The sequence below is a fragment of the Akkermansiaceae bacterium genome (genome assembly GCA_024233115.1).
Classification (GTDB): Bacteria; Verrucomicrobiota; Verrucomicrobiia; order Verrucomicrobiales; family Akkermansiaceae; genus Oceaniferula.
In genome coordinates, this window is sequence record JACKQB010000001.1 from 57,672 (window position 1) to 115,342 (window position 57,671).

General features: G+C 55.3%; 45 protein-coding genes and 1 pseudogene (2 of these 46 cut by a window edge). 22 read left to right on the top strand and 24 right to left on the bottom strand.

What is annotated here, in order from left to right:
* Positions 1–915: the 5' portion of a homoserine dehydrogenase gene (locus H7A51_00290; GenBank protein ID MCP5534654.1), read on the bottom strand. 393 nt of this gene lie to the left of the window's left edge; the window shows 915 of its 1,308 coding nt (coding positions 1–915); the start codon lies at positions 913–915; the stop codon falls past the left edge of the window.
* A 201-nt stretch (positions 916–1,116) separates the two neighbouring features.
* Here H7A51_00290 and H7A51_00295 point away from each other — a divergent pair, with 201 nt between their 5' ends.
* Positions 1,117–2,622: an arylsulfatase gene (locus H7A51_00295; protein ID MCP5534655.1), complete on the top strand. Its 1,506-nt coding sequence runs from the start codon at positions 1,117–1,119 to the stop codon at positions 2,620–2,622.
* Between the two features lie 47 nt (positions 2,623–2,669).
* Positions 2,670–3,368, top strand: a complete 699-nt coding sequence (locus H7A51_00300; protein ID MCP5534656.1) for a type I 3-dehydroquinate dehydratase — start codon at positions 2,670–2,672, stop codon at positions 3,366–3,368.
* A 6-nt stretch (positions 3,369–3,374) separates the two neighbouring features.
* Here the strand turns inward: H7A51_00300 and H7A51_00305 are convergent, their stop codons facing one another.
* Positions 3,375–5,393 (bottom strand): ATP-dependent DNA helicase, encoded by a 2,019-nt coding sequence (locus H7A51_00305; protein MCP5534657.1) that lies wholly within the window; start codon positions 5,391–5,393, stop codon positions 3,375–3,377.
* A 167-nt stretch (positions 5,394–5,560) separates the two neighbouring features.
* Between H7A51_00305 and H7A51_00310 the strand changes: the two genes are divergently transcribed.
* Positions 5,561–8,341, top strand: coding sequence for a phosphoenolpyruvate carboxylase (locus H7A51_00310; protein MCP5534658.1), 2,781 nt, complete (start codon positions 5,561–5,563; stop codon positions 8,339–8,341).
* 76 nt (positions 8,342–8,417) lie between these two features.
* Positions 8,418–9,893 (top strand): hypothetical protein, encoded by a 1,476-nt coding sequence (locus H7A51_00315; GenBank protein ID MCP5534659.1) that lies wholly within the window; start codon positions 8,418–8,420, stop codon positions 9,891–9,893.
* 12 nt (positions 9,894–9,905) lie between these two features.
* On the opposite strand, the gene H7A51_00320 is transcribed toward H7A51_00315, so the two are convergent.
* The 7 genes from H7A51_00320 to H7A51_00350 all read right to left on the bottom strand — a co-directional run bounded on the left by H7A51_00320 (position 9,906) and on the right by H7A51_00350 (position 15,823).
* Positions 9,906–10,580: an HAD family phosphatase gene (locus tag H7A51_00320; GenBank protein MCP5534660.1), complete on the bottom strand. Its 675-nt coding sequence runs from the start codon at positions 10,578–10,580 to the stop codon at positions 9,906–9,908.
* 145 nt (positions 10,581–10,725) lie between these two features.
* Positions 10,726–11,943: a pentapeptide repeat-containing protein gene (locus H7A51_00325; protein MCP5534661.1), complete on the bottom strand. Its 1,218-nt coding sequence runs from the start codon at positions 11,941–11,943 to the stop codon at positions 10,726–10,728.
* A complete protein-coding gene (locus tag H7A51_00330) occupies positions 11,940–12,908 on the bottom strand; it encodes a pentapeptide repeat-containing protein (protein ID MCP5534662.1) in 969 nt (322 codons plus the stop codon). Before H7A51_00330 ends, H7A51_00325 begins: the two co-directional genes overlap by 4 nt.
* A 202-nt stretch (positions 12,909–13,110) precedes the next feature.
* A complete protein-coding gene (locus H7A51_00335; GenBank protein MCP5534663.1) occupies positions 13,111–13,401 on the bottom strand; it encodes a helix-turn-helix domain-containing protein in 291 nt (96 codons plus the stop codon).
* A complete protein-coding gene (locus H7A51_00340; protein ID MCP5534664.1) occupies positions 13,394–13,717 on the bottom strand; it encodes a type II toxin-antitoxin system RelE/ParE family toxin in 324 nt (107 codons plus the stop codon). The genes H7A51_00335 and H7A51_00340 overlap by 8 nt, the downstream gene beginning before the upstream one ends.
* A gap of 355 nt (positions 13,718–14,072) precedes the next feature.
* Positions 14,073–15,119, bottom strand: a complete 1,047-nt coding sequence (locus H7A51_00345; protein ID MCP5534665.1) for a transposase — start codon at positions 15,117–15,119, stop codon at positions 14,073–14,075.
* A 281-nt stretch (positions 15,120–15,400) separates the two neighbouring features.
* A complete protein-coding gene (locus tag H7A51_00350) occupies positions 15,401–15,823 on the bottom strand; it encodes a hypothetical protein (GenBank protein MCP5534666.1) in 423 nt (140 codons plus the stop codon).
* Between the two features lie 163 nt (positions 15,824–15,986).
* Between H7A51_00350 and H7A51_00355 the strand changes: the two genes are divergently transcribed.
* Positions 15,987–17,102, top strand: coding sequence for an IS110 family transposase (locus H7A51_00355; GenBank protein ID MCP5534667.1), 1,116 nt, complete (start codon positions 15,987–15,989; stop codon positions 17,100–17,102).
* Between the two features lie 829 nt (positions 17,103–17,931).
* Here H7A51_00355 and H7A51_00360 read toward each other — a convergent pair.
* Positions 17,932–19,398, bottom strand: coding sequence for a hypothetical protein (locus tag H7A51_00360; GenBank protein ID MCP5534668.1), 1,467 nt, complete (start codon positions 19,396–19,398; stop codon positions 17,932–17,934).
* Between the two features lie 295 nt (positions 19,399–19,693).
* Between H7A51_00360 and H7A51_00365 the strand changes: the two genes are divergently transcribed.
* Positions 19,694–19,972 carry a GIY-YIG nuclease family protein gene (locus tag H7A51_00365; GenBank protein MCP5534669.1) on the top strand — a complete coding sequence of 93 codons (279 nt, stop codon included), beginning with the start codon at positions 19,694–19,696 and terminating at the stop codon, positions 19,970–19,972.
* Here H7A51_00365 and H7A51_00370 read toward each other — a convergent pair.
* Positions 19,913–20,050, bottom strand: coding sequence for a hypothetical protein (locus H7A51_00370; GenBank protein ID MCP5534670.1), 138 nt, complete (start codon positions 20,048–20,050; stop codon positions 19,913–19,915). The two genes, H7A51_00365 and H7A51_00370, sit on opposite strands and share 60 nt — an antisense overlap.
* Here H7A51_00370 and H7A51_00375 point away from each other — a divergent pair.
* The 5 genes and pseudogenes from H7A51_00375 to queG all read left to right on the top strand — a co-directional run bounded on the left by H7A51_00375 (position 19,988) and on the right by queG (position 31,001).
* Positions 19,988–20,137: pseudogene (locus H7A51_00375) on the top strand (tyrosine-type recombinase/integrase). The gene H7A51_00370 and the pseudogene H7A51_00375 overlap by 63 nt on opposite strands.
* A 125-nt stretch (positions 20,138–20,262) precedes the next feature.
* Positions 20,263–23,949 (top strand): ATP-dependent RNA helicase HrpA, encoded by a 3,687-nt coding sequence (gene hrpA / locus H7A51_00380; GenBank protein ID MCP5534671.1) that lies wholly within the window; start codon positions 20,263–20,265, stop codon positions 23,947–23,949.
* A 191-nt stretch (positions 23,950–24,140) separates the two neighbouring features.
* Complete coding sequence (locus tag H7A51_00385; protein MCP5534672.1) at positions 24,141–29,348, top strand: lamin tail domain-containing protein; 5,208 nt, start codon at positions 24,141–24,143, stop codon at positions 29,346–29,348.
* A gap of 277 nt (positions 29,349–29,625) precedes the next feature.
* Complete coding sequence (locus tag H7A51_00390) at positions 29,626–29,967, top strand: hypothetical protein (protein ID MCP5534673.1); 342 nt, start codon at positions 29,626–29,628, stop codon at positions 29,965–29,967.
* Positions 29,967–31,001: a tRNA epoxyqueuosine(34) reductase QueG gene (gene queG, locus H7A51_00395; GenBank protein ID MCP5534674.1), complete on the top strand. Its 1,035-nt coding sequence runs from the start codon at positions 29,967–29,969 to the stop codon at positions 30,999–31,001. The genes H7A51_00390 and queG overlap by 1 nt, the downstream gene beginning before the upstream one ends.
* 49 nt (positions 31,002–31,050) lie before the next feature.
* On the opposite strand, the gene H7A51_00400 is transcribed toward queG, so the two are convergent.
* The 4 genes from H7A51_00400 to H7A51_00415 form a co-directional block, all read right to left on the bottom strand.
* On the bottom strand, positions 31,051–32,331 hold the full coding sequence (locus H7A51_00400) for a hypothetical protein (GenBank protein ID MCP5534675.1): 1,281 nt from the start codon (positions 32,329–32,331) through the stop codon (positions 31,051–31,053).
* A gap of 142 nt (positions 32,332–32,473) precedes the next feature.
* A complete protein-coding gene (locus H7A51_00405) occupies positions 32,474–33,760 on the bottom strand; it encodes a hypothetical protein (protein MCP5534676.1) in 1,287 nt (428 codons plus the stop codon).
* A gap of 122 nt (positions 33,761–33,882) precedes the next feature.
* Positions 33,883–35,079, bottom strand: coding sequence for a hypothetical protein (locus H7A51_00410; GenBank protein MCP5534677.1), 1,197 nt, complete (start codon positions 35,077–35,079; stop codon positions 33,883–33,885).
* Between the two features lie 140 nt (positions 35,080–35,219).
* Positions 35,220–36,002, bottom strand: a complete 783-nt coding sequence (locus tag H7A51_00415) for a haloacid dehalogenase-like hydrolase (GenBank protein ID MCP5534678.1) — start codon at positions 36,000–36,002, stop codon at positions 35,220–35,222.
* 108 nt (positions 36,003–36,110) lie between these two features.
* Between H7A51_00415 and H7A51_00420 the strand changes: the two genes are divergently transcribed.
* Positions 36,111–37,430 carry a peptidylprolyl isomerase gene (locus H7A51_00420; GenBank protein ID MCP5534679.1) on the top strand — a complete coding sequence of 440 codons (1,320 nt, stop codon included), beginning with the start codon at positions 36,111–36,113 and terminating at the stop codon, positions 37,428–37,430.
* Positions 37,431–37,493: 63 nt separating this feature from the next.
* Positions 37,494–38,744, top strand: coding sequence for a peptidylprolyl isomerase (locus H7A51_00425; protein MCP5534680.1), 1,251 nt, complete (start codon positions 37,494–37,496; stop codon positions 38,742–38,744).
* Here the strand turns inward: H7A51_00425 and ilvY are convergent.
* Positions 38,731–39,618, bottom strand: a complete 888-nt coding sequence (gene ilvY / locus H7A51_00430) for an HTH-type transcriptional activator IlvY (GenBank protein ID MCP5534681.1) — start codon at positions 39,616–39,618, stop codon at positions 38,731–38,733. The genes H7A51_00425 and ilvY overlap by 14 nt on opposite strands.
* Positions 39,619–39,690: 72 nt before the next feature.
* On the opposite strand from ilvY, the gene modF reads away from it, so the two are divergent.
* Both modF and ilvC read left to right on the top strand, forming a co-directional pair.
* On the top strand, positions 39,691–41,220 hold the full coding sequence (gene modF, locus H7A51_00435) for a molybdate ABC transporter ATP-binding protein ModF (protein MCP5534682.1): 1,530 nt from the start codon (positions 39,691–39,693) through the stop codon (positions 41,218–41,220).
* Between the two features lie 69 nt (positions 41,221–41,289).
* Positions 41,290–42,759 carry a ketol-acid reductoisomerase gene (gene ilvC / locus H7A51_00440; protein ID MCP5534683.1) on the top strand — a complete coding sequence of 490 codons (1,470 nt, stop codon included), beginning with the start codon at positions 41,290–41,292 and terminating at the stop codon, positions 42,757–42,759.
* 186 nt (positions 42,760–42,945) lie between these two features.
* Here the strand turns inward: ilvC and H7A51_00445 are convergent, their stop codons facing one another.
* Positions 42,946–43,041, bottom strand: a complete 96-nt coding sequence (locus H7A51_00445; protein MCP5534684.1) for a PEP-CTERM sorting domain-containing protein — start codon at positions 43,039–43,041, stop codon at positions 42,946–42,948.
* A gap of 160 nt (positions 43,042–43,201) precedes the next feature.
* On the bottom strand, positions 43,202–43,435 hold the full coding sequence (locus H7A51_00450; protein ID MCP5534685.1) for a hypothetical protein: 234 nt from the start codon (positions 43,433–43,435) through the stop codon (positions 43,202–43,204).
* Positions 43,436–43,669: 234 nt separating this feature from the next.
* Here H7A51_00450 and H7A51_00455 point away from each other — a divergent pair, with 234 nt between their 5' ends.
* Positions 43,670–44,467, top strand: coding sequence for a PEP-CTERM sorting domain-containing protein (locus H7A51_00455; GenBank protein ID MCP5534686.1), 798 nt, complete (start codon positions 43,670–43,672; stop codon positions 44,465–44,467).
* A 162-nt stretch (positions 44,468–44,629) separates the two neighbouring features.
* Here H7A51_00455 and H7A51_00460 read toward each other — a convergent pair whose 3' ends face one another.
* Positions 44,630–45,271, bottom strand: a complete 642-nt coding sequence (locus H7A51_00460) for a hypothetical protein (protein MCP5534687.1) — start codon at positions 45,269–45,271, stop codon at positions 44,630–44,632.
* Between the two features lie 233 nt (positions 45,272–45,504).
* On the opposite strand from H7A51_00460, the gene H7A51_00465 reads away from it, so the two are divergent.
* Complete coding sequence (locus H7A51_00465; GenBank protein MCP5534688.1) at positions 45,505–46,029, top strand: hypothetical protein; 525 nt, start codon at positions 45,505–45,507, stop codon at positions 46,027–46,029.
* Between the two features lie 14 nt (positions 46,030–46,043).
* Here H7A51_00465 and hisH read toward each other — a convergent pair whose 3' ends face one another.
* From hisH to H7A51_00485, 4 genes are all read right to left on the bottom strand, one after another.
* Positions 46,044–46,652, bottom strand: a complete 609-nt coding sequence (hisH, locus tag H7A51_00470) for an imidazole glycerol phosphate synthase subunit HisH (GenBank protein MCP5534689.1) — start codon at positions 46,650–46,652, stop codon at positions 46,044–46,046.
* A 5-nt stretch (positions 46,653–46,657) separates the two neighbouring features.
* Entirely contained in the window at positions 46,658–47,248 is a 591-nt protein-coding gene (hisB, locus tag H7A51_00475) for an imidazoleglycerol-phosphate dehydratase HisB (protein MCP5534690.1), read from the bottom strand.
* A gap of 187 nt (positions 47,249–47,435) precedes the next feature.
* Complete coding sequence (locus H7A51_00480; protein MCP5534691.1) at positions 47,436–48,629, bottom strand: hypothetical protein; 1,194 nt, start codon at positions 48,627–48,629, stop codon at positions 47,436–47,438.
* Between the two features lie 79 nt (positions 48,630–48,708).
* The gene (locus H7A51_00485; protein ID MCP5534692.1) at positions 48,709–50,919 is read right to left on the bottom strand and encodes a thioredoxin domain-containing protein; all 2,211 of its coding nucleotides are present in this window, start codon (positions 50,917–50,919) and stop codon (positions 48,709–48,711) included.
* A 166-nt stretch (positions 50,920–51,085) separates the two neighbouring features.
* Between H7A51_00485 and H7A51_00490 the strand changes: the two genes are divergently transcribed.
* The 4 genes from H7A51_00490 (at position 51,086) to H7A51_00505 (ending at position 55,000) form a co-directional block, all read left to right on the top strand.
* On the top strand, positions 51,086–51,865 hold the full coding sequence (locus H7A51_00490; GenBank protein MCP5534693.1) for a ParA family protein: 780 nt from the start codon (positions 51,086–51,088) through the stop codon (positions 51,863–51,865).
* A 9-nt stretch (positions 51,866–51,874) separates the two neighbouring features.
* Complete coding sequence (locus H7A51_00495; GenBank protein ID MCP5534694.1) at positions 51,875–52,942, top strand: hypothetical protein; 1,068 nt, start codon at positions 51,875–51,877, stop codon at positions 52,940–52,942.
* A 151-nt stretch (positions 52,943–53,093) separates the two neighbouring features.
* Positions 53,094–54,296: a glycine C-acetyltransferase gene (locus H7A51_00500; GenBank protein MCP5534695.1), complete on the top strand. Its 1,203-nt coding sequence runs from the start codon at positions 53,094–53,096 to the stop codon at positions 54,294–54,296.
* A 17-nt stretch (positions 54,297–54,313) separates the two neighbouring features.
* On the top strand, positions 54,314–55,000 hold the full coding sequence (locus tag H7A51_00505) for a hypothetical protein (GenBank protein MCP5534696.1): 687 nt from the start codon (positions 54,314–54,316) through the stop codon (positions 54,998–55,000).
* Positions 55,001–55,027: 27 nt separating this feature from the next.
* Here H7A51_00505 and H7A51_00510 read toward each other — a convergent pair whose 3' ends face one another.
* Entirely contained in the window at positions 55,028–55,717 is a 690-nt protein-coding gene (locus H7A51_00510; GenBank protein ID MCP5534697.1) for an FHA domain-containing protein, read from the bottom strand.
* A gap of 275 nt (positions 55,718–55,992) precedes the next feature.
* Between H7A51_00510 and H7A51_00515 the strand changes: the two genes are divergently transcribed.
* On the top strand, positions 55,993–57,671 hold the 5' portion of the coding sequence (locus H7A51_00515; GenBank protein MCP5534698.1) for an NADP-dependent isocitrate dehydrogenase. It continues 517 nt past the right edge of the window; 1,679 of the gene's 2,196 nt are visible here — the first part of the coding sequence; the start codon lies at positions 55,993–55,995; its stop codon lies off the right edge, out of view.

Below are 57,671 nucleotides of genomic sequence, written 5' to 3' on the forward strand. Positions count from 1 at the left end.
TTTGCCGGCACCACGACCGTAGAACAGCGAATCGCCAGCGGCGTCCCCCTTGACGGCCACGGCATTAAACACTCCGTTGACACTGGAAAGCACGTGGCTCCTCGGGATAAACGAGGGCTGGGTGCGGATCTCGATGTAACCATCGCTATGCTCGCGGACAACACTGAGGAGTTTCACAACAAAGCCAAGACGCTTGGCAAATTCAATATCAATACCACGGACCATCTCAATACCACGGACATACACCTGTTTGGGGTCAATGGTAAATCCATAGGCCAGTGTTGCTAACAGAATTGCCTTATGGGCGGCATCCCACCCGTTGACATCCAGCGTCGGGTCAGCTTCCGCATAGCCAAGTTGCTGCGCTTCGCCAAGTGCTTCCTCATAACCCAGCCCCGCATCCGTCATCCGCTCGAGAATATAGTTGGACGTCCCATTGATAATCCCGACCATGGACTGGATACGGTTACCGACGAAGGAGTCCTGCACGGTTTTGATAATCGGGATACCTCCCGCGACAGCTGCCTCGAAGTGGATGGGGGTATTGAATTCGCTGGAAAGCGCGAACAGCTCCTGCCCACGCTCGGCGAGCAGAGCCTTGTTTCCCGTCACAACGGGTTTTCTTGCCCGCAAAGCAGCGGCTACGATATCAAACGCAGTTGTGGTCCCGCCAATGAGCTCTACCATGATGTCAACAGCTGGGTCAGCGACGACTTCTTGCCAGTCGGTGGTGAACCGGTCACGCGGGGCACCGATGCTTCTGCTCTTGTTGATGTCCCGGACAGCAATCCGCATGATCTCAACCTCCACATTGCTGCGGTTGGCGATTAATTGAGAATTGCGATTCAGGGTTTCCCACACGCCGGTGCCAACGGTGCCAAATCCTGCGAGTCCTATGCCGATTTTGTTGATCATCTTGTAAATTGTCGGGGTTGACGTGCCAGTTCTGTATCATCACCACGTTATCCGAAAGGGCAAAGTGTATCATAGGGTGATAATTATCCTCAGCGGGTGTTTTTGGGTTGGCTTGTGAAAAGTTGCGCAATACCTTGGGAAACAAGCGCATGAGCGCAACAACAGAGACATCTCGTATGTCTATGATGCCCGCAGATCCCAATGAAAACACGCTCCATTTTCTCAGTCTTAGCCATCATGATGGTGGCTCATTCCGCCGTTCAGGCAGAGGTGGCCACTCAACCGAACATCGTCTTCTTTTTCGCCGACGACCTCGGATATGGTGAACTCGGTTGTTATGGGCAGAAAAAAATCAAGACTCCACACATTGATCAACTTGCAGCGGAGGGGATGAAGTTCACCCAGTTTTATTCAGGCCAAAATGTATGTGCGCCCTCACGATGTGCACTACTCACGGGTAAGCACATGGGGCATGCCGCCATCAGGGAAAACTCGGCGCACTTGTTAGGATCGCCATCCCGATATAAGGACCCGGATATGAGGGCTGCCGCCGAGCGCTTCAAAAAGTATGCAGCGGAAGACGGTTTCCCCGGACAGCTCGCCATGCCTGAGTCGGAAACCACCGTCGCCAAACTCCTGAAAAAACAAGGATACGCCACGGCCTGTATCGGGAAATGGGGGCTGGGCCACCCTAAGGATGAGGGTAGCCCGTTACGGCACGGGTTCGATTTTTTCTACGGCTACATCTGCCAAAGGCGCGCCCATAATTATTATCCACGGCAGCTGTGGAAGAATGACCAAAAAGTCGATCTTCCCGGAAATGACCGGGGGGTGTTAGGCGATACCTATGCGGCCGACGCCATGGAGTCGGAGGCCTTGGATTTTATTAAACGCTCCCATGACAAACCCTTTTTCCTCTATTACGCGACACCTGTGCCACACGTCGCCCTGCAGGTTCCCGAGGATGAACCCTCATTGGCTGGCTACCGCAAAGCATTTGGTGAAGAACAACCATACGACGGGAAAATGGGCTATCTTCCTAACAAAACGCCCCGCGCGACCTACGCGGCCATGGTCACCCGCATGGATCGCACCATGGGGAAAATGCGGACTCTGCTCAAGGAACTCAAGCTCGACGACAACACGGTGATGATCTTTTCAAGCGATAATGGGGCGACCTTTAACGGCGGCTACGACCGGGCGTTTTTTGAGGGCAATGGGCTGTTGCGCGGTAAAAAATGCGATCTCTATGAAGGCGGCATCCGTGTGCCTGCTGTGGTCAAATGGACCGGTAAGATCAAGCCGAACACCACCACAGACCACGTCACCGCCCTCTGGGATTTTCTCCCGACCGCTTGTGAAATAGCTGGAGCGGAACCTCCCAAAGGGATCGATGGGGTTTCATTCCTCCCAACTTTGTTAGGTCGTAGGCAGCCAGAACACAAATACCTCTACTGGGAAAGCCGCCTCACCCAAGGGCAGCAGGTTATCCGTATGGGCGACTGGAAAGGTATCCGCGAGACCGTGATGAAAAACGGCAGCCAAACCCCACTCAAACTCTACCATCTGGGAAAGGATACCAGCGAAACCAAAGACGTCTCAGCCGAACATCCCGAGGTGGTGGCTGAGCTTGAAAAACTCATGCGGGAGGCCCATGTGCCCAACAAGCTTTTCCCCATGGGGGCTCTGGAAAAGGAATACCAGTAACACTCGCATTGACAAAACGGGGTCTGCCATGTGACTACTGGTTCGTCATGATAGATCATAATGTGACCATTCCCCAGAGCCCGCTTGTCGTGGGTTCGGTTGCCAGCTTGAACCAACTCGCCTGCCTCCAGTCGGTGGAGTTGCCAACGCTCTGTGATATCCTTGAAATCCGGCTGGATGGTATGGCGGCGCATATGGAAGCCCTGGAGATAGAGCTCGATCGTTTTAAAGACTTTCCTCTCCTATTCACCGCACGCAGTGCCGCTGAAGGAGGGCTGGCCGATCTCAGTGCCAAGGAGCGTGGCGACTTGCTCCTCGCAATGGCCGAGAGGGCCACCTGGATCGATGTCGAGCTGGCCTCGTTTGACGAGATGGCCCAGTCCATCCACCGTGTCCGGTGTTACGAGGTTGGCCTGGTTCTTTCCTATCATAATTTCAAAGAGACACCGCCAGAGGCTGAATTACAACGTCTGGTCGACCTCAGCGAGGAGTCGGACATCGTGAAGCTGGCTCTCCAGCATAACAGCGTCGAGGACTTTGTCCGTTGCACGCGTATCCTTCAGGGTAACGACCATCCGATGTCGATCATGGGCATGGGGGATCTGGCACCTGTATCCCGCTTGCTCTACGCCCAGCACGGCTCACTGCTGAATTACGGTTACCTGGGTGACAAGCCAACCGCCCCCGGCCAATGGCCGGCCAAACTCCTGAAAGAGGCGATCCGCGCCCTGCTCCCCATCAGCTGACACCTGCTACCTGCCATTATCATCCATCGGCTGATTAACAATCTTGATCGGAGCATCAGGCAGGGCGTTCAGGAAGGTCTTGCCGTAGGGTTTGGTGACCACACGGTTATCGAGCAGGACAACCATGCCGCTATCCTTGGCTGTGCGGATCAGTCGACCTACTCCTTGTCGTAACTTGAGCACGGCTTCGGGCACGGAGTATTCCACAAACGCATTCCCGCCATCCGCTTCTATTGCCTCCAGTTTGGACGCCACCAACGGGTGGTCTGGCACGGCAAAGGGAAGTCGGGTGACAATGACGTTGGACAGAGCCTCCCCGGGAACATCCACTCCGGCCCAGAAGCTGTCAGTTCCAAACAATACGCTGTTAGTGTCCTTGCGGAAAATCTCGATCATCTTGTGTCGCGCCATGCCATCGCCCTGCAGGAGTAGCCGCCAGTCGTTATCAAAGAAAAACTCCTCCATGGCATCCGCCACATTGCGCATCAAACGGTAACTGGTAAACAAGACAAACGCCTTGCCCTCGGTGTACTTCAGCACGCGGCCGATCCAGTGGACCAGCGCATCCTCATACTCGTCACTCGCTGGATCGGGCATCGATTTGACCACATAGATTTTCATCTGCTCCTTGTAGTTAAACGGACTGCCGATCTTGACGGCGACCGCACTTTCTGCACCGATACGTTGCCTGAAATAACTTAACGCATCGTCACCGGTCCCCAGTGTTGCACTGGTCATGATACAGGTCCGGCCCCGGCCAAACATCATCCTCCTGAGTCGGTCAGCCACACGCACCGGAGCCGAGTGGATGCTGAGCATATCACCTTCACGCCCACCCTTTTCGACCCAGTAAACGCTGTCGTCTTCCTCCTGGTCGAGGAAAATTCTAACACCTGCATGGATTTCCCTCATCCGCCTGGCACCATCCATCAGCTCGGCCTTGGTCGTGGAATCTTTTTCCAGCCCATCCGCCGCATGCTCGATTTCCATCCAAAGTTTCCGCAGCGGTTCGGCCAGCGTGTTTTCCACAAAGTCAGGTTTGCGCACCCTGAACTCCTTGCTGTATCGACCAAACTCGACCACTTGCTGGATTTGATCGTAAAAATCATCCGCCGCCTGAAGGGCTTCTTCGGCGGCCTTCATCGACCCTGCATGACGCAGGGCGCGTAACAGGCCCTTGCGGTTTTTGGGGTTATACAGCCGCTGGACTTCAAACTTGAGCCCGGCATGGCTCTGCCGGAGTCCCAGCTGCGTCGCCGCCACATGCTCAAGCGTGTGGGCTTCGTCGAAAATGACAAAGTCGTCGGCAAAAAGATACCCCAGGTCATCATCCGCCAGCTCGTTGAGGGCAAAAAGCGAAAAGAACAAGGTGTGATTGAGCACCACAATGTTGGCCGCCTCCATTTCCTTGCGTGCCTTTTGATAAAAACAGTTCCCGTTTCTCCCGCATGTACGGTGGGTGCAGACGGCGCCATCACTACAGACCTGCGCCCAGACCTTGGGGCTTGGCATGAAATCGAGATCGCTCTTGGTGCCATCCTTGGTTCCCTCGGCCCAGTCCCAGATGGCTTTCATTTCCTCCGACTCGCTGGTGCTGAACAGGTCACCCAGCTGGTCCATCGCCCGCCTCAGTCGCAACGGACAGACGTAGTTTCCCCGACCCTTGAGCAGGGCGGCGTGCACCCCGCCTCCCAGGATTTTGTTAGCCAGCGGGATGTCCTTGCTGATCAGTTGCTCCTGCAAGTTGATGGTATGGGTGGAGATAATGGCCTTCCTGCCCGTCTCCAGGGCGAATTTTGCGGCCGGAATGAGATAGGCAAGCGATTTGCCGACCCCCGTGCCAGCTTCCACACAGAGCACATGCCGGTCATCCAACGCCGCAGCCACCGCCATCGCCATCTGCTGTTGCTGCGGCCGGAATTCGAAGTCAGGCGATGCCGATAGCCCACCGTCCTTGGAAAACATGTGTTCCATTTCCTCCACCAACTTCCCAGTTGAGGCTCCTTCTTCTGCTAATCCGATCATCGTCTGAACAGTTGTAACCCATCCGGAGCTGTCCATCAACCACCAAGAAAACAACCTGGAAAATAATCCGGCTGCATGACGTGCTATCCGCCCTATCTTCCTCGACACTGCACCGCCATCCCCATAAAATCGTGGTTGCCCAGGCCTACCCCCTCTTCACCACCCGTATGACCACCGAAACCATGACCTCCCATAACCAGCAGGAGCTGGACGCCGCGAACGCAGAATACCGTCAACAGGCGTTCGAAGACCTCAAGCTACGCTTGCGCACGCTGATGGATATGCTCGCCGAGGTCCTGGGAGACAAAAATGAGTTTGGCGACAGCATCCCGTGGCGGGAAAAGCAGGTGATCCAACGACCAAAACAAACCACGCAAATTGCCACCATGGCACAGCTGCAGGCGATTTGTTTTGAAATACTCAACCTGGTGGAAGAGCGCACGGCATTGATGGTGCGGCACAGACGCCGCAAGGATTTCGGAGTGGCCGCCGAACGCGGCACATGGGGGCGTGTGATCGCCAGTTTGCATGAAGCCGGATTTTCCCAGCAGGAGGTGCTCGAGGGACTCAAGGAAATCAAGGTAACGCCTGTTCTAACAGCGCACCCGACCGAGGCCAAGCGGCCCACGGTGCGTGAACGTCACCTGGCCCTATATAAGGACCTGGTCCGCTGGGACCGGAATCTCGATGATCCGGTCAACCTTTCCGCCATCCTGGAATCAGTCAAGGTCGGCTTGGAAACGCTCTGGCACACGGGCGAAATCCACGCCTCCCGTCCAAGTATCCTCGGTGAGTTGAGACACACGATTTACTACCTGCGTGAAGTATTCCCCAGGGTGATCAACAAACTTGACACCTCCCTCGAAGCGGCATGGGCGGAGGTTGGCTGGGACGTGGCGAACCTGCGTGAATCGAGGGCGTATCCCAAGCTCCAGTTCGGCACCTGGGTAGGCGGCGACCGGGATGGCCACCCCCTGGTGACCGCTGCCGTCACGGCCGATACCTTGAGACGCCTGAGGAAACACGCTCTGCGCATCCATGCCAAAACCGTCAGGGAGGCCGCCGATGTCCTCACCCTTTCCCCTCCGCCCGGCAAGGTTCCGGAGGTGCTGACCCGGAGGATCAAGGAGCTGTGCGACGAGCAGGGAAACCAGGGGCGGGAAATCGGACAGATCCATGCTCGCGAGCCGTGGCGTTGCATGTGCTACCTGATGCGTGAGAAACTGACCGATATAAATGCACACCCCTACCTCAGGGCGGAGGAATATCTCGCTGACCTCACCCTGATGGAGCAGTGCCTGTCAGATATCGGGGCGCAAAACACCGCGCGTAGCGTTGTCCACCCGATGTGCCGCTTGGTCGAGGTCTTCGGATTTCACCTCGCCTCGCTCGATATCCGCCAGAATTCACCATTCCATGACAAGGCGGCTGCCCAGATGTTGGAAATCGTGGGCGTTGATGACGCGGCGAACTATGCTTCATGGAGCGAGCAGCAACGTGTCGAATTCTTGTTGCTCGAGCTGAGAAACGAGCGCCCGTGGCGTCCTTGGAAGGCCGATCCTGAATCCGAGATCGGCAAGGTGATGGACTGTTTTAAAATACTGCGCAGGCACGCCCGCGTCTATGGGGACGATTGTTATGGTCTCTACGTGGTCAGCATGACCCGCCGGGTTTCCGATTTGCTGTTAGTGCATCTGCTGGCGCGTGAAGGGCAGATGGCCGACTGGCAAAACGGCATGTGGGTGAGCCGGATCCAAGCCTGTCCGTTGTTTGAAACGGGTGACGACCTCGACCGCGGAGGGGACATCATCCGCAACTATTTTTCACATGCACCTGACGGCCAGTTCCTCGCCAGCGGTGCAGGCCCCAGCACAATGTCCGTGATGGTGGGATACAGCGACAGCAACAAGGACAGCGGCCTGCTCTCCGGCCAGTGGTCGCTTCAAAAAGCCCAGGCCAACATCACCGATGCCTGTCGGGAGGTCGGCGCACGGTGTGAGTTTTTCCACGGTCGCGGGGGCACGATCAGTCGTGGTGCCGGTCCTGTAAAATGGTTCCTCAGATCCCTGCCGCTCGGCAGCTTGGATGGTGCCATGCGGGTGACGGAACAAGGTGAAGTGATTCCACGCAAATACGCCCACCGGTCGACCGCCACCTACAATCTGGAATTGCTCATCGCCGGAGTAACCGGCGTTACCATGTCTAACCGTAGACAGAAGGATGCTCCCCGTTTGGGCGACAGCCAGTATGGTGAGACGATGGACTGGCTTTCCGTTCAGAGCCGCGCCAGTTACCGGGAACTGATAGAAGAGCCCGGCTTCATGGAGTTTTACCGTCAGGCCACTCCGATTGATGCGCTCGAACACGGTTGTTTTGGATCCCGTCCATCACGCCGGACCGGCGGCGCCACCCTCGACGACCTGCGGGCCATCCCGTGGGTGTTCAGCTGGACCCAGGCACGCTACTACCTGCCCGGCTGGTATGGGGTCGGCTCCGCCCTGAAAAAACTCCAGCAAGAAAACGAGCCGTTGTTCAACGCCATCCCCACGATGATTGAGCGCGAGCCATTCCTCAGATACCTGCTCACCAATGTGGAAACCAATCTGGCCAGTGCGGACCTGAAGCTGATGAACGCCTACGCAATGCTGGTGGAGAACGAGGAAATACGGAACCGTTTCCAGTCGAAAATCGTCGGTGAGTTTGAACTCACCGAACACATGATGGAGCAGGTTTTTGGCGCGACTTTTGCGGAGCGCCGACCACGTATGCAGCGCACCTTGCAGATGCGCGAGTTCTCGCTCTACCTCCTGCACCAGCAGCAGGTGGGCCTGCTGGCCGAGTGGCGCAAGGCTACGCAAAACGGTGACGACAGCCAGTTGGCCGAGCTGCTCAACGCTCTCCAGTTGTCGGTCAATGCCATTGCCAGCGGTCTGCGGACCACGGGCTGATACCGCCGGACGCATAAAAAGTGAATCTTTTCATGGTGGATATCGTCCAAGGGGCAGTTACCATCCTAAGACGACCATGAAAAAAACACCCACTCTCAGCACCAAAGTCATCACGCGCACCATCCCCGGCAGCCTCGCCATTCTTTTAGTCGGGGTGGCGGGATTGATGTTGTCGTCGTGCGATAAGAAACCTGCCGCTGAAGCCCGGTCGACCGAGCAAGGTGCGGATTCGGCCGATCAGGCTGCGGCCCTGGCCGAACAGGAACAGCGGATCAGGGAGTTGGAACTCAAGGAACGCGAGTTACAGGCCCGTATTGCCCAGCAGAAACTGGAAGCGGAGGAACTGGCACTGGAGAGGGAACGTGCCGCACTCGCGGCTGCCAAAGAACGTCAGGCACGTACACAACTTGAATTGGATGAGCTTGCACGCCAGGCCCGGGAAGCCGCTGAACGCGATGCAGGATATCCACGCGGTGTGGAAATTGATGAGCGTGAAGAGGAGGAACGGCGCAGGGCGGAGGCCATGGCAATCGCTGAGGCACAACGTCGGGCCGCTGAGATCGAAGAGGAACGGCGGCTGAATGACATCCGCGAAAGGGATATCAGGATCGCTGCCGCCCGGATGCATGAAGAGCGCGAGCGGCTCGCACGTGAACGCGCCGAGCTGGAAGCCGCTGAACAGGCAGCCCGGTATCAAGCCGAACTGAGGGAGCGTGAATTGCGTGCCAGACAAGCCCGCATCGCGCGCGCCGAGTATGAGCGCAGGATGCGTGAAAACGCTCACCGGACGGAACACGAGCGACGCAAAGAGATGGCCGCTCGGGCGGAACGTGAAATAGCCGAACGCGAACAACGGGCCAAACACGAAGCTGCCATGGCCGAGCGCAAAAAACGTGAGGAGATGGAGAAACGTCAACGGGACCAGCGCGAACGGGAAGAGCAGGCCAGAATGGAGGCTGAAAAAGCCCGGGAGCGTGGGAAAGCAGATGACCACGGGAGCCGCGACAACGGGGGGCGGGCGGAAAACAGAGACCGGGCAGACAAGGGCCCCCGCAACCAACTCGAGGAGCTTCTCCGGAAACGCGCTAAAGAGATGCAAGAACAACGGCAGCGGCTTGAGGAGGCCAGGCGCGCTTCCGAACGTGGCAACGCAGAAAAAGCAGCCCGTGAAAAGGCCATGAAGGAAAAAGCAGCCAGGGAAAATGCCGAGCGTGAAGCCCGGAGGGCCCGCGAGGAACAAGCCCGCCGTGAAACGGAACGGAAACAGGCCGAGGAAGCTGCCCGGCGTCACAAGGACGAGCAGATGCGCAAGCAACGTGAAGAACAGGAACGCGCCCGCCAAAAGGCGGCTGAAGAACGTCGGAAACAAGCCGACGAACAAGCCCGCAAGGAGCGCGAAAGGACAGAACGTGAAAGGGCAGAACGCGAAAGAGCCGAACGTGAAAGAGCCGAACGTGCCCGTGAGGAGAAAAACCGTCACGAGGAAGCCCGCCGCAGGGAGGATGAGCAGCAACGCGAGCGCACCAAAAGCAAGGAGCGCCGTAAGAAGTAGGAGGCTCGGTCCCTAAAGGTGTCCTGTGTGATGCTCAACCATTTCAGCCAGTGACGGCACGATCCACTCGGCACGGCTGAAATCCAGGACCTGGGTTAGTCTGTTGGGGACAGCCAGCACCCCCATCCCTGCCGCGTGTGCGGAAATGAGGCCGTTCATCGAGTCCTCAACCACCAGGCAGTTTTCCGGTTTGGCGTCCAGGCGCCTTGCTGCCTCCAGATAGAGATCGGGCGCCGGCTTGATCCTGGGCGCATCACCCCGGCAGACCGTTGTATGGAAGTACGGCATCAGTCCCAGTTGATTGAGCCAGCCGTCGACCCAGTTGTGCGATGAGCTGGAGACAACCGCCATGCGTTTGTTGCGAAGTGCCTTGATCAGTGCACCGGCACCCGGCATGGGGGCGGCGCCATCCAGGTCACGCATGATCTCCACTTGTCGGGCGGCGTTTTCCTGGTCCCAGTCAAAGCTCTTGCCCGTGAGTTGTTGCAGGTAATCGGGCGGCGACCAGGTATCAAAGTCGGACCCGATGCATTTGACATACACATCGGGTGGCAGCTCGCAGCCCTCGCGTTCGAAAACGCGTTTCCACGATTGGTAGATCGGCCACTCGCTGTCGAGGATGACACCATCGAAATCAAACAAAATGGCATCGGCATCATGGAGGGCCTTGGAGATGGAAGTTTTCATAAACCAGGCGCAAGGTTCAGTGTGCGAAATCCCCCGGGGGGCAGCGACCGCTTGCATGGGCGAGACACTCAATCATTCAGGATGGAGTATCAAGACCCAACATCATCTTCCCGTGACAGTGGGTGAAAATGCCCCCGGTGACACCCTATTGTTGGTATGCCTTTTGGTAGCCGTTCAGGTCCATCACGATTTTCTGCACCGCAGGATCCGACGTTTTTTCAAAACGACAATAGGAGGGTAGGATGATTTCAGTCGATTGCCTGGACGTGACCAGGCAGTTGCTGAGTGCGTTCAGGTTTTTGGAGAAATCGGCTCGCCCCAGCCTGGTTTGGGTGAAGTCGCAGTGTGCGAAATTTGCCATGTCATAGGTAACGCCCGTCAAGTTGGCACCCTTCATGGAACACCGAATAAACATGGCTTGCTCGATTTTACCGTTGCTCAGGTCGAGATTGTCCAGATTGGAGTTTTCAACATACAGAGGTTCCGCCGTAAGCGGGTCCCAGCTCAAAACGGCTCCCCGGGCGGACATCCCTGAAAAATCGACATTCCTCGCCGATGGGGATGAAATGCTTGCGTTGGTAGCGATGCAGTTGCGGAAGGAGCTGCCATCTAACCAGACATTCACGATGGATGATCCCGTGAAGTTGCCGCCGTCGAAGTTTACGCGTGTTAGGTCGGTGCTGACATCCCCCTCTTGCAGGCTGAGGTGGCCACCGATGACGAGACTGAAAAACTCTCCATTCCTGAGGTCGATCATCCGTCTGGCTGGTAAGGCGATTCTTTCCGCTGGTGACCAGCGCTGCTTTTCCAACGCAATCAATGCGGTAAGGGCACTTGACCTGACCCTGGGGTGGTAGGCGTTGAAGTTTTCCAGCCTCCGGCTCGCGCCCTCGCCAACCCAGCGAATACGGTTCGCCTGGATGATGGTGATGAGTTCCTTGCGATCCTTCCGGGTCTCGTATGCCTCTTCAGCCTCGAGCTTTTGGATCATGGTTTTATTCTGAATGCCAAGCAGGATGAGCGAGAGGACGGCGGGGACGACCGCCAGCAAGGTGACAATGCCGATCCATATTCTGCGCGAGATGGTCCGGGCGACAATACCGTCAATGATATGGACCACTTGCTCGGCGGGAACCCTGGGTTTGCCCTCACGGATGGCGGTAAAGAGATGTTCTATCCGCTGGTCGAGTCGGCAGCCTAACAGTGTATCGGTAGCCAGTCTTTTGGCACGCCTGCTCGCCAGTGAGCTCGCAAGGATGTTGCGCTCCAGTTGTTTTCTGACCACGGCGATGTCCTTCTTGAGGTCGCTGCGGATACTGTGAAGTTTTCTAACACTGCATGCGTCGAGCTCTTCCCGGGTCACTGTGTGTCTCCTTTCTGGCTCAGGTCAGTCAGGATGGCACCTGCCGCGACAGGGTCGAACCCCGCCGGCCAGGTTGTCGCGCGATCGTATTTGGCCCCTTTGAAATCACATTTCTCAAACGTCGCGCTGGAGAAATCGACGGCGGTGAAAAAGGCGCCGGGGAAGGCACAACGGGTTAGTCTTGTGTTACGGAAATTGGTTTGGATGAACAGGGCACCGTCAAACCAGCTGTCGGTGACGTCACAGTTCTCGAATGAGGCATTAAAAAAGTTGCTACCCATAAAGCTCACCCTGTCGAGGGTTTGTGTCGCGTTTTGATCGGATGGCGTGAAGTTAACGCCGGCGAGGGGCGCTCTTGCCAGATCAACACGCCAGTAATCGGGTGTCTCCGCCTCGGCCTTGGCCTGGATTTTTCGATGCGCCGCAGTATCCATTTCGATGAGCTTGAGCGCTGCCGCTGTCCGGAGTGACGCCGGGTAGCTTGGGGTGAGTAGCGTGCTCTCCGGGTCTTTGTCCTCGCTTGAGTAAATGGTGAGCAGCAGGTCGAGCCGGGATCGCCCTTGTATATCTGCCAGCGAGTTGTCTGTTTCGCGTTTGACCACGATGTTTTGCTGCCACAGAAGCGTCATGGATATGACTCCGGGGATAGCGGCGATCAGTCCGAACATAACCGCCCAGCGTTTGTATCCGGTCATTTTCCGGCTGGCCGAGTCCAGGACCTTCGCCAGGCTGGTTCCCATGATCGGCTCCCGTCTTTCCTTGGCGACATAGATCAGCTCTCCCAAGCGGTTGGTCAGTCTGGGACCTAGGAAAAGATAGAGCAATGTGCGGTTGCTTATATGGGCAATCCGACTGATGCGCTGCCGTGATTTTTCCTCGGCAGCTTTGAGCGATGCATACTCCTCCTGTAACGCGATGATTTCATCGGTCAAGGCAGCACGTTCATCTGGAGGCTCTGGCGGCATCAGCGGTATTGTCCCTTTCTCTCAAACTAACCGGGCACTGTCAGCCTCTAATTGCTGGTCATTGAAAAAAATGAAACATCACGACCCCTATGCCAGCACCCACGAAGCCGCCCGTTGTGCTCCGCTTCAGCTGGCGGGGCGTCTGTCCGCAACTCTTAGGTATGACCGTCCCAGCCTGCTGCGCTTTGTTTCTCCCTTAGTGCTAGGCGTGTAAAGCGTTGAGGACGGCCTTGGGTTCACGCTCTACAACACGCAAGAGAGCCTTGGCTGGACCTTCTGGCTCACGGCGTCCTTGCTCCCAGTTCTGGAGGGTGCGAACACTAACGCCAATCATATTTGCAAACTCAGATTGAGTGAGGTTCAGCTGATCCCTCAAACCCCTCACGTTAATCTTGCTCAGGGTAGTACGGCGATGTGGTATGGGATCGCCACGCATGATGGCACCCATCTGGTTCACGCTCTCTACGAGCTTCTTAAAATCTTTGTCATTCATTGGTATATCCTTGGATGAGGGTTTTGAGCAATTTCAACTGTGGTGGGGTCAGATCCGACTGCTTGTTCTTCGGATAGGCCAAAAGCATAAAGGCTGTGTCTTCATGCCATAAATAATAGACGACACGGATTCCACCTCGCTTGCCTCGACCCGATCCTGCAAATCTCAACTTGCGCAACCCGCCAGATCCCTTGATGAGGTCTCCTCGTTCAGGTTGTTCAAGCAAAGTAAGCTGGAGCTGACGTTGCTCTTCCTCCGACAACAAGCCGTCAATCTGTTCTGAGAAAACCGGAGACTCAATGAAGTGGAGAAGCACACAGGAAGCATAGCCGAATTTTGAACTACGTCAATGGAGTATTTTTATCAACGACAAAGGCCATGCACCCCTGACCGAGGGCGCGCTTTCGACTGCGGGGTTGGAGTTAAAGTCATCATAGGAAATCGAACTCAGGGCGGGTCCGGGGTCGTTCGCGTCAAGCTAACGAGGTAAATGACACAAATAGAATGAATTAAAAAGTCGAAAAAGAGTAGTAAAGTTTGACAAGACGGTCACTGCCGCGAAATTGGCATGTTAGAAACCTCACTTACAGCAGGCCCGCTACCGAGTATCGACAGACTCGACGCCATCGCAAGGAAATCCCGTCTTAAAATAAAAGGGGTCATAAAAGGGGTCAGGCAAAGAAATGATGCACTTTCTCCATTTTAAGCCACAACTTCTGAACTGCCTTATCGTTTTTCAATAGGATCTTGAGCATTTGCTCGGCTCGGGTGACGCCACTTCTGACTCCCATGTGAAGCTCCTTGGCGATCCACTCCAGCTTCACTGAACTGTGCATGCGAATGCTGCGAACGATCATTGCCTTGCGCCAGTCCGTTTTGTTGAGGCGCTCCAGATCGGAGTGGTTGAGCCCAAGCGCCTCAAGCCCGCGCCCGATCCACAGTCGCGCCGTCGCCTCGGCATGATCGTCGATTTGCTTGCCCGTGTAGCCGTTGGCCTTGCTGACCGATGATCCGGTGTCCGGCTTGGCATCACCCACAAGAAGACTCATTCTCTCACGAAATTCCTCACTGCCAAAACACCAGCCCCGCTCCAGTGTGACCTGCAGGCTGGCTCCCTCGGGCTGGTGGATACCCGCCCTCGTCAGTCGTCTTTTGTCGACAAGGCCTTCGGTGGCAGCCAACAATTTTCTCCGCCCCGCCGCCGTGTCCGCATAGCCAAGGTGCGCCAGGCCGGAATCCACCGCCAGCCAGCTACGGCGCTTTCCTGCGGGCTTTATATAGTCCGGCAGACTGCACCAGGGATAGCTCTCGATGCCGTCCTTCACAGCCGCCAGTTTCGCCCGGACGGGATTCAGGTGCACATAGTGGATGAGTGTGCTCAGGTAGTCATTTTCCTCTACCAGCACCGCCTTGTAGCGTCCGCTGAAAAGATGCCCCCGCAGTTTGTTGCGCGCGTTGTGCCTCTTGGTCACCGTGTTCTGGAACCACGCCATACCCTCCACAAGGTTGGCTTTCGGAGTCTTGAAAACGAGGTGGTAGTGGTTGCCCATCAGCGCATAGGCATAGAGCCGCCAACCTGTCCTGCCCACCACCTCCCCGAGTGTCGCCTCAAAAACCTCGCGGTCCGCGTCACTGCGAACGATCTTGTCCAGCCGGTTCCCCCGCGCCATCACGTGGTAAATAGCATCCTCATACTGCACTCTGACTTGCCGGGGCATGAGCGGATTCTACCGGTGGAGACGGGGCAAGGCAAGGAGCTTATGATGCATTTCTTTGCCTGACCCCTTATTTTGGCATTGAATAACCGTTGGTATGAACTGGAGTGCCTAACATGAGGGAGATATGGGTCTCTCTTCACTACCCTGAACAAAGAAGCGTTCAGGAAGTCTGATTGGAACCGCCGGATACGGAGCCGTATGTCCGGTGGTGTGGGACTCGTGGCTGACGCTAGTCAGTCACGGGGACCCGATTCGACTTCTTGATTCTTTGCCATCGTCGATCATGAATCTTTCGTTATGCTATCAAGAAATCGGGAAAACTCCATCTCCACATCGTCATCGCTATGCACTTCGGTAAACTTATCTGGACGGCGAGTCTCTGCCCATACGCCGATGTAGTTCGGCATGATGATCGCAGAAAATAGTGGTGCTGAAACGCGCATCTGTATCGGAATCGGTGCAACACTGGGGACTTTTGGCGCGATCACAGCTAGAAAAAAATCCTCACTCCCTGATTCTGACTCTCGCAGTGTCAATTTGTCTGGCTCCCACTCATGAACCTGAATCTCACTTGGCGAAAGTCGCCGATCAACGTTGCCCGCCTGATAGCCGCGAGCTTGCGCCGCAGAGATCAAGCGCTCCAGGATCTCTTCGTGCTGAGATTCGGTTCGGTTAGAACCGTGAAGTGTCGCGAAGGTTTTCATTTCTTTGTCGAGATTATATGGCTGAAGCTCGTGGTGATTCAGCCGGTAATGGTTAAGTTGACGGTGTTACCGCTGCCGCGTTTCTCGCGGGCTAATCCGGTAGGAGCAGAGCCGCATATTAAGCGCGTTAGCGTCATTAACAAAAGCAAACAACGATAACACCATGAACAAAACATACTACATCGGACTCGATGTCCACAAGGAAACAATCGCCATCGCCCACACTTTCAGCGGCTCCCGCAGTGAAGCCGTTTATTACGGGGAATGCGGCGGCAGCAACCTCGCGGTTGAGCGTGTCCTACGCAAACTCGCCAAACAGTTCGGAGTCAAACTCCGGGACCTCAAGGTTTGTTACGAGGCCGGGCCGACCGGTTTCGTTCTCGCCCGCAGGCTCATCCAGCTCGGGGTCGACTGCACTGTCATGGCACCCTCCAAAACCGAACGTAGACCCAATGAGAAAATCAAGACCGACAAACGCGACGCCAAGCTCATCGCCAGGGCATTCCGCAACGGCGACATCACTCCGGTGCGTATCCCGCCCGCCCTGGACGAGGCCGTGCGCGACGTCTGCCGCGCCCGCACCGACGCCTCCGACGACCTCGCCCGCGCCAAGCAGCGGCTCAACTCCTTTCTTCTGCGAATCGGTTTCAGCTACTCCGGGAAAAGCAAATGGACGCCCGCGCACATGCGATACCTGCGCGATCTCACCCTGCCCAACGACGCCCACAAGGTTGTGTTGGAGGAATACATGCAGGCCATCGACACCTGCATTGAGCGCGTCACGCGCCTCACCGACAAACTCAAGCAACTGCTCCCCGACTGGGAATGGGAGCCCGTGGTGCGCGCACTGATGGCTTTCAAAGGCTTCCAGGAAGTGGCCGCCATGACCGTCGTCAGTGAACTCGGCGACCTGCGCCGCTTCGAACACCCGCGCAAGTTGATGGCTTTCCTCGGCCTGGTTCCGGGAGAACACAGCAGCGGGTCAAAACGGCGGCAGGGAGGCATCACCAAATGCGGCAATGCCCACGTCCGCTGGATGCTGGTGGAGTGTGCCCAGCACTTCCGCCGGGCACCCAAAATAAGTGGAGCCCTCACCACGCGCCAAATTGGGCAGTGCAAGGAAGTCAAAGCGCTCTCGTGGCGTATGCAGAACAGGCTCTGCAAACGTTACCGCACACTGCGGGCACGGGGAATGCGCGACTCCAAATGCGTGGTGGCGGTCGCCCGCGAGCTTGCGGCCTTCATCTGGGAATGCCCTGCCGGAACGGCTTCCATATGATCATTTTCCGGAGGAGGAAAATGGAGACCGCATGGACGGAGCGGAGCGCAGTCAACTTCAAAACAAGTGCGGACTTGCCATACCCGGGTCATCCGCAGCCACCATGCAGAGCCATTAGACCGCCGGCAGACTTCATTTTTTAAAACCGCCCCAATCCCGGGCGGGGGGCGGTTTGAAAAAACAAAGACCGCCTCCAGGGAGGAGACGAGACCTCCACACCCAAAAAGAAAAAGACAAACCCATCAACAAACCCGACGGCAGAACAGAGGCGGGGAACAGCGACAATCAACAAACAGGCGCAAGGCCGGCACTCGATGACGTTATGAGCTAGTTTCGCGAAAGCGGGATGAGCGCTCGATTCGAGAGAGAGTCAAAGGCCACCGGTGAAGACAAAAAACTGAGGTAACCCCATCCTTCGTCAAGACTACGGAGGGCACGGCCAGTCCTCGCATATTTGATTCAGACAGGCAGGGCATTGCCTGTCTTCACCCTTCGGGCTTCGCTGCGCTGCGTCCATAATGCTCGCGCATTATTGCATACCACGTCTGCGCGAAATGCACACCACGCCCGCAAGTTCCCCGCTTCTATTCTGCCGTCACCCCCAGCATCGCAACCCTACCATAACCATGTTAGATAAATATAAGAACACCCACTTGACAAATCATCAGCCATATCAACGTCGAAGCGCTGGCACCCGCTACCGGGAGCGCCGGTCCGCCTCGGTGGAAAAGGTTCTCATCAAGGATAAATCTCCGACTCGCGGCGGGGTAGCGGGTTGCTCAGCCGCGTCTTGTTCTGCTTCCATTTTCGTGCCTTCAGACGGATTGATCTAGAAGTCATTGAGGAGAGACTCCGCGAAGTTGCCTCGCATCTCTTGCTCGATTTGATCAGCAATCTCAGTGAGTTTTTCCTTTGTGATCTCACCTCTGGAGAGTTTGCTGTTCGCTTCTTCAATTCTGTCTCCAATGTATTTGTATCTCTCTTGGAACATTCTATGGCGATAGCCGTCCTGACCCGCCAACTCAAAAAGGTAGACTGAACTCCCATCGAACTTCAATTTGATACTTCCGGAGTTGTTGTAGAGTTCTTCCCTCAGGTTCGGAATGTTGGCGACCTTCTCTATACCCTTATCAGTCACGGAAAATATCTTACTGGAATCAGGAGGGAGAATGATGATTCCCATCCTCACCCTGGGTTGCGCCCCTTCGCTAAAACTTGATTCCGTCTTTGAGGAGGTGGATCGCAAATTCACTGTGATCTCCCATTCGCGTCTTGTAAGATTCCGAATAGCAGAGTCCACGTCCCTCTCGCTGGTGAACTTACTATACTTGCTGAGCCGCTCGAGCAGTGGGAGCCATTCTTCGTTCTTAGCCATCGCGATCAACTCCTCATGCTTGGCAACCTCCATCAAAGTGGAGAAGTTCCGCCGTCTGAGGTTCTTCGACAGATGGATCTTAGGCAACTCAAGATTCGGCGGTAGCGCCTCAGCGGCATACTTCAACGCCATCTTTCTGCCCTCCGTCTTCTTCTGGTCTGATTGTTCTTCGACGATCCGGTAGAATTCCTTAACCCAATAGCTTGGAGCTTCTTCAAGGACTACAAATTCCTCACTAAAACCCGATTTCATTTTCACCTCAATTGTTTCCCGGTGAAGCAACCACAAACTTGCCCGTCCTACGCTTTTGAAACTCGTCTCTCGGGTAAGAAGGATTGCGGAACTCGGCGGGTATAACCCGTTTGGATCTGGAATGCGAATCTCATAGACCTCCCCCAGCCTACTAAGGCCGGGGAACTGCTCTGGATCAAACTTATGGACGATATTGAAGTCGGTGGCGGTGCCGATACGCTTCCTCACTTCTTCCAGACCGAGCTCCCGCTCTGGTTCCTGTTCGTCTACGGCGACTGCCGGAGGCGAAGGATGCTCAGGCGCTGGCGTGTTTGCGTCAGGGGCAGAGCTTTGATTTGGAATCGGCGTAGAAGCACCGTCGACGCTTTCGCTGTCCGAGGTCGCACCGCCATTATCTGTTGATACTGGGGATTCCTGGTCAGGCAACCACAGAAAAGCAAGTGCGACAGAACCAATCACTAGAAGCGAGAAAGCAGCGGCGACTACCTTGATCGGGCGTCGAACAGGAGATTTGGTTGCCGAACTATGTGTATCCGGTTGTTCAGTAGAGCCTTCGTCCGAATCTGGCACAATGAAACCTTGTCCACATGTCGGGCACTCAGCAGCCAACCCGGCGAGCTCTGATTCGGCGGAGATGCTTTGTTCGCAATGGGGGCATTGGAATTTCATTTTTTGCAGAACATTGTTATTCGTTGACTCGGGTAATAGGAACTTACAGATGCTTGACCGTTTAGGAAGATTTAGCAGAGAGTGTTTACCCGATCTATTTGCGGTAATGATAGTAAGTTCTGTTGGGGTAGGTCAAACAAAATAATAGTTAGGTTTTGGATATCTTCGGGATTTCTGTTGTTTTTGGAGGTTTTATTACGCTTTTCATTTTAGTCTTCGCGTATAAAGCCTGCGGCTCACGCGATTAGCGGGTAAAAAGTCTTCGGCTCACGCGATCAGGTTGTTAGTATGAGTCATGTATTATGTTTACGTGCTTCAGTCCGGAAATGATCATGGACTTTATATTGGTTACACAAGCGATCTGCGGCGACGGCGTAATGAACATGAACAGGGGTTATCCAAGTCAACGAAGGGGCGACGGCCCTTGGATTTGATCTATTATGAGGCCTACCTGGATCAGTCGGATGCATTAGGCAGGGAGAGGTTCTTAAAAAGTGGTGCTGGTCGTATGTTCTTAAAAAAGCAGTTGAAGCATCATTTTGAAACGTTCCCTGTCCCACCGCGTGATGCGTAGCATTTTTACGCGGGTTTTGCCACGCACCTGCTTGAGGCTGGAAGTGATCTGCGCACGATTCAGGAGCTTCTCGGTCATGGCGATGTGAGGACCACTGAAATCTACACCCATGTGGCCAAGGGCGCGAGCGGCTGTGGGGTGCGCAGTCCATTTGATGACTGGTGACTGATGCGCATAGACCTGTTGCCATTTCCGTGTCTTCCGTTCCTTCCGTGGTTTAAAAACAAGCATCCTCCACTTTCGCGCATTTCGCACTTTTCGCGGTCGGTAAACCACCGCAGCATGCCGCGGTGTCCGAGCTACCCCAGATCAACTACCCGGATCTCCCCGTGGCGCAGCGCCGTGAGGAGATCATGGAGGCGATGCGTTTGCACCAGGTGGTGATCGTGGTGGGGGAGACGGGTAGTGGTAAAACCACCCAGCTGCCGAAGATGGCGTATGAAATTGCCTGTGGGGAGGGGAAAAGCGGTCGGGTAGGCTGCACCCAGCCACGCCGCTTGGCGGCGGCGACGGTAGCGCGCCGGGTGGCCGGGGAAATGGGCACCGGGCTGGGTGAACGGGTCGGTTACCAGGTGCGGTTTGTCGAAAAAGTGCAGGATGAGACCACGATCAAGTTTATGACCGACGGCATCCTGCTGGCCGAAACCCAGCGGGATAGGGATTTGCGGCAGTATGATACCCTCATCATTGACGAGGCACATGAGCGGAGTCTGAACATTGACTTTATCCTGGGGTATCTGAAGGACTTGTTAGGACGGCGTGAGGACCTGCGGGTAGTGGTTAGCTCCGCCACACTGGATGCCGGGATGTTCTCGGAGTATTTCAATGGGGCGCCGGTGATCAACGTGGAGGGTCGGACATTTCCTGTGGAGGATTATTTTTTGCCACCGGCAAGTGATGGTGAGGATCTCGCCCGCCATGTCGGCCGTGCCGTGCAGTGGGTAACGGATCTGGACGAGGCAGGTGACGTGCTGATATTTCTGCCGGGGGAAAGAGAGATCCGCGAGTGTGCGGATACCTTGGAGGGGAAGAATTTCCCGAGGACGGAGATTCTGCCGCTATATGCACGACTCGGACTCGATGAACAGGAGCGGGTGTTTAACGTGGGCGGGCCTAACAGGCGTGTGGTGCTGGCGACCAATGTGGCGGAAACCTCCGTGACCATTCCGGGTATCGTCTATGTGATTGACAGCGGTCTGGCGCGGGTCAGTCGCTGGAACCCGTCGCGGCAAATCCAGAGTCTCCAGGTCGAGCAAATCAGCCAGGCCAGTGCCAGGCAGCGGCGGGGGCGGTGTGGTCGTATTTGCGAAGGTGTCTGTGTCCGGCTCTACGAGGAGGAGACGCTGGATGCAGCGGATGAATACACGGACCCGGAAATACGGCGCAGTTCGTTGGCGGGGGTGATCCTGCGGATGAAATCGCTGAAACTCCCCGACGTGCGCGAGTTTCCCTTTCTCAGTCCGCCGTCCCCCAAGGCCATCAGCGAGGGACACCGCACGCTGGAAGAGGTCGGAGCCATGGATAAACGAGGTGATCTCACAGATATGGGATACCAACTGGCGAAGCTGCCGTTAGATCCGCGCTTGGGCCGGATGTTGATCGAGGCATCCAAACGCCGGGTCCTCGACGCCGTCCTGGTAATGGTCGGTGGCATGAGTGTGATGGACGTGCGTGAACGCCCCCAGGAGAAACAGTCCGAGGCGGATTCCGCCCATGTGAAGTATAATGATGAAACGTCCGATTTCCTGACTTTGCTGCACATTTGGTCGGCTATCTCGCCGTTTCGGGAGAAGAGGAAATTCAGGCGCAACCAGCTTCGTAAGTACTGTAAACAGAATTTCCTCAGCTTCCGCAGGGTGATGGAGTGGGACCAGGTTGTGGCCGAGCTTGGTCGACTTGTTAGGAATACCCTCAAGGTGCAAATCCGGCCTCTCGCCTCCGAGCGCAAGCAATGGGGTGATGAGGACGAGATGCACAAGTCGCTGATGGCGGGCATCCCGATGCAGTTTGGATTTTGGGATAAGGAGAAACGCGCCTACCGCAGCACCGGCGGTCGGGAGTTCGCTGTTTTCCCGGGATCGGGTTTGTTTGGAAACAAGAAACCTGAATGGTTGTTAGGGTATGAGCTGGTGGAAACCACCCGCGTCTGGGCGCGCAAGGTGGCGGTCATCGATGTCAGGTGGATCGAGGAACTGGTGCCTCACATGTGCCGCTATCGCTACCACTCACCGCACTGGGACGAGCATCAGGGGGCTGTCTACGGCAAGGAGACCGTTCTCTGCGGTGGGCTTACCCTGGTGGACGGGCGCAAGGTTTTCTATGGCCGGGTCCGACCTGATGAGGCACACGAAGTCTTTATCCGTGAAGCGATCCTCGGCAAGGGTTTACGCACAAAGGGTCGGTTTTTACAGCGGCTCGAAGAGGTCCGCGAGGAGATCGGGAGCGCTGAGCACAAGCTGCGGCGCGCCGGCGGGCTGTGGTCGGAGGAGGCTGTCTATGATTTTTTCCACGACCGTATTCCGGCGCGGATCTGCACTGCCAAGGCATTTCAGAAATGGCGCACAACGGGCGACAACGAAGAGCTGCTCATGCTCAAGGTGGAGGATTGTATCTGGGGCGAAATCGAGGACCTCTCCGACTTTCCCGACTGCGTCTGGTATGGTGAACAAGGTTACGACGTGAGCTACTCGGAAACCCCGGGTGAGCGGACCGATGGCGTTGTGTTTGAAATTGGCATGGACCAAATCGTTGACTACCCCGACCATCTAACAGGATGGGGTGTTCCGGGAATCCTTGAGGAGCGCGTTTTTTTACTGATCCGGTCACTACCGAAGAGTCAGAGGCAGGTGTGTTCACCTGGGCGTGCGGCGGCGCAAGCCTTTGTCGAGGAATGGCATGGCTGGGAGCCGACCAGGCCGCTCAAGGTCGAGCTGGCTGATTTCCTGACAAGGCGGACCAACCATGTGATCGATGCGGGTATGTTTGAGGAAGACCGTTTACCCGACAGCCTCCGGCCCAAGGTGCGCGTCTGGAGTGATGAGGAAGAAGAGCTGGGTTTTAGTGAACATGCTGACGAAATCCGCAAAAAACTCACCGGGCTGATGCGGGAGCGCCGGGAGATCCTGGTCAACGAAGAGTGGGAGATGACCGGTGGTGAAGGTTGGGATTTTGGCGATATCCCCGAGGTGGCCGACGATGGGGTATTCCCTGCGCTGGTGGACGAAGGTGACACGGTGGGCATGCGGGCTTACCTTGACCGTGCCGATGCGGATGAAAGTCACCGCGCCGGCTGCGTGCGCCTTTTCCAGATCGACCAGGCGGGCCAGCTCGATTACGTCCGCCGCCAGTTTCCTCTCGGGATGACGGGTAAGATGATGCTCCCGATGATGGAGCAGACCAAAGGCGAGGGGATGGAGCAGATGCTGCGTATCGCTTGTGAAGGGGCGATGGCATCACCACTGCCACGCAACGCCGCGGCTTTCCAGGGCGCCGCAGCGAACGGAAAAGGAGAGCTGTTTAACTGCGCGGATAGGGTCGCCAGAGGTTTCGAGTCGATGCTCGAAAGTTACCGTGTCGTTTCCGAATGGATCGAGTCAAACCGCAACGACCGCCACCTCCACGTCGTTGCCGATGACCTCAGTGAGGAGATCGGATGGTTGTTAGGAAAGGGTTTCATCTGGCGTGCAGGTTATGCGCGTTTCTGCGAGTATGGTCGGTATTTCCAAGCGATGGAAGAACGTCTGCAACGACTGCAAAGCCTGCCCCAGGTCAAAGACGATGAAAAACGCGAGCGTATCCGCAGGCAATGGAAACCATGGTATGCCGCCTGGAAACATGAACCTGCGAAGCCGCAGCTCTGGGAGATTGGCTGGTTGCTGATGGAGTGGCGAGTTGCCGAGTTTGCGCCGGGGTTTCCACGTAAGGTGAAGGTGTCCGAGAAGCGGATTCAAGAGAAATTGACCCCATTTGATGGATGATAATTTCATGATAAAAATCGTCATGCCATATTTTTGAATATTGTGATTTGGTGGTATTCTGGCAGTATGTGTAACTCATACGGGCGATTATGAATGCATCGGGAACACTGGCTTTGTTGAGGCAGATTGGGAGAATGGGGGTGCCTCTAGTGGTATCTTGCGTAATCACTTGCGTGCATGCGCAGGATATCGTGCTCAACGAAATAGTGGCATCCAACACCTTGGGGCATTCCGACATCGTTGATTTTGAAGATTATTCCGATTGGATTGAGCTGCGCAATACCACGGGTGCTGAAGTCAGTCTGGATGGTTATTTCCTGAGTGATGATCCGGCTGATCCATTCAAATGGGCCGTGCCATCCGGCGGTAGCATAGGGGCCAATGGATATTTTCTCATCTGGGCCGACAGTCATGACGCGGGTCCTGGAGAAACCCATGCACGCGGGTATTGGCCGTGGGTTGATTTTACCACCGAGGGATATCACACGAATTTTAATCTGTCGGCTGATGGCGAGACACTGACGCTGACCAAGGCGGTCGGGATCACCAGCCAGGTTTTGATAGCAGCGGAAGACACAAATGTGCCGGGGGCCGTCTGGAAATACCTCGATGACGGCAGTGACCAGAGCACGCAATGGAGGGCGAGAACCTTTGATGACTCGGGCTGGGCATCAGGAGCATCCCAGCTTGGCTATGGTGACGGGGACGAGCAGACGCAATTGGGTTATGGGGGTAATTCTAACAATAAGTACATCACCACGTATTTTCGCCACACATTCAACGTGGCTGACCCTGCTCGCTTTCATGGCTTAAGCGCAAGAATGCTGGCGGACGATGGAGCGGTGGTCTATCTCAATGGGGTTGAAGTGCAACGCGTGAGGGTCGCAGACGGTGACTATAATTACCTGACACGGGCGACGGGAACTTTCACAGAAGGAGTTTACGAACCGTTCAATATACCGCGGTCGCTACTGATTGCAGGTGACAATGTGATAGCCGTGGAAATCCACCAGGTCCAGGCGAACAGCTCTGATATTAGTTTTGATTTTGAACTAACAGGTTATAGCCACACATCTTCGACCCAAGAGGACTCCGTCACCTTCGGAGCGCAACTCACCGATGTTTCCTACGGGCGTGACCCGGCCAACCCGACAAGCTGGGTATATTTCGGGGAGCCAAGCCCCGTGGCGGAAAACAATACCAGCATCGTGCCCGCCGCGCGCGTGGTGAGTTCGGACGTTGAGTTTTCCCTTGCCGCTGGTTTTTACTCAGGCACCCAGTCCCTGTCGCTGAGCACGGCGGACGGCGGCGCACAAATCCACTACACATTGAATGGAGACCTGCCGGACAGTTCATCGCCCGTGTATTCAAGCGCGTTGACTGTTGCTTCAACGACAGTTGTTAGGGCGCGTGCGATCGCGCCGGGGAAGGTTCCAGGTGTTACAGGAACACGGACCTATTTCTTTGGTGAAACTCCGGGTGATGTCTCTTTTGTTTCAGTGGTCACGGATGATGCCAACCTGTTTGATCCGGTAAAGGGGATTTACTACAACACGCACGAGCCGTTGACCGAGGGTGTTGCGGGGGTTCACAATGTTTATAAGGGAAAGGAGGTTCCCATTTCCTTCGAGTTTTTTGGTAAGGATGGAACACTCGCGCAAGCTGTCAATGCCGGCGCAAGAATTGGAGGTGAAAACAACTGGCGTCATAAACAAAAGGCGCTGACGATTTACATGCGCGGAAAGTATGGCGATGATCTTTTTGAGTATCCGTTGTTTGATTCCGTCCCCTGTGTCGGTTCGTTAGGGCGATTTGTCTTAAGGAATGGCGGCGATAACTGGACCAACTCAATGCTCCGAGATGCCATGATTCCGGGTATCGTCGAAGGACGCATGGAAAATGACCCCATGGCATACCGACCGTGTGTGGTATTTATCAATGGTGATTACTGGGGGATTCACAACCTCCGTGAAAAATTCGACGGACAGTATTTCGTCAGCAGATACCATGTTGATGCCGATAACTATGACCACTGCGAGTTCGGTCATATAACCAGTTCCAGCACAACCTTTGGTGTGGCGGCAGGAAACTCGGACCACTATCTGGCGATGGAGGATTTTGTGATCAACAATGACATGTCGATTGCGGCCAATTATGCTTTTGTCGAGTCGCAATTGGACATCGATAGCTTGATCGACTACGCCGTCATTCAAGACTATGTCTATAATTCCAGTTGGTCACATAACCGCGAGTTTTGGCGCGAAAGAAAGCCGGGTGCCAAGTGGCGCTGGTTACTACCGGACCTGGATCGCGGTTTTAATGGTTCCTATGTAACGAGTAATCTTCTCGATAATCTCGTCAACGAATATGCGCTCTTTGGGGGTATGATGGATAATCCCGGTTTCCGGAATCGATTGATCCAGCGCTACTGCGCGCACATGGCCAGCACCTTCAACGCGACACGTATTGCCGGTATCGTCGATGCCCTGGATGGCGAAGTTAGTGGCGAGGTAGCACGACACATCGCGAAGTGGTCACCTGAGGGGGGGATGACGGCTGCCAAGCGCACTGCTGAGCTTCAGGAAATCAAAGATTTTGCTGTACAGCGACCCGCTGAGGTCCTGATCGATCTAACATCCCAGTTTTCACTCGGTGCGACAGCGACCCTTACGCTGGCTCAAAGCAGTAGTGCGGCAGGAAAGATCTACATCAATGGTGTGTTTGTCTCTCCTGAAGTGAGTATGGTGACACTTTATACAGGTATCCCGTTTGAACTTAAAGCCGTTGCCAATCCCGGGTATGCATTCACTGGCTGGACGGGGGCGACGGGCGGTGCAGGAACGACCCTGACGCTAACGGGGGATCTCAGTGTGACGGCATTGTTTTCCAATTCGACTGAAACTATAGCTCCATCGACTGTAAGTTCCGACACAACCCTGGCTGTCGCCAACTCGCCGTATGTTTCTGAGGGGGATATTGTAGTTGATGCGAATACTACTTTAACGATTGAGCCCGGGGTGGAACTCCACATGCCTGCGGGAGCAAACATCAGGGTGTTAGGATCACTGCAAGTCCTAGGAACTGATATTGCGCCGGTTAATATCCTTGCACGTGATACGAAGCGTTGGGGCGGGATCAGCTTTGAAAATGCGACGGCAGCATCGCAGTTAAATCATCTCACCATACGGGGTGCGAGCAAGGGGCCACACGCTTTGGTATATAAAGCGGCGATCTCAGCGTTGAATTCCACGCTGGTGATGGATGGGTTGGATCTTGATGAGGTGGATTTTCCCATCTTTACCCGTGGAGGAAATATCACGCTTCGCAATAGTCGCATCCACACCACGGTGACCTGCGACTACATCAATATCAAAAGTGGGGTAGGTGCGGTGACAGGGAATACCTTTATTGGAAACAATGCTCCCGACACCGATGCTGTTGACTTTGACGATGTGGTGAATGGCATCATTCACGACAATTACATCTATCGATTCCGGGGGTTTAACAGCGACGGTATCGACATTGGTGAAGGCTGTGTTGATATCTCAGTGGAAGGGAACAAGATTTACTACAACTCAGACAAGGGTGTTTCTGTAGGGCAGGCATCGACGGTTGTCATGAAACGTAATGTGATCGTTGGCTGCAACGAGGCCGTCGCCGTGAAAGACACCGGATCAGCGGTGACCGTGGATCAATGCACGCTGGTCGATAACCAGATAGGTGTGAGTTCATTCGAAAAGAATTTTCTCAAGGGCGGCGGGGCAGCGATAGTGATGAATACCATTATAGCGGGTTCAGGTGTCGCGCCTGTTCAAGTGGACGCATTGTCAACACTTTCTGTGAGCTACTCGGCTTCAGATACCCTGCCCTTGGTTGGGACTGGCAACCTGAATCTGGATCCTCAATTTACGGATTCCACAGTGCTTAATTATGAGCTGTTGGCTGGGTCGCCCTGTATTGATGCGGGTGATCCTACTCATGCGTTGGACCCCGATAGTAGTCGGGCTGATATTGGTGCATTGTATGCCTACGTGCCGGGCGATTATCCATTTACACTCGAGCAGGTTGTTGTGGTAAATGAGGTGCTGGCTAATTCCGGGGCTGCCGGATCAGACTGGATTGAACTGCATAACCGCAGTGGCGCGGAGATTGATATCTCAGGCTGGTTTCTCAGCGACAGTGCCTCTGACTATGCCAAATACCGCATTCCTAACGGCACGGTTATTCCGGCAGGTGGCTACGTGACATTTTACGAGGATGCTCACTTTGGCGCGGCTAGTATCGATCCTGGGCGTATCACCGCATTTGCTTTTAGTGAAAACGGGGAGACAGCCTATTTGCACTCAGCTGTGAGCGATGAGCTTACCGACTATCTTGAACAGGAAAAATTTGGAGCATCGCGGAAGGATATCAGCCATGGTTATTATCACAAGGAAAGCACGGGTACCTATAATTTCCTGGCTTTGAAGTACCAGACTCCATCTGCGGCTAACAGCAGCCCGGCGGTCGGGCCGATTGTCATTTCAGAAATCATGTATCATCCATCGACCGATGGTGATGCGGAGTACATTGAGCTGCTCAATATTACTGATGCAGCAGTGACTCTCTACGATGCCGCTACCGGCACGGCGTGGAAGATCAGCGACGGTGTGGAGTATGAGTTTTCAAAGAATTCACCCGTCACCCTCGTACCCGGAGAACGTATTCTGTTGGTGAAAAACCTCGCGGTATTTAATGCAACCTACTCTGTTCCCGCTGGCACCCAACTGTTTGAGTGGACAACGGGGAGTCTTTCCAATGGTGGTGAACGTGTGCAGTTGGTGATGCCTGGGGGGCTTGATGGCAGTGGTGCCAGACAGTATATCCGCATCGACCGGGTGAATTATGCGGATGTTGCCCCGTGGGCGACAACGCCCGATGGTGGCGGGCCCGCACTGTCGAAAATCTTTGAAACCGAATATGGAAATGATGCTGCGAACTGGTCGGCTGCCACAGCATCACCCGCGACCTATGCTGCGGGTGCCAGTTATGCTCAATGGGCGGCCGATGAAAGTCTGCCAGCCGGTAAAGACGGCCCGCTTGATGATCCTGATGGTGATGGTCTGGATAACCTTACGGAATACACGCTTGGAACGGATGCCATGGTCTGGACCATGCGTCCCGGGCTCGGGGAAACAGTCGCCGATGGACAGGTCACTCTCGAGTTTGATGTTGATACTACCCAGACCGATGTCGATGTCTGGATCGAACAATCTGAAACGCTTGAGGCCGGAAGCTGGACCGTATCGAGCTCGACGCCTGTTTCCTACACAGCCACAACCCAACGTCGTCGCGTGACGGTTACACCAAAGTCAGGGGGGCGTATTTTCTACCGCTACGTAACTCGTAAAAAGCCATAGCAGCTCGACTCTAAAACAACCACTGATTGTGTAAAGTAGGACAGCTTTGCAAGCTGTCGCCTGGATGGGTGAACGCGACTCGCATAGGTTGATAGAGCCAGCCTTGCCGGCAGCTTGTAAAGCCGCCCTACTTTAAGCCTCTGGGCGACTCTCCCATCACCTTGATGCTCAGCAGTGAGGTGAAAATTTCCGAAAAGCGAATCGCATAGGCTATGGATGATCTCGACAAAATGATGTGACGATGCACAATGTGTGTATGCGTTACGTTTGTCTTTTTATGGCGGCTTTGTTTGTCCTTTTCACCTACTGGCAGTTCAATGACTTGGAACAATACAAAACCCAGCTGTGGCAGGGCTGGGTGGTGACGTACGGACTGTGTGCCGTGGTGTCGTTGGCCAGCTTTTGGAGGGCTTTGCCGAAGTGGTTCTACCTGTCCGTCGCCGTGCTGGCCCTCGCATGTGCCGCCTATTGGTCATTGGGGATTGAGTGGGATAAAACGGTTCTTTATAACAAAAATAACCCGTCTGGAAATGAAAGTGGTGGCCTTCTGGTCATTGCGATTTGGTTTGGGATACTGGCGTGGCGTCATGCTGCACTGGGATGCAGCTGTAAGAAATAGTGAAAACTGACCGACACATAGCGAAGCAAAACATCCAGCGTATTGCGCGGGAGTTGGGCTTCGACGACTGCCGGGTGTCGCGGGCCAAGCTTGCGTCTCACGCAGATCAATATCGTCGCTGGCTGGAAGACGGCTGCGCTGGCGACATGAAATGGCTGGAGCGCAATGTGGAGCGTCGTGTGGACCCCGCCGCAGTGGTTGAAGGCGCCTTTTCCGTAGTGAGTCTCGCGCTGAATTATTTTCCAGGGAAAGAAGAGCCTGGCGTGGACTACCGGATCGCCCGCTATGCGTGGAACGAGGATTACCATGATATCATCGAGTCCAAGTTAATGGACTTGAATATGGCGATGGTGGATCTTGGTGGAACACAAAGGTTTTACACCGATACAGGCCCCGTGTTAGAACGTGATTTTGCCAACGACTCCGGGTTGGGATGGAATGGCAAGTCCTGTGTCCAGATTCACAAGGGTATGGGCACGTGGTTTTTTCTCGCGGAGCTGATCACGACGCTGGACCTGCCACCGGATCTTCCCTTCGGCGACCACTGCGGCATGTGCACACGGTGTATCGATGCCTGCCCGACGGATGCCATCACCGAGCCCCATCGCGTCGATGCCCGGCGCTGTATTTCCTATCTCACCATCGAGCACATGGGGTCTATACCGGTGGAGTTTAGAAAACAGATCGGCGACAGGATTTATGGCTGCGATACCTGTCTGGACGTCTGCCCATGGAACCGCTTTGCCAGGGTGAGCCGGGAAACGAGGTTCCACGCCCGGCAGTCGGTTTTCCAACACCAACTCCGCGATTTTCTAACATTGGATGACGAGGGCTTTAGAAAACTCTTTGCCAAATCACCGATCAAACGGATCAAGCGGAGCCGGTTTTTCAGGAACGTTTGTGTCGCCCTTGGCAACGTCGGTAAGAAAGAGGATCTCGCCGCCCTGGAACGTGTCGCCAGCTCAGAAGATCCCATCATCGCGGAACATGCGGCGTGGGCGGTGGATGAGATCAAAAAAAGGGCGCAGCCGTAGCCGCGCCCTTTGAGAAAGGGGTTTTTGGTATTTGAAGCTTGGTATTTTATTAAAAAAACATGCGGTAGGCAAGTCCGTAGGTGATGCCTTGATAGACGTCGTTACCATTGGAGCTGATATCATCCCACTCGACACCTGCCATGATCTTGGAGTTGTCGCCGCAGAGGTAGTAGTTCAGTCCGAGGTAGATGCTGTGGTGCTCATCACCGCGACCGCCGGCGAGCGTGGGAATGTTTTCCTGTGAAGCGTGACCGGCGTTGCGGGCGTAGCGGCTGTTGAGTTGGATTCCTTGGGATTCGCTGGCGTGGGCATACTGGTAACGGAAAACGGCCTCGAGGCGGTTCTCTGTGATCCAGTAAGTCGGCATGAGCACAACTCCCCAGAAGTCTCCGCCACGATTGCGTGTGGCATCGTCACGGTTCGATCCATAGATGATGTTTGCCATGTAGTTGGCCTGTCCCTGTTGGGCACTGATAGCTGCAGAGGCAGCCCAGTCGAAGGAGATGGTGGTGTCGCCCGGGCCATCGTGGTCGGCGTAGACGAATGCCACCAGTGCCTCGGCTTTGTCGAAGGAGGTGGAGTCAGTGATGTCGTAGGTGACGCGTGCGTGGTAAAGTTCACCCGTATTCCAATCGGCGAATTCATTGTCAGCCATCGTGCTGAACACACCCAGGTAGAAACCCAGCTTGCCACGTGCGGCATCGATCCACGCACCGGTGAGGTTGGTGGGGAATACCTTGTTGGCCAGAGCGGAGCGCTCGATGGTTTTGATTTTCTTGGAAGAGGTATTGACCTCATGGCTTACCCTGATTTCGGATTTTCCGTAGGCAAGGTCGAGTCGGTCAAGGCTGCTGATATTAAAGGCCTTTTTAGCATTGAATGTGAGTGCGGCCTCGTAGATGTTGGCGTATCCCCAGTCGAGGTCGCCACCGGAGGGACGGCCGTCGGTCATCATGTCGGCATTGCCCTTGAGGGAGAAGAGGTTGAGGAATTTGATCTGGGCACCAAGGCGGACCCGGCGGAACTGGCCTTCGCTGTCGTACCAGAAATCCTGGCCGTTGGAGTCACCGTCGATCCATGCCTGTTGATACTGAACGCGACCGAAGATACCGACTTCCTGGATGATGGCGTTGTCGCTGCTTTTGTAGAGCGTGCCCGGGCTGTTCTGGAGCCAGCTGCAGAAGTCGCCGTTGTTGGCGGGGGGGGCATCGATGGTGGTTTTGGCATCAGGACCTGCAAAAAGAGAGGTGGCTGATGTAGTGGCGAGTGCAAGAGCGAGTGCGGCACCACGGGGGATGCGGCATGACGCGATGTTGATTTCGTTGTTCATAGGTATGATGGGTTGGGACCGAGGATAGAAGCTCGGTATGAGCGCGTAGTATCAGATATCAGGGATGATCAAAGAAAAAAGGACGCGGCATTAGCCGCGCCCAGAACTACTTGGTATTTGGAATTTGAAACTTGGAGTTTGATCAGAAATACATACGGAACGCGGCCCATGCGCTGAACCCTTCGTAGATGTCCACCCCGTCGGAGCCGAGGTCATCATATTCCACCCCGAGCATGACCTTGGCGTTGTCCTCGCAGAGGTAATAATTCAGGCCAAGATAGGCGCTGTGGTGTTCGTCGCCACGACCTTCTTCAACGTCTGGGAGACCCTTGACGGCACCCGCACGGCGCACATAGCGGCTGTCGATGCGGATGCCATGAGCCTGCTGGGCCTGGGTATACTGGTAACGGAAGACAGCCTCGAGCCGGTTTTCCACGAGCCAGTATGACGGGAGAATGACAACCGACCAGAATGATCCTTCACGTTCGGGGCGTGGTTTGCCACGGCTGTTGGATTCCGCCCCGTTGTCGCCGTAGATGAAATCCGCCAACAGGTTGAAACGGTCTTTTTCCCCGGTGAATGCCAGTGAGCCCACCCAATCGAGGTCGTAGGCGCCGGGGCTTTCGGGATTGGTGCCCGAGTTGTCGCTCTCGTCACCGTTCATGGTGAGTCGAAGATCGAGGCGTGATTTTTCAAACCAGGGCATTTCTTCGATTTCGCTCCCGAGCCTGAGGGTGTAGAAGTAATCGTTGGAGGCGTCAAATTCTGAAAATTCAGGTTCCAGATCACCGGAGAAAACACCGAGGTCGAGGTCCCAGGGGCCCTTGTCGATGGAGATCACCAAGCCGGTGGAGCTGGGTGGCGTGGTGAAATTACTGATCGCCGAGCGCTCGATCGTTTTGATGTGGCGGGACGACAGGGAGTATTCGCCGTTGCTGATGACCTTGTGTTTGCCGACGCTGATTTTCAGGGAATCCAGCGCTTGAATGTTGAACGCCTTCTGGGCGTTGAAGGTCAGGGTGGCAGAGTAGATGTCCGCGTATTCAATATCGTGATCACTTTCCAACCCGGTGGGAGCCAGGTCATCTGCGAGATCAAAGCTGGCGCTCAGTTCGAAGAACTGGAGGAACTTTACCTCGGCGCCGAGCCGGAAGCGGCGGATCTCCTCCGTATCATAATTGAATTTCCGTCCGCCTGACTCCCCGTCGACGTAGCCATATTGCCACTGGAAGCGACCGTCGATAGCGACCTCCTGGATGTAGGGGTTCTCCTTGTTTTTATAGAGGACGCCGGGGTCGTCTTGCAGCCATGCGCACCAGTCGCCATTCTTTGGCACGGTTTTTTCTGACCGCGCATTGCTACCGGCGAATGAGGTGATGGTGGTGAGTGTGAGTATGCAGAGGGAGGCAGGAGCGGTGAATAGGGTCATAACAGGTGACGGGTACAATTTCCGAGAGCATGGATTATCAGTTTTCGCCGGATTGGAAAGCACGAAAAAGGATGCAACATCGCGTTGCATCCTTTAGAGGTTTTGGAATGGGGGTTCTGATATTAAAAATACATGCGGTAGGCGAGCCATGCGGTGAGGGCATCGGCATCGAGGCCCGCCTCGTTCTCGAGGGTCTCGTATTCAAGGCCAACCTGGAACTTGGAGTTGTGGCCGCAGAGGTAGTAGTTGAGGCCTGCATAGAGGGTGTGGTTTTCACTGCCCTTGGCACCAAAGCTGCCCTTGCCGCCGACATCGTCCGCACGGCGTGCGTATCGGCTGCTGAGTTTGAGATGGTCATCATCAGAGGCTGCATACTGGTAACGTGCTACAAACTCGAGCCGGTCTTCGATGAGGAAGGTCGAGGGCATGATCACAAGACCGTAAACAGCGTCTCCATCGTGGCGTTCACCGTAGAGGATGTTAGCCATGATTTCCCAGTCGCCGACGGTGGTGGTGTAGGCTGCGGATGTGCCCCATTCGAAACCGAACCCATCGACGTCACCCATGCTGATGTCGTTGTAGAGGAAATCGAGGTTGACGTTGCCGCCTGCCGCCTCGAACTGGAGGTTGGCGTAATAAGCGAGGCCTTCACCCCATCCGGCGAGTTCGTTGTCAACATCGGTGCTGAAGACACCGAGGGTTCCATTGACGCCTCCTTTGGCACCGCTGACGGTCAGGCCCGTAGGACGGGCAGAGGCGTAGAAGTAGTTGGCGATGTTGGAACGCTCGATGGTTTTGATTTTCTTCGATGAAGTGTGGGCTTCCTCTGAGAAGGTGAACTTATGACGGCCGTAGGTAAAAGCCACGTCGTTGAACCCGAGAATATCGCCTGCACTGTAGGTCAGCTTGGCTTCGTCCAGGCTTTCATAGCCGAAGCTATGGTCGTTAGGTCCGCCGTCTTCAAGGTTGGCGTTCACCTTGAGGGTGAAGTGGTCGAAGAACTTGACCTCGGTTCCAATGCGGAAGCGGCGGATCTCCGTGAAGTCATCGTCAGCACTCATTCCAGCGAAATCCTCTCCGTCGACGGTGCCTGCCTGCCACTGGAAGCGGCCAAAGAACTTTAATTCCTGGATGAAGGATGCGTCGCTGTTAGAATAAAACTCCCCGAATGTCTTCAGGCTGTTACACCAGTCACCGTTGGATGCCGGAGGTGCCGGGGTGTCAACGATGGCTGCTGGTCCGGCCAGGGCGGGAAGAGCGGTTGCGATAGCGGCCAGTGCGGCGGCTGTGGTCAGTTTGTTTGTCTTGGTCGTAGTCATAATTGAGTATGATGAGTTGGGTATTCGAACAGTCCCAGGCAGCGGGTGCCGGTGAATGTCCGTGCACGCAATAAACCAGACATTCGCCCCCACACAGGAGAGCGATTACGAAACAATTCCGTCACATGGAGCGACGGGGTTTAGTGATAGATTCCTAGCGCCTGGCGGAGGCAGGCGATGGCAAACTGACGTTTGCCCGATGTCGGGCGAGCAGGGGTGTAAAGCTTCCAACCCCGTTTTTTCCCCTCTTCGCTGAGTTTGTCCGTAGGATGTACCATACTGGCCTGCTCGCATATCAGCAGCATGGGTAAATCGGCGTGGCTGTCGGAAAAGGCATGGCTGTTAGGAAGGGTGTCCTTGGATGGATCAAACCCGGCCGGAAAAACCGGGTGCATTTTGCGTAGCTTGTTAGAGCCCTTGTTGTTTCCACCCGGGGTGTCGGGAAAGAGCCTGACCCGGCCGTTCACTTCAAGTCCGGTGCCAAAACAATGATCAAAGCCGAGTCTTCTGGCGATAGGTTTGACCCATATCTCAGGGCTTGCGGAACTGAGGACCGTGGTGCGGCCGAGCTGCTTCTGCTCCTCCAGCACAGCGAGCATTTCCGGGTAGAAGGTGTCCGGTAGGTGGAGATCGACAAATGCGTCTGCGAGTTGGTCCAGATCCTCCTGTGTCAGGCCCCAGAGGTAATTGAGGAAAACGCGTTTCATCCCGCCGGCACCGAGGAGTTTGGCCAGGGGGAGAAATGGAATGAGGATGAGTAGGTAGAGTCTGCGTATGGGCATGCGCTGTAATACAAAATTACAGAACAGGAGCTGCGTGTCCCACGGGACCAGGGTCTGGTCGAGGTCAAAAAGCGCGTATCCCTTGCCGGTGTCCGGGGTGTCGGCTGGATTGGCGCCGCAAAATGACGTTGTTTTCTCCACGGGGTGAGCCTTGCTGGTGAATTTACGGATTGCAAGCCCGCATAGCATGGGGCATCAATTTCCCCGATGAAACCCCTGATTTTTGCTGCAAGTGTGCTCATTGCCATGATGGCCGGGAGTGTCCATGCCCAGATTTATGCCGATGTTACGGTTTCCCACCCCGGGATTCCAACGGGGACGGGCACATTCCGGGTAGACTTGGATTACATCAATGCTCCCAGGACATGCGCCAACTTCATTGGTTTGGCAACAGGACAGAGGCCATGGTTGGATACAACCACGGGAAAAGTTATCACAGGAACCAAATATTATGACGGAACGACCTTTCATCGCTTGATTCACAACTTCATGATTCAGGGCGGCGCCCGCACTGGTGGACCCGGATACATGATGCAGGACGAATTTCATCCGAGCCTGAGGCACAGCGGCAAATATGTTGTCTCTATGGCGAACGCCGGAACCAACACAAATGGCTCCCAGTTTTTTATTACCTTTGTGGACACTCCACATTTGGATGATAAACATTCCGTTTTTGGTGAGGTGGTTAACCACGGACCGTATCCAAACGGGAGGGACATCATTGATGGGTTCACCAATGCCGCTGATTTTCCCACAGATGCTGGCAATGCACCGACCACTACAATCACCATTGATTCGGTAGTAATTTCCGGCCCAGGTTTGGCGGGTTTTGACATCAATGACCCGTCCCTGCTGCTACCCGCTGTGAACGGGGTGAATACGGCGATTGGGTATGATCCCGATACGGATACTTATTCCATGACCTGGGACCGTAAAAATCAGGTGGAGTATTTTTCTGCTCTCTCGTCGAACCTCAGCAGTTGGGGGTTTGTGAGTAGTCCCTACCTGGTTAGCCTTAACGATGAGGCATCCTGGACATATCATATTACCGGCGTGACCGGTAATCAATTTTTCTCTCGGGTGACAGCGATTGATTACTCCCTTGTTCCCCGCGCTCCAGAGGACCTTGTGGCAAATGGAAAGGTGTTAGCGATCGGTATGCCTGGTGGCGAAACCGTTACACTTACATTCAATGGCACAGGAGGTGGAACATGGGTGCATTCGGGTGGTGCCTCAGGGAACATAAGTGGGGTGACATGGGTTCGCGAAGCGCCTCCATCGACAGGGATCTTCTCTTTTCCTGTTAGCCACGGCGATGATATTCCGCTAGGTAATTTGAAGGTGACCTTTGATTCTCCCGTTGGCACCCAGCAGTGGTATTCAGTGGATTTTGAGTCACTGCAGGCAAACACCAAGGCATCAGGTACCGTTGATGGCATAGTCAGTTTTCACACAGCTACGAGTGGATGGTGTGCCGGGGTGGTAGTAGTGCCCCAGTATCCACCCATACCAGGAGGGGCAACCACGATGAACCAGACGGAATACGTGCCGTTTACTTATACACCCTAACAAAATATACAAGGTATGTGTAGGAAACCGTCAAGTTTACTAACAATCGCATCGATATGGTGTATGAGTGCGTGGGCTGAGGTTCATGCCGCCCTTCTCGCTGAAGTGCGGACGAGCTTGGGTAATTTCAGCATCAATTTAAACTACACCGGTGCACGCAGGACGGTATCACACTTTATGCAACTGGCGTCCGGTCAACAGCCGTGGCGGAATACCACCACGGGTGCGGTGGTCTATAATACGCCGTTCTACAATGGCCTGACCTTTTACAAAAAGGTGGATACCTCCGTCCCCCTTCAGAAATACATCCAGACGGGTTCGAGGACCGGTTTGGAGAGTGATGGGGCAGGGTATAAACTGCGCGACGAGATCCGTTACTATGCCGTCGGCGGCGGACTGGTCGCTCCCCATGGCCAGTGGACGGTGACGATGGCGAATACCTTGATCCAGTCGGGAACCGTGACATTGCCACACAGCGGCTCCAGCCAGTTCCTGATCAGTTTGGTGAATGATAGTTCCTTTGATGGGAAAAACAGCGCCTTTGGTGTTATCGAAACCCAGTTCATTGAGTACAACAGCAACGGTGTGCCCACCGGGGTGGTTACGAACGGCAGGAGCGTGGTTGTCGATATTTTTAACAGTGTTGTCCCGGTGACAATCAATTCCATCACCTTCCGAAGGACGGATTACTGGGCCACGCAATTTGATGAAACGGAGGCGCTCGCCGAGCTGCCGAGTGTGGGTAGCCGGGTTATCAGGTCGATCAGCCACGGGGCGACAAATGTAACTCTGACCCATAGCGGGGCGGCTTCATCGGAAGTCCGTTTATTCCAATCCACGGACCTGCTTTCCTGGAGTCCCTATCCGAATGCGACGCATTACGTCCCGGCAAATACGGTATCTCCCACCTCAGTCTCCCTTCCTCATGGAGGCAGGCCGCGGATGTTCTATCGACTCTCGAGCTTTGATTATCAGGTGGATGCGACACCGCGTCACCTTCTGGGCACGACGGTGACGGTTGGGCTGGGAACTCCCGAATACATCCAGTTTGTATTTGATGCCGCAGGCATCAATCCCACCTATCAACGCTTTAGTGACGGTGCCACGGGTACCCTGGTCTACGAATATACTCCCAAGGGGCCGTTCGAGGCGGAATTGTTAGTCACGTCCCCCGGGCTGGGCGACACCACTTTATACAGTCTCTATTTTGGTGGGACCGATCTGGACCCGTCCAATGTCGGGTTGATGAAGGCCTATATTTTCAGGGCTTTCCAGAACGGGATCAGTTCACACTTCAAAATCACCTCCCCGTAGCCTGATTCCGGCCCGCCAGTTTCCAAAGTGCGGATATGGCTGGGCGCGCGAGGTTTTTCTTGGTGGTGCAGAGCCCCACGACATACGGGGCGAGCTGCGGTGTGCCATGGACGATTTTCACCTCCTTCCGGAAAGGGCTGCGTTCGAGCACAAGCTCGGGGACCATACCTACGCCGCAGCCCATCCGAACCATCGCCAGGATACCCTCATTGCCTGAGACCTCGGTGTTGATGTTAGGGATGGTTTGATGTTTTTTGAGCCACTTGTCGAGTCGCCGACGCGACAAGCCGCTACGAGGCAGCACGAGTGGTGCCCGGGTCAGGTCGAGTTGTCCCTCAGCCATCGGAATGTCCATGGCCTTTCGAGGGGCGATAAAAACGAGATTGGTCTCCGTCAGGGGCATGAACTCGAGCCGGGAGTGCTGCTGGTCAGGGAGCGCGGCCACCGAAACGTCAATTTCCCCGTCGAGAACCTGCTGCACAGCCTCCTCCGCCGATCCTGTGCGGAGCTCCAGCTGCACATCGGGGTAGGCGGCCCGGTATGACTCTAGCAGATCAGGCAGCAGGCTGTAGACCGCGGTGACGGATGCGTAGATGGAAACCAGCCCCGCGACGCGCCCGTCATCGCTGAGATCTTCACAAAAAGTCTCCCAGTCGCGGACCGCAGTGACCGCGTAGTTGCGGAATTTTTCCCCGGCTGGCGTAAGCGCGACCGTCCGGTTGTCGCGCAGGAACAGCTCTTGCCCGACCGATTCCTCGATGCGCTGGATGCTACGGGTCAGTGCCGACGGGCTGAGGTTGCACGCCTGGCTGGCACGGCCAAAATGCAGCTTGTCCGCGAGTACAAGAAAGTTTTTGATTTCATGCAAATTCAAACCGGACATAGCGTATCGACAATTTCGCTGTGTGCAATAAAACATCCCGCGAAAGCCTTCTCCCCATTTGCCATGTCCAGCTCATCGACTCCACCAGCAGCACTGATCTCCTTGAGCGGGATCGGGCAAGGTGCTGCCAGCCGGCAGGTGGCGGTGCAGGAGTTTCAGATTCTTCCCGGCGAACAGTGGGCGGTCATCGGTGGTAATGGTTCGGGAAAAACCACCTTCGCCCGGATGCTGGCCGGTGAGCTTGTCTTGCCGGCGGGACAGAGGGTGGCTCATTTCCCCCATTGCCAGTCGGTCGGCTTGGTGTCCTTCGAGGCCGAGCAGGCATTGCTCGAACGCGAGATCTATGAGGACGATACCGATGTGCTCGATCGCATTGATTACGGCCGGACCACCTACGAGCTGATTACCGAGTTGCTGTCGCCGGACACCTCTGTCGATGAGATCATCCGGGTGTTGCAACTGGAGGAATTTCTCCACACCGGATTCCGACAGCTCTCCACCGGGGAGAGACGGCGGATGATGATCGCACGCGCCTTGTCGCAGACACCTGGAATGCTCGTTCTCGATGAACCCTATGATGGGCTCGACCGTGAATTCACCCGTCATCTCAAAACCCTGCTCGCCGGGCTCAGTGAACGTATGCCGATGGTGATCATTGTCAACCGCATGTCCCATATCGGCGCGCACATCACCCATCTGGCCTGCCTGCATGACATGAAACTTGTGCTCGATGGCCGCAGGGAGGAAATCGAGCAAAGCGCACTCTGGCGACAGCTCCACGCGCTGGACACGCAGGAGGTCGACCTGCCATCCACACTTCCCGGCACCGAGCCATACCAGCCCGCCGCCGGCCAGCCGATCATCGACATGCACTCCGTTGCCGTTGGCTACCATGACAAGCAGATCATCTCAAACCTGGATTGGCGCATCATGCCGGGTGAGCATTGGAAAATCAGCGGACCTAACGGCTCCGGGAAATCCACCCTGGTGAACCTCGTCTCCGGCGATCACCCCCAGTGCTACAGCAATGAGATCCACCTCTTTGGCTCGCGCCGGGGGAATGGCGAATCAATCTGGGACATCAAACATCACATGGGTCTGATGTCGACCTCGCTGCACCAGCAATACCGCGTTACGGTCAACGCGGAGACGGTCCTGCTGTCGGGCTTCTTCGACAGCATCGGCGTCTACCGACCGGTTTCCGGACTGCATCGTCAAATTGCCGGCGAGTGGCTGGAGTTCATCCATCTGGCGCAGCACCGGCACACCCATTTCCAGAAATTATCCTTCGGCCAGCAACGCATGCTGCTGATCGCCCGTGCGCTGATCAAGCGCCCCTACCTGTTGATCCTCGACGAGCCATGCCAGGGGCTCGACCCGATCAACCGGGCTCTCGTCATCGGGCTGATCGACAAAATCGCCCGGAGAAACATCGCGCAAGTCCTCTACATCTCGCACGACGATGAAGATGATCTCAAATGCATCACCCATCAGCTTGACTTCATCCGACGTCATGATAAGGCATGCGGCGAACCGCCGTTTTTGATCCGTTTGTCGAAAGTTGCAGATTATGCAACAAATAATGCCGATTAATTCAATTTACGCAATGTTTGATCTGCGCTTGAATACGTCCGTTCAAAGAACCCATTACTCCATCATACTATGAGCCAAAACTACTTCAACACACTGCCACTGCGTCGCCAGCTGGACGAGCTCGGCACTTGCCGATTCATGGACATCTCCGAATTCGCAAACGGAACCGATGCCGCCAAGGGAAAAAAAATCGTCATCGTCGGATGTGGTGCCCAGGGCCTCAACCAGGGTCTCAACATGCGCGACAGCGGACTCGACGTCTCCTACACCCTGCGTGACGCAGCGATTGCCGAGAAGCGCCAGTCCTACCTCAACGCCACCGAGAACGGCTTCCCCGTCGGCACCTACCAGGAGATGCTTCCCACCGCCGACATCGTCATGAACCTGGCTCCCGACAAGCAGCACACCGCGGTTGTGGAAAGTGTCGTTCCATACATGAAGCAAGGTGCCGTGTTCTCCTACGCCCACGGTTTCAACATCGTGGAGGAAGGCACCCAGATCCGCAAGGACCTCACCGTCATCATGGTGGCCCCCAAGTCACCCGGCTCTGAAGTGCGCGAAGAATACAAACGTGGTTTCGGCGTCCCTACCCTGATCGCCTGCCACGTCGAAAACGATCCTAACGGAGACGGCATCGAAATTGCCAAGGCTCTCTGTGTCGCCCAGGGTGGCCACCTCGCCGGTGCGCTTGAGTCATCATTTGTCGCCGAAGTCAAATCCGACCTCATGGGCGAGCAGACCATCCTCTGCGGTATGCTCCAGGCCGGTTCACTACTCTGCTTTGAAAAAATGAAGAGCCAGGGCATCGACCCCGGTTACGCTGTCAAGCTGCTTCAAAACGGCTGGGAGGTCGTGACCGAGGCCCTCAAACAAGGCGGCATCACCAACATGATGGACCGCCTTTCCAACCCCGCCAAGATCGAGGCCTTCCGCCTCTCCGAAGAGCTCAAGATGATCATGCGCGAACTCTTCGAAAAACACATGGACGACATCATCTCCGGTGAGTTTTCAAGAAGCATGATGGAAGACTGGGCGAACGATGACGCCAAACTCCTCGGCTGGCGTGCAGCTACCGGTGAGACCGAGTTTGAGAAAACCGAGGCCAAAGGCGATATCAGCGAGCAGGAATACTTCGACAAAGGAATCCTCATGATCGCCATGGTCCGCGCCGGCGTTGAGCTTGCCTTCGAAGCCATGGTCGAAGCAGGCATCGAGCCTGAGTCCGCCTACTACGAGTCACTGCACGAGGTGCCACTGATCGCCAACACCATCGCCCGGAAAAAGCTCTACGAGATGAACCGCATCATCTCCGACACCGCCGAATACGGTTGCTATCTCTTCTCCCACGCCTGTGTGCCGCTGCTTGAAGAGTTCATGACCACTGTCGATACCTCTGTCATCGGCAAGGGCCTCGAGCTCGAGGACAACGGTGTCGACAACCGCACCCTCGTCGATGTCAACTTCATCATCCGCAACCACCCGGTCGAGGAAATCGGTGAAGTCCTCCGTGAAGCCATGGGCTCCATGAAGGCGCTGTAAACAAATAGCTGTGTTATAATGCACAAAGAGCCCCTGCTGTCATGGTAGGGGCTCTTTTTGTTAGGATTGCGGGCTTAAAGCCCGCGGCAACCCAAGTGCCCAGCATGCCGCAGGCTTCAAGCCCACACTCCAACCCCTTAAAAACGGTTTGGGCAGGCAGCTCAGGCTGGCTTCTTCCCTTTGCAACTAGCGGCGGCGGCGCAGAGCGAAGGCAGCACCGAGCAGCGCGAGTAAGCCAGTGGAAGGCTCGGGGATCTGCTCGACGTTGATGTTATCGATCAAAGTCACATTAAGGAGGGGGCGTTCGGATCCGTGGAACTGCTGCTGTTGCTGTCACTATGACCGAAAAAGATGTTATCGCCGCCAAGGGTGAGCGCACTGCTGTCGACGGTGGCGATCAAAAGGCCGTCGATCGTCCATGTCACCGTGGTGCCGAGTTTTGTTAGCTCGACGCGAAACCAGTTGTACCCGATCCACCGGGGGCGGATGAGACACCGATTGCTGAATAGTCGTAAAAGTAATCGACGAGGATATCGCTCGTGCCGCTATCGTTTGAAGTCCAGTTCGCGGAGTCATCAACCTCGAAGTTCTGCACGTAGAGCGAGGCAGCTGAAACGGGGCCGATGCAAGCAACGATACCGAGTGCAGAGAGAGTTGTTCTTGAAAATTGCGTCATGTTGTTAGGGATTGTTTTTTTGAGCGAATGCTGATAGGTGTATCTATCAACGGATCAGGGCTTCCCGGCTAGTCAGCGTAATATGTTTTGATAGTCAAAAAATAGGGATGATTTAATGAACTAAGATCTCCGATGGACACTAGGGCTTCTGCTTTCGCGCCCTTTTGCTGCCCTTTTTGCTTGTCCTGACACTGACGTATGACTTATGTTGCAAAACACGCTTCATCAAATGCCATGAAAATACTCCTGCTCTTTAGTCTAACAATAATCACCAGCCATGCGGCCATCAGTCTGCAACACCATTATACATTCGATAACAATGCCAATCTTGGTGAAGACAGTGTAGGTAGTGCCGACTTCACAACGATTACCGGAGTCACCCAGTCGTCTAGCGCTGCAATCAGTGGAAACTACGCGCAAATGAGCGGTGGTGTTGTAGCGTCCGGTGCAGATTGGTCCGGGACGGCGGGCTCCAATGCCAGCTATATCCTTGAGACTTACGTGCGCCTGGATTCGTTCACTTCTAACACGGACATTTTCTTCACCAACGACACAGCTTCAGCACCGAACTACCGGGTCGTGTTTGTGGCCTATGACGGAGACACCGCTTCATCCACTGATGCCTACTGGGGAGCCTCCACCAGCACCCGCAGCTGGATCGGCTTTAACGCCAACACAACCAATGTCGCCAATGCGCAGGCTCAAACCGTGAATGGAGACGGCGCCTGGACCCATCTCGCCCTCGTGCACAACCACCTCGCGGACGGCAGTGGTGATCATTACCGATACTACGTAAACGGCACCTACATCGGCAACCTGCTTGTCAACCTCGGCGATGAAACGGCTTTTGGAAACGCATCCTTCGGCGCGGCTGCATTTAATGGAGCTTTCGATGAAATCCGGGTGTCCACCTGGGACCCCAACACCGATACGATTGGTGATGTCGAAAACGCATTCTCTATCGTGCCGGAGCCATCCTCGGCCGCATTGTTAGGCATCTCACTGGTCGGCCTGATGTTCCGCCGCCGCTGATCCTAGCCAAGATCCCCATACGTATGGGTGGGATCAAGGTATTGGCTATTCAAACGATTCCAAAACCAAGGACCGTCAATCAAAACTTAAAAGGGAGCCCTCGCCGTGACGCGGGGGCTCCCTTGGTTGTTCATGAAGTCTGACAGGACTACGAAAAATGAGTCAGGCCGGGGTGTAATGATCCAGCACCGAACGGGTTAGCTTCGCCAGTTTCCGGACGAGTTCCCCGGGGAAGCCGATTTCCTGGCCGACCTTCAACAGGTTCTGGACAGCGGCCTCGCCGATCAATTCCAGTCGGCGCTTCAGCTGGTCAACCCGGTATTGCATCTGCATGGTGCGCTCGACGGAGTGGAGGGCGAGATCGCTGAGCTCCTGGAGTCCCGACACCGGAACCGTCGCGGACTTGAGCAGTGGCTCGACGGCCTCCACCATTTGTTTGGTCCAGACGTGCTGGCTGCGGTGCTGGTGACGGGACGCCTGGAATTCGGCCTTGAGACTTGCGTAGCACGGCAGTTTTTCTTCGATCGCCTGGGCAAGAAGCCGCTCAAGGGGCTGGTCTTTGTCCGCGCTGGCCAGGCGTTCGATACAGCACAGCGCAAAGCCATTGAGCTCGTCTGTGGAAATCTCATCTTCCAAGACGAGCCCAGGCTCTGGGGGGGCTGGGACGACGGTGCCGGGCTGGGCGACGGGGGGGATGGATGGCCGACTCGACCGCACGGGGCGGCGTGGCTGGTCTTGCCGGCTGGAGGTTACAGGACTGCATCGATTGAACAGTGGGTGGTTGGGGTTATAACGAGGTTTCATGGTGGAACGACAGGATGGGCTGATCCGTGGTTGTAAATTACCCGAAAATGCTAACTTAAGGCGAATAAATGCGCTAACTTTTTTCTCGGGTATTGTAAAACAAGGGGTAAACGCACAATATTTAGTTAATGTTAATTATTGCGAAGTGTTAACCTTAGTGCAGAAATGGCGATAACAGGGTGTATTTTACCAATTTTCTTGCGGTGTTGGGGGATTGTTGCTAATTTGCGGTCGTGTCTGATCTAGATATCATGCAGAGCCTAGCCAGGTCGACGGCTGAAATGAGCAGTAAAATGAGCGTCGAGCAGATGCGTCTTTTTCAAGCTTATGTTACCAAGACCCTTGAGGCCAAGGAGGCGGAAGAGGCGTTTCGTGCTGCGGCCGACCTTGAGGGCAGTCGTGACGATCTGAACAAGGAGCTTCTTCAGGACATCCGAGGTATTCTTGACGATCCGGGGTATCGGCTCTCCGGCACGGAGTCCGTGCTCCTCGCGGGCTACATCAAGCTGCTCGAAGGTGAGGATTTCACCGATACCAAACGGATCAATATTTTACTGCACTACCACGGGCGCAAGCCGTCGAACACAACCAAGATTGTCGATACCCTTGAGAAAAAGCGGCTGATGGAAATCCATAGCGACGGCATGCACGCGCACAAGACCTATCGCCTGACCAGCGCGGGTGAGCAGAATGCCCGGGATCTGATGAGCGGGTTGGTCAGGTCGGGTGCAGGCGACCGTTTGTCCGTGGTCGACTGACTGGCCGTGGCTCGCTAGAGCGCGATGAAGTTCCTCAGTAGCTGGAGGCCATTGTGCTGGCTTTTTTCCGGGTGGAACTGGGTGGCGATCAGGTTGCCCCGGGTAACGGCTGCCGCAAAGGGCAGGGCGTAGTCACAGGTGGCTGCGACGTGGTCCTGATTGGCGGGCTCCGGGTAATAGGAATGCACGAAGTAGAAAAACGGCTCGGCTGGCATCCCTTTCCAGATAGGGTGTCCGGGATCGGTCGGGGTCACCGAATTCCATCCCATGTGCGGGATTTTCAAGCCAACATCGGGGAAGCGTTTCACCACACCGGGCAGGATGCCAAGGCCCCTGGCATCAGGTGATTCCTCGCCATTTTCAAAGATGAGTTGATAGCCGACACAGATGCCGAGGTAGGGTTTGTCATCGGCGGCCCATTGCTGGATCGGCTCGAACATGCCTTGTTTGTTCAGGTTGGCCGCGCAGTCGCCAAATTCTCCCTGACCGGGAACCACGAGGTGGGTGATGTCCTTCATTTCCGCGGGTCTGGTGATTAAAACCACATCCGCGCCAATGGCGATGAAGGCGTTTTCCACACTGCGGATATTACCCCGCCCGTAATCGACGATACCGACTTTCATGGCAGCTAGAGGGCTTCCTTGGTGCTGGGAATACCGGTTTCACGCGGGTCAATCTCGACAGCCTGACGCAGTGAGCGGGCAAGGGCCTTGAACATCGATTCCGCGATGTGGTGGCCGTCGCGACCGTAGAGCAACTCGACGTGGATGTTGGCGCGCAGGTTGTTGGTGATCGCGCGGAAGAATTCCTCGACCAGCGTAAACGGGAAATTAGGCGCATCAGGGGTTGATGTCGGTGCCCGAAACTCGAGGTGTGGGCGGTTGCTGAGATCGACCACACAGCGGCTCAGGGTTTCGTCCATCGGGAGGTAGGACAGGCCGTAGCGGCGGATGCCTTTTTTATCGCCGAGTGCCTGGCGGATACAGTCGCCCAGGACGATGCCTGTGTCCTCGACCGTGTGGTGGGCATCCACCTCGATATCCCCCACCGCTTTTACCGTCAGGTCAATCAGGCTGTGTTTGCACAGCAGGGTGAGCATGTGATCGAAGAAGGGGACCCCCGTGGAAATGTCGGAGGTGCCGGTGCCATCCAGATGGATGGAGACGCTGATGGATGTTTCCGCCGTTTTACGGTCCTGGCTTGCAGTGCGTGGGTTCATAACTTGCTGGCCGCAGGGTGGCCGCTGTGTCGTCGGTTTGCAATGGCAATCTTGCCAGTTTATTGTCCCAATCTTGCCAGTTTATGTCTCCAATCTTGCCAGTTTTAGCCCCGGTCTTGCCGGGTTATGGCATCAATCCTGACCCGGATCCAGTTGGTGTACGAGGCCGGGAGCCCTGGTCGAGCCGCTACTTGCGTTTGCCGCGGCCTTTTTTCTTGGTCCCGGCTTCCTTGGCTGCTTTTTCCGCGGCTTCCATCTCGGCCTTGATTTTTTCCAAGCGCTCTTGCTCGGCACGTTCCTTGGCTGCTTGGGCTTCCGCCGCTTGGGTCGCCTGTTTTTCCTCAAGTTGTTTGGCGAGCGGCTCGGTGTATTTGGCCGGGAGGTGCATTGATTCCAGCTTATGGATGAGTTTGGCAGCCTCTTCGAGATCGCCCTTGGCCAAGGCTGACCATGCGCCGCGGAAAGCGGGTCCTGCCAGCTCGGTCTGCGTGCTGCTCTTGGCGCCCAGTGAATTCAATGCGGATTCTGAGTTGCGGAGATTATAGTCGAGTGCCTTTTTGTGATAGGGGTCAATGGTAAGCCACCTGGTGCGCAGTTCTTTTTCTTCCTTTTCGATGAGGGCGTTGTATGCCTGTTGTTTTTCGGCCAGCAAGGCAATCGTGCGCTCACGGTCGCCCGCTTCCAGGCTTTCGAGGGCGGACTTACGGGTTGCTTCACGCGCATCCAGTGTCTTGATCCACTTTTTAAGCTCGGCGATGTGAGCCCGGAGGATACGCCCTGCGATGGCATTGCTGCTGACGTAGGCTGCTGATTTGGAGTAGTCGTTTTGGAGGGTTTCCCATGCTCTCAACGCTTGTTGATAGCTGCCGCGGGCTGAGAGGTGTTTGATGTCGATCAGCAGCATGCGTGCATGAATATCGTAGGTATTGGCTTCCAGATCCGCAGAGGTAATGAGTTGCCCCCCGAGCTTGAGGCCTCCCTTGGAAATGACCTGGTATTCTTTTTCGAGGGTTCCGATGATGGTGTTGGCTGCTTTTACATGTTTGGATTTCGGATACTTGGCGATGAAGTCGCGGGCGGATTTTATCCGGGCCTCGCAGTTGTCGGCATCGATGCGATCCGGGGTAGGGACCAGGTTTTTGATGGTTTCGAACTCCTTGTCATCTTCGGCCTGCGTGATGATTTCCTGGACATGGTCTTTGGGGATACGGCGTTCGTCCTTGATGGACTTGGTAACAAAGACCTCTACAAGGTAGCTGGTGTCGTCTTGGGAAAGAATTCTCCCTTCATATTTCTTACCTGATTTCAAGACAATGGTGTCGGCTGATAGTGCCGGGGTGAATACTGCTATAACCAGGAGCAGGTAGTTATGTATTTTCATATAATGTAGAGTGACGTGTAGGTGGTCGCAGTATAGAAATGAATCGGTTTATTGAAACGAAAAAAACATAGCGTTTGGGCTACTTGACCATAGAGTCGAGTTCAGTGGCGGATGAAGCGGTGCCGATCACCTTGCCATGGCTGACTACGGTTGCCGTGCCAGCAGGGAGTTGGCCGGCATCTGTACCCAGAGCCGGGTAGGAGCCGTCGTCGGTGATGGCAATGATCTGACATGATTTCTTGCATGCGGCTGCTAGAAGTCCGGGTGCTACAGGTGCCTTGAAGTAGACACAGGTCCGGTTGATCATGGATTCAGCGGTTAGAAAATCGATACTGGCGATAGGTGCCGAGGAGGAACTACGCAGAAGCACCTTTTCGAGAGCTTTCGCCTGCTTTGTCATGGCTTCGTCTGCGAGCCGAAGGGAGAGGCGCTTGGCGTTGGCGTATGCCAAACTCCAAGTGCTGTCATTGTTCAGAGCGCTGAGTGTAATATACATCTCGGTTTGATAGGCCTGTGGATAGTTGGCACCATTGTACTCGTTGATGTAATGCGTATCGGGGTTGGCCAGCATGGTGGTCATGCTTTGATGAAGCTCGTAAGCAAACTTGAGCCAGGCCGGGTCGAGAGTGACCTCGTGAAGGTCGAGGGCTGCTTGACTGACAAGTGTGAGATCCGCCCCTGTTGCTGGGTGGTCATTGAGCTTGCCGCTGAATTTGGCCCGGTGGAGCTTACCCGTCTCATCAAAGAAGTTCTCGCGGATGAAGGTGAGGGTTTTTTGAGCCCGGTCCAGATGAGCGGGATCACTGGTGGCCCGGTAGGCGGAAACACATGCGCTGGCGTAGAGAGCGGTTGATCCTGATGTCGACAGGTTTTCCACGAACGGTTTGTAGGGTTTTTCAGTCCGTAGTTTTGCGAGTTTCTTGGTAATGGATTCGAGCTTTTGGTTGAGAGTGGCTGGGTCCAGGCCTGTTTGTTGCACCAGCTCGGGCATGGCGACTTTCCATGTCAGGCTGTTTTTACGAAAATAGGAGCGATCCGGGTCGTCGACAAGCGGGATGTTTCCGAGGCCGCGGAGACCGAAGGCAACGTTGGCAATCTGGATTTCTTCTTTCGTCAGTGCGGATTCGAGTTCTTCCAGGGTCCAGATGCAAGGGTTGTCCTGTGATTTGTTAGGAGCGTAAACGATGCCCAGCAGGTAACCTCCATCGGGCAGGGCGAGGTTCTTTTCAGTGTATGCCAAAATGGATTCCGCAGCCTTCAGGTAGCTGATATTGCCAGTGGCTTGATAGAGCCCGTAGAGAGCATTCATGGAGAACGCTTGGCCCCGCAGTGTTTTGATGAATTGGGGCAGCGCACTTGTGGTTTTCTGGATGCCGGTAAAAATGCCACCGTCAAGGGGGTCTATGAGACCGTGGACGAGAATGTTATCCGCCGCCAGGGAAGCGATATTCAAATACTTTGCACTCTGCGAGTCCGATGAGTCGGGGTGATGTGCGGCTCTGACCAGGAGATTGATATAGCGGCCGGGAGAAAGGTTTCCAATGCCGTCAATTGACCCGGATGTGGGGTCAAAAAGTGACGCGACCTGTCTGATGGAACGCATGTTGAGACCCGTCGTGTCGCCCTCCATGGGTGGGGGGATGCTGGCCTCTATACGGCGTTTGAAGTCCTCCCGACTGTTTTTCAGCACATAATCCGGATCGTCGCGCCACACCTGATAGACAGTGTTGCTCATGCGCGAGATGAGTTCGTCGATGTCCCGGCTTGAGCCCGGGCCGACAGGGCTCCATGAAATGGGGTTGCCTTCGTATGAGAACCAGACGAGCATTGGTGTGGCAACCGGGGTGCGTGACCTCATGCATAATGCGGCGGTAAAAAACTCAATGTCAGGATGAATATTGCTGTCGATGAGGACATTGACATGGTGGTTGTTGAGCAGGTTGCAAGAAGCCGGGGATTGATTCAGCCGTTTGAGAATGCTCAGAGAGTTGGCATCGGTGCCTGAGCCGATCAGGGCAAAGATGGTTTTCCTTTCACTGGCGGCCTGTTGAAAGAGATTGGAGTTCCAAGCCTGCCAGTGGATGGGCGAGGTTGTCTGGCTGGCGAGGAAATTGCTTTGCTCCTTATCCAGGGTATTGCTGTGTATGACGGTTTCCTGGGTCGCTTCTGCGGTATCCACACCTGCTTTTTCCTGCTTGGGGCGGCAGGAATCCATGGTGAATACAAGAGCGACAGCCCCCATTGCTAGATTGAAAAAACGGAGGTTAAATGAGGGCAGGGGTATCTTCATGGTGACTGGATCAGCTGTCTATTCCCGGGCATACTAATTTGATCGGCAGAAGATGCACCAAAAAAAATGAATAGTTGCGCAAGTAATTACTTCGTATTTTATCAGGTCTGGAAGAGAAAATGCTTTTGTCCCGCCCGTGACTCGCTAGTCTGGTGCAGAGTTTGCCATCATCGTGATTACTATTGCCGTATCAAGCCAAAAAGGAGGAGTGGGGAAAACCACAGTTTCAATTAATCTTGCCCACTCTTTTGCAAGGAGTGGGCAGCGTACCCTGCTGGTGGATGCCGACCCGCAGGGCTCGGTGGGGTTGTCACTGACACGCCAGTCCCGTTCGCTGAGCGGGTTTTATGATGCCATAGCCGATTCAAATTTTCCCCTGCAGCAACTGATTGTCCCCACGCGCCTGGAGACACTGAGTATTGTGCCCGCGGGGCAATGCAGTGATTATGAGCTTGGGGGAGGTGCGATGGGTGTCTCATTACATCGTGTACGCACCTTTTTCAAGATGGCAGAATCCCAGGGGTACGATATCTGTATCATTGACACGGCGGCAGGATTGTTTGGAGTGACAGCTGATGTGCTGTCGGCCTGTGACTCGGTGGTGGTACCGCAGCAGGCCGAGCCGCTTGGGGTGAGATCCGTGCCCAAAATGCTGGAGGCACTGACCAGGATGCGGGTGGTAAACCCCAGACTGAACGTTCTGGGGGTGGTGATGACCATGGTGCAGAACCGCCTGGCAGAAAGCCTGGAAGCCGTTCAAGCCCTGAGAAACCTTTTACCCCCAAACATGGTCATGCGCAATGTGATTCCCCGTGATGACCTGTTTGTGCGGGCTAGCGCAAAGGGGTTACCGGTCGGTGTCATGGAGGAGGGCGCGGGTGTGCTCGCTGTGTTTGACAGCCTTCGTTCGGAAATTGAAATCAAACTGGATACTTACTCTCAATAAGCAATAATCATGGACCCTGTGCAATCATGGCTGGATGCGAAGGAGGTTCGCCGTATGGCGGAGAGCCTCATGGCGCCCCCTCCCGAGGTTGATAAATCCGCAGTTGATGCAGGTTATGGTGATGACTTTGAGGGCTTTGCCGAACTGGTCAGCAGCGATGGTCGATCATCATCCGGGCAGGGGGAGCTGGTGCCACGCCCGGACGGTCGACCACACGCTCAGAAGCAATTCGTCAATCCGTCCATGGCTAACCCGGCTTCCAACCAGCAACATCGGCACCCGACCGCTGCTGAGGTGCCTGCCTCTGGGGAAGAGCCGGGTATATCACGACGCGTCGCAGCGGGTAGTGCTCTTGCCGATGCCCGGCGACTGGCCGAAGGCAGTGGTATGCTGGCTTCCGGAGAGCCCGTGGCCCAGCCTGCGCCAGCATCGGTCGAGTCATCGCAACTCGACTCACCATTTAAAGTGTCTGCTGACCAGCATCAAAGTGTTACTGACCCCCTGGGTCGACAAGTTACCCCAGCGGTTGATTCGCAAACCACGCCGTCGGCACCGCCTGCACCATCGAAGCCGAAGGTATCCACGTTTCAACCTGATATCGAGGCTGCACCGCAAGCGCCTGTTGTCCCGACTGAAGCTATTGCCCCCGACAAGCCTGGGTCCTTGGAGTCCGGCGGGCAAAACAGAGGGGATGACCGGGGGCGGGCGCGTGGCCCCTTTCTTTCCAGGCTCCAGCAGTTTAGCGAGATTATCCGCAGGGATCTTGATGCAAAGGCCATGTTTTTGATAGATAACGAGGGTCAGATACTGCTCGACGAGGTCGAAAACCCCAAGCTCATCCAGGTGGCCAGGACCTTGGCCAATGCATCCTACCGGGCCAGCCGTCAAACCGCCGGGGTGGCGGCGGTGGGTAACCTCCATGTCAAGATTGGTGCCAGTGCCACCTTGGAGGTCATTCCGGTGGAAAGCCATTACGGTTTATTGATTCTGGGTGTTATTTTCCCGGCCCCCCTCGGCGCGGAGCGGGTGAGGCAAGTGGCGGAGGTTCTCCACAAAACAGTGGAGCCGCGCCTTTAGCTTGCCCCCAGCCAGATTTGCGAAAACAGACACCTCACTGGGGAAATCACCTCACTCTTCTGGCTCGCCAAGTGGGGTTCCATGTGTTTTGCATAGCTTCCACATCACGGGATGTTTCTGTCCAGGTATAACGTCATATCCATCAACCATCATGTATCCAGAACTCTATAAGAACAAACTTCAGGGAATCCTTTCCGAGATTGATCAAGCCGGTCTTTATAAACGCGAACGCGTTTTGGCTTCTACCCAGAATGCGTCAGTCACTCTTGAGGATGGCCGCGAAGTGATCATCATGTGCGCTAACAACTACCTCGGTCTGGCCGATCACCCGGAGGTCATGGCTGCTGCCGAAGAAGCTATCAAGAAGTGGGGTTTCGGGATGGCATCCGTCCGTTTTATTTGCGGCACGCAGACGCTGCACAAACAGCTTGAAGAACGTATTGCCCGGTTTCTGGGGACCGAGGATACCATCCTCTACACCTCCTGTTTTGATGCCAACGGCGGATTGTTCGAGGTGTTGTTAGGGCCCGACGATGCCATTATCTCAGATCAGCTGAATCATGCCTCCATCATCGACGGTGTCCGTCTCAGTAAGGCACGTCGTTATCGTTATGCCAACAATGACATGGCGGACCTTGAAGCCCAGCTCCAGCTTGCTGATGCTGAGGCCGGGCCGAATGGCGGACAAAAACTCATTGCGACCGACGGCGTGTTTTCCATGGATGGTGTGATAGCCAATCTCAAGGGCGTGTGTGATCTCGCTGAAAAATACAACGCCATGGTGATGGTGGACGATTCCCACGCCTCCGGATTTATGGGAAAAACAGGCAGGGGAACCCCCGAATACTATGGCGTCATGGAGCGCGTGGATATAGTGACCTCCACGTTCGGTAAGGCACTTGGTGGGGCATCCGGAGGGTTTACCTCAGGAAAAAAGGAAATCATCGACCTGCTGCGCCAGCGGAGTCGACCATACCTGTTCTCCAACAGCGTGGCTCCCGCGATAGTGGCGGCCACCATGAAAGTGATCGATATGCTTGAAGCTTCGACGGAATTGCGTGATCGACTGGAGGATAACACCAGCTACTTCCGCAATGCCATGGAGCAGACGGGTTTTGAAATTGGCGGCAAGGATCACCCGATTACGCCGGTGATGTTAGGTGATGCGGCATTGTCCCAGGTGTTTTCTAACAATCTCCTTGACCATGGGGTCTACGCGGTCGGATTTTTCTTCCCAGTGGTTCCGCGTGACAAGGCCCGTATCCGGACCCAGATATCCGCAGCACACACCAAGGAGCAGCTCGATAAGGCGATCGATGCCTTTGTCTCAGTCAAGGGGGAGCTTGGTATCTAACATAAACGATTGTCGGGATGCCAGTTTTGGATACTCTGATCTATTGGCGGGATAAACATGCCCGCACGGGTTTTGAGAATATGGCGGTTGACCAATTGCTCCTGGAGCGCCTTGGGGATCATCCTGTCCTGAGAGTGTATCATTGGAGTGAGCCAACGGTTAGTTTTGGATATTTCCTGGCGTTGAAGGATGCGCAATCGGCATTTCCCTCCTCCGGGTCATGTCCGCTGACCTATGTGAGGCGCTGGACGGGTGGGGGGATCGTTGACCATAGGATCGATGTCACCTACACACTGGCGATCCCCCGGGGACATGCCTTGTCTGCCGCGCGGGGGGCTGAGAGTTACCGTGTGATTCATCAAGCGTTGGAAAGCACCTTGAAACAGCTCCATGAACCGGTCCGGTTGACGGCTGTGGATGGCGGCGACGGGGGGCTGGCCTGTTTTACGAATCCGGTTGCATATGATCTGATCAATCACCAGGGGGAAAAAATCGCGGGAGCGGGACAGCGGCGCACTCGTTACGGGCTGTTGCACCAGGGGAGTCTGATTACCCAGGTCGAGCCAGACGCCCTTGGTCGCGGCTTGGCGCAGTGTCTGGCCAGGCAGACCGATGACTTTTTGCCAGATCCATCATTTGATGAAGACACCAAGGTCCTCGCGTCAGAACGTTATGCCTCTGATGCGTGGCTGGCACAAAAATAGCGGGGTGTCCGGACAGCGTTTAGCGGGCTACTCCATGGTGTCGTCGTCCGTGCCATCGACCTCTTCCTGGGTCCCGGACGCATCGGGAGATGTCTCGTCAGCGGGACTATCCGATGTTTTTTTCTGGGCGGGCACGTCTTTGTCACCACCCATGAGTTTGGTTGGAAGGAACTCTCCCGTACGCAGGTTGTGGCGCAGTGTCATGCCGGCGAAGATCGCCACCAGGACAAGGATGAATACAAAGAGCGTTTTGAATGCCCCGCCGCTTTCTTGAACCGTTGGCTGGGAGCGGTGTGCGTGTGACGCCCGCGGTGAAGAGGTGCTGGCCTTACTCGGTTCCGGCGCATCCTCATCGCGCACCCGGGGGAGTTTCTTTTTCTGGTGTGTTGTGAACTCTTCACCTGCAAGCTTCCCGAGTTCATCATCAGAGAGTTGGAATTTGACGGGTACATCGCCAACGAGCACCTCCATGCCGTCGAACAGGTCGATTACCTCCATGAGCGTATCGTCCTGCTTGATGCCGTTGGTGGACGCCATGTCCCGCAGCACATAACCACCCTCGACGCGTTCCATGACACAGTGGCTTGTGGAAGCAGAGGGGCATTCAATCACGATATCGTTATCACTGCCGCGACCAATCTTGATGACCTTGCGCTCAAGTTTGAATCGGTAAGGCTGCGGAGTTTTTCCTGGTTCGGAGATTGTGACTCTGGGCATGGTACTGATGGTGAGTGATTATTACTGTGACGAGTGAATTGGCAGGTAAATACAGCCAATCACGCAGAGCTTCAACCTCTTACGTTAGGTCATTCATAAATGATTGAAGCCATGTTGGCAATGGGTTATTCAAGCAGTTTACCTACGAGGGACCTGCCTTGCCTGGAACGACAGCTGTTTGATATCGCTCTGGGAGCCGGTGGGACTGTCATGCGGAATAACATTGACCTCACCGCTGGTTCCTTTTACCACCCGCGCGTCAATCACTTTCCAATATGAGCCAAGAAACGATCATTTACACCCAAACCGACGAGGCCCCCGCGCTCGCGACCTATTCCTTCCTGCCCATCGTCCAGGCATTCACCAAGACCTCCGGGGTCAATGTGGAGACCCGCGACATCTCGCTCGCTGGCCGTATCCTATCCCAGTTTCCCGACCGACTGAAAGCCGGCCAACAGGTTGGCGACGCTCTCGCCGAACTCGGTGAACTGGCCCGGACCCCCGAGGCCAACATCATCAAGCTCCCGAACATCTCCGCTTCCGTTCCCCAGATGGAAGCCGCCATCGCCGAGCTACAGGCCAAGGGATACGACATCCCCAACTACGCCGATGCCGAGGATGTTTACTCCAGAATCAAAGGCTCCGCCGTCAACCCCGTGCTTCGCGAAGGCAACTCCGACCGTCGCGCGCCCAAGGCCGTCAAGGAATACGCCAAGGCCAACCCGCACCGCATGGGCGCCTGGACCCCCGATTCCAAATCCCACGTCGCGTGCATGGGCAGCGGCGACTTTTTCTCCAACGAGAAATCCGTCACCATCGAAGAAGCCACCGATGCCCGGATCGTGCTGACCGCCACCGACGGCACCACCACCGTCCTCAAGGAGAGCACGCCACTTCTCGAAGGTGAGATCATCGATGCCACCCTCATGAGCAAAAAGGCTCTCGTCACCTTCCTCGACGACCAGATCGCCGACGCCAAGGAAAAAGGGGTCCTCTTTTCACTCCACATGAAGGCGACGATGATGAAGGTTTCCGATCCGATCATCTTCGGCCACTGTGTCGCGGTCTTCTTTAAAAATGTCTTCGATAAACACGGTGAGGTCCTCTGCCAGGCTGGCGTTGACCTGAGAAATGGGTTCGGTGACCTGCTCGCTAAAATCGAAACCCTGCCAGCCGACCAGAAAGCCGCCATCGAGGCGGACATCGAAGCGGCCTACGCCAACGGCCCGGACCTCGCCATGGTCAACTCGGACAAAGGCATTACCAACCTGCACGTGCCGAGTGACGTCATCGTCGATGCCTCCATGCCCGCCATGATCCGCACCTCCGGCCAGATGTGGAATAAAGAAGGCAAGCAGCAAGACACCAAGGCGGTCATCCCCGATGCTTCCTATGCCGGTGTTTACCAAGCCACCATTGATTTCTGTAAAAAGAACGGCGCCTTTGATCCCACCACCATGGGCACCGTGCCCAACGTCGGATTGATGGCGCAAAAAGCCGAGGAATACGGCTCCCACGACAAGACTTTTGAAATCCCTGCCGACGGTAAAGTCACCATTATCGACTCTAACGAAAACATCCTCATCGAACACGCTGTGGAAAAAGGCGACATCTGGCGTGCTTGCCAGGTCAAGGACGCCCCCATCCAGGACTGGGTGAAACTCGCCGTCAACCGTGCCCGCGCCACCCAGACCCCCGCTGTGTTCTGGCTCGATGAAGACCGCGCCCACGACGCCCAGTTGATCCGGAAGGTCGGCCAGTACCTCGGCGACCACGATACCGATGGCCTGGAAATCCACATCATGTCACCGGTCGAAGCCACCGAGTTCACCCTCGCACGCTGCAAGGCGGGTGAGGATACCATTTCCGTTACCGGCAACGTGCTGCGTGACTACCTGACCGACCTTTTCCCCATCCTCGAACTTGGCACCTCCGCCAAGATGCTCTCCATCGT

Excerpts from the sequence above, each read along its gene's own strand:
- H7A51_00480 (MCP5534691.1), bottom strand. The coding sequence starts at position 48,629 with ATGAAAATACATAACTACCTGCTCCTGGTTATAGCAGTATTCACCCCG.
- ilvC (MCP5534683.1), top strand. The coding sequence starts at position 41,290 with ATGAGCCAAAACTACTTCAACACACTGCCACTGCGTCGCCAGCTGGAC.
- H7A51_00410 (MCP5534677.1), bottom strand. The coding sequence starts at position 35,079 with ATGACTACGACCAAGACAAACAAACTGACCACAGCCGCCGCACTGGCC.
- H7A51_00510 (MCP5534697.1), bottom strand. The coding sequence starts at position 55,717 with ATGCCCAGAGTCACAATCTCCGAACCAGGAAAAACTCCGCAGCCTTAC.
- H7A51_00450 (MCP5534685.1), bottom strand. The coding sequence starts at position 43,435 with ATGACGCAATTTTCAAGAACAACTCTCTCTGCACTCGGTATCGTTGCT.
- H7A51_00485 (MCP5534692.1), bottom strand. The coding sequence starts at position 50,919 with ATGAAGATACCCCTGCCCTCATTTAACCTCCGTTTTTTCAATCTAGCA.
- H7A51_00460 (MCP5534687.1), bottom strand. The coding sequence starts at position 45,271 with ATGAAACCTCGTTATAACCCCAACCACCCACTGTTCAATCGATGCAGT.
- H7A51_00390 (MCP5534673.1), top strand. The coding sequence starts at position 29,626 with ATGGCGGCTTTGTTTGTCCTTTTCACCTACTGGCAGTTCAATGACTTG.
- modF (MCP5534682.1), top strand. The coding sequence starts at position 39,691 with ATGTCCAGCTCATCGACTCCACCAGCAGCACTGATCTCCTTGAGCGGG.
- H7A51_00400 (MCP5534675.1), bottom strand. The coding sequence starts at position 32,331 with ATGAACAACGAAATCAACATCGCGTCATGCCGCATCCCCCGTGGTGCC.
- H7A51_00350 (MCP5534666.1), bottom strand. The coding sequence starts at position 15,823 with ATGAAAACCTTCGCGACACTTCACGGTTCTAACCGAACCGAATCTCAG.
- hisB (MCP5534690.1), bottom strand. The coding sequence starts at position 47,248 with ATGAACCCACGCACTGCAAGCCAGGACCGTAAAACGGCGGAAACATCC.
- H7A51_00420 (MCP5534679.1), top strand. The coding sequence starts at position 36,111 with ATGGCCGGGAGTGTCCATGCCCAGATTTATGCCGATGTTACGGTTTCC.
- H7A51_00500 (MCP5534695.1), top strand. The coding sequence starts at position 53,094 with ATGTATCCAGAACTCTATAAGAACAAACTTCAGGGAATCCTTTCCGAG.
- H7A51_00310 (MCP5534658.1), top strand. The coding sequence starts at position 5,561 with ATGACCACCGAAACCATGACCTCCCATAACCAGCAGGAGCTGGACGCC.
- H7A51_00365 (MCP5534669.1), top strand. The coding sequence starts at position 19,694 with ATGTATTATGTTTACGTGCTTCAGTCCGGAAATGATCATGGACTTTAT.
- H7A51_00355 (MCP5534667.1), top strand. The coding sequence starts at position 15,987 with ATGAACAAAACATACTACATCGGACTCGATGTCCACAAGGAAACAATC.
- H7A51_00505 (MCP5534696.1), top strand. The coding sequence starts at position 54,314 with ATGCCAGTTTTGGATACTCTGATCTATTGGCGGGATAAACATGCCCGC.
- H7A51_00305 (MCP5534657.1), bottom strand. The coding sequence starts at position 5,393 with ATGATCGGATTAGCAGAAGAAGGAGCCTCAACTGGGAAGTTGGTGGAG.
- H7A51_00370 (MCP5534670.1), bottom strand. The coding sequence starts at position 20,050 with ATGACCGAGAAGCTCCTGAATCGTGCGCAGATCACTTCCAGCCTCAAG.
- H7A51_00320 (MCP5534660.1), bottom strand. The coding sequence starts at position 10,580 with ATGAAAACTTCCATCTCCAAGGCCCTCCATGATGCCGATGCCATTTTG.
- H7A51_00495 (MCP5534694.1), top strand. The coding sequence starts at position 51,875 with ATGGACCCTGTGCAATCATGGCTGGATGCGAAGGAGGTTCGCCGTATG.
- H7A51_00345 (MCP5534665.1), bottom strand. The coding sequence starts at position 15,119 with ATGCCCCGGCAAGTCAGAGTGCAGTATGAGGATGCTATTTACCACGTG.
- H7A51_00425 (MCP5534680.1), top strand. The coding sequence starts at position 37,494 with ATGAGTGCGTGGGCTGAGGTTCATGCCGCCCTTCTCGCTGAAGTGCGG.
- H7A51_00405 (MCP5534676.1), bottom strand. The coding sequence starts at position 33,760 with ATGACCCTATTCACCGCTCCTGCCTCCCTCTGCATACTCACACTCACC.
- H7A51_00295 (MCP5534655.1), top strand. The coding sequence starts at position 1,117 with ATGAAAACACGCTCCATTTTCTCAGTCTTAGCCATCATGATGGTGGCT.
- H7A51_00360 (MCP5534668.1), bottom strand. The coding sequence starts at position 19,398 with ATGAAATTCCAATGCCCCCATTGCGAACAAAGCATCTCCGCCGAATCA.
- H7A51_00300 (MCP5534656.1), top strand. The coding sequence starts at position 2,670 with ATGATAGATCATAATGTGACCATTCCCCAGAGCCCGCTTGTCGTGGGT.
- hisH (MCP5534689.1), bottom strand. The coding sequence starts at position 46,652 with ATGAAAGTCGGTATCGTCGATTACGGGCGGGGTAATATCCGCAGTGTG.
- H7A51_00330 (MCP5534662.1), bottom strand. The coding sequence starts at position 12,908 with ATGCCGCCAGAGCCTCCAGATGAACGTGCTGCCTTGACCGATGAAATC.
- H7A51_00315 (MCP5534659.1), top strand. The coding sequence starts at position 8,418 with ATGAAAAAAACACCCACTCTCAGCACCAAAGTCATCACGCGCACCATC.
- H7A51_00455 (MCP5534686.1), top strand. The coding sequence starts at position 43,670 with ATGAAAATACTCCTGCTCTTTAGTCTAACAATAATCACCAGCCATGCG.
- H7A51_00335 (MCP5534663.1), bottom strand. The coding sequence starts at position 13,401 with ATGAATGACAAAGATTTTAAGAAGCTCGTAGAGAGCGTGAACCAGATG.